Below are 57,671 nucleotides of genomic sequence, written 5' to 3'. Positions count from 1 at the left end.
GCTCGCAGCCGCACATGGTTAAAGTGGGGTAATCGGCCATGGGCCTGCATTTGAAAGAAGGCGCAGACGACGATCTGGCCGAGAACCACGAAATCAACGTCACGCCGTTCATCGACGTGATGCTGGTGCTGTTGATCATCTTCATGGTGGCCGCGCCGTTGGCCACTGTGGACATCAAAGTCGACCTGCCCGCCTCGACCGCCAAACCGGCGCCGCGGCCGGAGAAACCGGTGTTCCTCAGTGTCAAAGCTGACCAGCGCCTGTTCCTCGGTGACGACGAAGTGAAAGCCGAAACCCTCGGCGCCACCCTCGACGCCAAGACCCAGGGCAAGAAAGACACCACCATCTTCTTCCAGGCCGACAAAGGCGTGGATTACGGCGACCTGATGAGCGTGATGGACAGCCTGCGCGCCGCCGGTTACCTGAAGGTCGGTCTGGTAGGTCTTGAGACGGCAGCCAAGAAATGATCACGACGCGCCATAAGCTGACGCGTTACAGCGGTAGCCTGGCCGTGGTGCTGGGCGTGCATGCGCTGGCCATCGCGCTGGCGCTGAACTGGACTGCCCGCCCGCCCATCGAATTGCCGCCGCAGGCAATGATGGTCGAGCTGGCCCCGTTGCCTGCCCCGCCACCGCCGGCTCCGCCGAAAGTCGTCACACCGCCGCAGCCACCGGCTCCGGTGGAAGAATTGCCGATTCCGAAACTGGCTGAAGCACCGAAAGCGGAAATCGCGGTACCCAAACCCAAGCCGAAGCCCAAGCCAAAACCGCCGAAGCCGGTCGAGAAAAAGCTGCCCGAGCCGCCGAAGGAAAAACCTTCCGAGGAAAAACCGGCCGACACTCAGCCGACCCAGGCGCCGACGGAGAAATCCGCCCAGCCTGCACCAGGTCCGTCGCCGGCTCAGTTGGCGGCCAAGGCCAGTTGGCAAGGCACCCTGCTCGCGCATCTGCAGAAGTACAAGAAGTACCCGCAGAGTGCGCAATCGCGTGGCAAGGAAGGCTTGAATCGTCTGCGCTTCGTGGTTGATGGCGAAGGTAATGTGCTGTCGTTCGAACTGGTGGGCCGCTCTGGCAACGCTGATCTGGACCGGGCCACCCTGGACATGATCCGCCGCGCCCAACCGCTGCCAAAGCCGCCGGCCGACATGCTCAACAACGGCTCGATCGAAATTGTTGCGCCGTTTGTTTATTCGCTCGAACGCCGCCGCTAAGCAACACCGCAATCCCTGTGGGAGCTGGCTTGCTCGCGAAGGCGCCAGGTCAGTCAGAGCAGTTTCGTCTGACATACCGCATTCGCGAGCAAGCTCGCTCCCACAAAGTGATGCGCTAACCAGTAGATCCAGCCAAGAGGCACCGAAAGGTGCCTTTTGCGTATCTGCCAGCGGCAAACCGTCCTCGACCGGTGTCGCACTCAGCCCGCAGTCTGATAACGTGCGTCTATCGATTGCAGCCGGTATGCTTGGCGCGCATCTTCATGGACGCTTGCTATGACCCTCACAGAATTACGCTACATCGTTACCCTCGCCCAAGAGCAGCACTTCGGCCATGCCGCCGAGCGTTGCCACGTCAGTCAGCCGACGCTGTCGGTGGGCGTGAAGAAACTTGAAGACGAACTCGGTGTGCTGATTTTCGAGCGCAGCAAAAGCGCCGTGCGCCTGACCCCGGTCGGCGAAGGCATCGTCGCCCAGGCGCAGAAGGTCCTGGAACAGGCCCAAGGCATTCGCGAACTGGCCCAGGCCGGCAAGAATCAGCTGACCGCGCCGCTGAAAGTCGGCGCCATCTACACCGTCGGCCCGTACCTGTTCCCGCACCTGATTCCACAACTGCACCGGGTTGCCCCGCAGATGCCGTTGTACATCGAAGAAAACTTCACCCACGTGCTGCGCGACAAACTGCGCAACGGCGAGCTCGACGCGATCATCATCGCCCTGCCGTTCAATGAAGCCGACGTGCTGACCCTGCCGCTTTACGACGAGCCGTTCTACGTGCTCATGCCGGCGCAGCATCCGTGGACCAAGAAAGAGTCCATCGACGCCGGCCTGCTCAACGACAAGAGCCTGCTGCTGCTCGGTGAAGGCCACTGCTTCCGCGATCAGGTGCTCGAAGCCTGCCCGACCCTGACCAAGGGCAACGACGGCGCCAAGCACACCACGGTGGAATCCAGCTCGCTGGAAACCATTCGCCACATGGTCGCCTCCGGCTTGGGCATCTCGATCCTGCCGCTGTCGGCAGTGGACAGCCATCACTACGCCCCCGGCGTGATCGAAGTGCGCCCACTGACCGCGCCGGTGCCGTTCCGCACCGTGGCGATCGCCTGGCGCGCGAGCTTCCCACGGCCGAAAGCCATCGAGATCCTCGCCGACTCCATTCGCCTGTGTTCGGTGGCCAAGCCTGCCGCGCCGGTTACGGCCGGTTAAGCGAGCGTCATGACGGAGCTGTCGCAAGTGTCGGTGACGGCACTCAAGGGTGTCGGCGAAGCCATGGCCGAGAAACTGGCCAAGGTCGGCCTGGAGAATCTGCAGGACGTGCTGTTCCACCTGCCGCTGCGTTATCAGGATCGCACCCGCGTGGTGCCGATCGGTGCGTTGCGGCCGGGACAGGACGCCGTGGTCGAAGGCACCGTCAGCGGCGCCGACGTGGTCATGGGCCGCCGGCGCAGCCTGGTCGTGCGCTTGCAGGACGGCACCGGCGGGCTGAGCCTGCGCTTCTACCATTTCAGCAACGCGCAGAAAGAAGGGCTCAAGCGCGGCACGCGGGTGCGCTGTTACGGCGAAGCCCGGCCCGGCGCCTCAGGCCTGGAAATCTATCATCCGGAATACCGCGCGATCACCGGTGATGAACCACCGCCAGTGGACGAAACCCTGACCCCGGTCTATCCGCTCACCGAAGGCCTGACCCAACAGCGCCTGCGCCAGTTGTGCATGCAGACTCTGACGCTGCTCAAGCCAAGCACCCTGCCCGACTGGTTGCCGACTGAGCTGGCCCGCGACTATCAATTGGCACCGCTGGCCGATGCGATCCGCTACTTGCACAATCCGCCCGCCGACGCCGATGTCGATGAGCTCGCCCTCGGCCATCACTGGGCGCAGCATCGCCTGGCTTTCGAAGAACTGCTCACCCATCAACTGTCGCAGCAGCGTCTGCGCGAAAGCATGCGCTCGCTGCGCGCGCCAGCGATGCCGAAAGCCACCAGGCTGCCGCCGAAATACCTGAAGAACCTCGGCTTCAGCCCAACCGGTGCTCAGCAGCGCGTCGGCAATGAAATTGCCTACGACCTCAGCCAGCACGAACCGATGTTGCGCCTGATTCAGGGTGACGTCGGCGCGGGTAAAACCGTGGTTGCCGCCCTCGCCGCGTTGCAAGCGCTGGAGTCCGGTTACCAGGTTGCATTGATGGCGCCGACCGAGATCCTCGCCGAACAGCACTTCATCACCTTCAAGCGCTGGCTCGAACCGCTTGGCATTGAAGTCGCGTGGCTGGCCGGCAAGCTCAAAGGCAAAAACCGCGTCGCCGCTCTGGAACAGATCGCCAGCGGAACACCAATGGTGGTCGGCACCCACGCGCTGTTTCAGGACGAAGTGCAGTTCAAGAACCTTGCGCTGGTGATCATCGACGAACAGCACCGCTTCGGCGTGCAACAGCGTCTGGCATTGCGGCAGAAAGGCGTCGGCGGGCGCATGTGCCCACATCAACTGATCATGACCGCCACGCCGATTCCACGCACATTGGCGATGAGTGCCTACGCCGACCTCGACACCTCGATCCTCGATGAATTGCCGCCCGGGCGAACCCCGGTCAACACCGTGCTGGTCACCGACACCCGCCGCGTCGAAGTCATCGAGCGAGTACGCAGCGCCTGCGCCGAAGGGCGACAGGCCTATTGGGTGTGCACGCTGATTGAAGAATCCGAAGAGCTGACTTGCCAGGCCGCCGAAACCACGTTCGAGGACCTCACCGCCGCCCTCGGCGAATTGAAAGTCGGGCTGATTCACGGGCGCATGAAGCCGGTCGAGAAAGCCGCAGTGATGGCCGAGTTCAAGGCCGGTAACCTGCAACTGCTGGTCGCGACCACGGTGATCGAAGTCGGTGTCGACGTGCCCAACGCCAGCCTGATGATCATTGAAAACCCCGAGCGGCTCGGCCTCGCGCAACTGCACCAGTTGCGCGGTCGGGTTGGTCGGGGCAGCGCGGCCAGCCACTGCGTGCTGCTCTACCACCCGCCGCTGTCGCAGATCGGCCGTCAGCGTTTGGGCATCATGCGCGAGACCAACGACGGTTTCGTCATCGCCGAAAAAGACCTCGAACTGCGTGGCCCAGGGGAAATGCTCGGCACCCGTCAGACCGGCCTGCTGCAATTCAAGGTCGCCGACCTGATGCGCGACGCCGACCTGCTGCCCGCCGTGCGCGACGCCGCCCAGGCTTTGCTGGAGCGCTGGCCGACCCACGTCAGCCCATTGCTTGACCGTTGGCTGCGCCATGGGCAGCAATACGGCCAAGTGTGAGCACCGTCGCAGTTTGTGCAGGATCGTTCCTACAGAGCTGGTTATACTCCTGCCATTGTTTCAAAAACGGATACAGACCATGACCGAAGCTGCTCTCGTCCCCGAATCTCCGCAAGCTCCGTCTGTTATTCGGCTGCTGCTCAACAAGCTGGGCGTTGCCTACGAAGAAGTGCTCGACCACCACGGCCTCAATGCCTCGCGCAAGGTGCAGGCCGTGTTGCTGGATGACGCCGTGGGCGCGTTGATGGTGCTGTTTCCACAGAGCCAGTTGCTGGATCTCAATCGCCTCGCCGAACTCACTGGCCGTCGTCTGACCGCCGTCTCGACCGAGCGCCTGGAAAAGATGCTCGGCAAACATAATCTGAGCCTGCTGCCGGGCCTGCCGGCGCTGACCAGTTCGCCGTGCCTCTACGAAGAAAGCCTGCTGCGCGAGCCGAAGCTGCTGATCAACTCCGGCGAGCCGGGCCTGCTGCTGGAAATTAGCAGCGAAGACTTCAAATCGATGCTGACCAAGGCCAGCGCCGCTAACTTCGGCGAAGCCCTGAGCAGCATCCGCCCGAACCTCGACCGCCCGGACGATGACCGCGAGGAAATCACCCAGGCTGTGCAGGCGTTCACCGCGCGGCGCATTCAGCAACGTCTGGAAGCGACCATCGAGATTCCACCGCTGGCCGAAACCGCGCAAAAAATCATCAAGCTGCGCGTCGACCCCAACGCCACCATCGACGACATCACCGGCGTAGTCGAAACCGACCCGGCGCTGGCCGCGCAAGTGGTGAGCTGGGCGGCGTCGCCGTACTACGCCTCGCCGGGCAAGATTCGCTCGGTGGAAGACGCAATCGTTCGCGTGCTGGGTTTTGATCTGGTAATCAACCTCGCGCTGGGCCTGGCCCTCGGCAAGACCCTGAGCCTGCCGAAAGACCACCCGCAACACACCACGCCGTACTGGCAGCAGTCGATCTACACCGCCGCCGTCATCGAAGGCCTGACCCGCGCCATGCCCCGCGCCCAGCGCCCGGAAGCCGGCCTGACCTACCTCGCCGGTCTGCTGCACAACTTCGGTTACCTGTTGCTGGCCCACGTCTTTCCGCCGCACTTCTCACTGATCTGCCGCCACCTGGAGGTCAATCCGCATCTGTGCCACAGCTATATCGAGCAACACCTGCTGGGTATCAGCCGCGAACAGATCGGCTCGTGGCTGATGCGCTACTGGGACATGCCCGATGAACTGGCCACCGCCCTGCGCTTCCAGCACGACCCAAGCTACGACGGCGCCTACGCCGAATACCCGAACCTCGTCTGCCTGGCCGTACGCCTGCTGCGCAGCCGCGGGATTGGCTCCGGGCCGGATGAAGATATTCCGGATGCGTTGCTCGAACGCGTTGGTTTGAGCCGTGAAAAAGCTAACGATGTCGTCAGCAAGGTGCTTGAGGCTGAAGTGCTGTTGCGTGAACTGGCTTCGCAGTTCAGCCAGGCCTGAAAAGCTTCGCGGGCAAGCCCGCTCCCACAAGATCGATGCGATCTTCAGGAGCGGGTGCGTTGCGGCCAACTGTTGATTATTGGCGTAATCAACCGCGGTACCGAATCACCCAGCCCTGCGGGTTCGGGAAGCTTCCAATGAAATACCCTCCCACTACAATTCGGCCGTCCGCCAATACCGTCATGTCATGAAGAGCTTCCAGGACGCCGTCCTCGTCGAAAATACTGAACCCTGTGCCATTGAATGACAGGTCTGGTGTTCCGTCCGCCAAAAACTTCGCCGTGATCGCACTCGGATCATCGTCAGTGACTCCGATCCCGGTATCGCCGCTGACGACGATTGAACCGTCAAGTCGCGCCACACAGTGCAACCACCTCAAGCCTTGCGGGACGAAGGCGGAGAACAACGGTTTACCGTTATTGAATACGAGATTGTAGGAGCCTTTGGACGTGAGGACCGCAATCACTCCACGCATGCCACCGTCCCTTACGGCAGACCCTGCAAGAACAATTTTGCCATCCACAATTGAAATGGCGGACAGGTGGATATCATCCTCTCCAGAGATGATCACGACGCCGTTACCGCTCTCGCCGAATGACCTGTCGATCTGGCCGTTAGCGTCGAATCGAATGACGTAAGCGCCCGAAGATGGCCCGCTATATCTGCCGCCAACCACCACAGCGCCGTCAGGTTGATGCGCGACCACCTGCGCAGAACTGTGCTGGTGTGCAACGCCAGCGAGTTCGACAAACGCGAACCCCGCACCATTGAATGTGATGTCGTTGAAACCATCCGGATTGAGCCGCATGACGATGCCACTCAAACGGCCAGTGCCGTCTTCGACGGAGCTGACCAGCAGGATTTTCTTGCCCTGCTGCAAAACAGCGTCGCCGCCATGACCCGCGCTCCCCATCTGCGCATAAGGAAGGTAACGCACACCCTGGTCAGCAAAGTCCTGATCCAGCCGCCCGTCTTGGTCTTGTTTCACAACAACCAGCCCAGCAGAAACAACAGGCCCATTGCTCTGGTACTCGGCGCGAACGAGCCAACCACCATCCGGGAACGGCGTCAGCTCTAGCATCGAGTGCATATATAGACCGTCCTTGAGTGAGATTTCGACGAATCCGGTCCTTTCTTCACCAAACTCAAGGTCCAGTTGGCCGTTCTCCAGAAGCCGGGCGATCAGCGTTTCCAGGCCATCCTTGCGTCGACGGACAGCCACCAGCAACTTATTGTCGGGCAGCGCCAGCAGCGCTCTTACGTCAAACTCAGACAGTCCTCCGAGCGGGAATCTGACGATGCCGCTTTCACCAAAAGACGGGTCAAAATCAAGCGTGCCACCCGTCAGGTTTGCGCTGAGATAGCGAGTGATCCAGCCATCCACCCGTGAAGGATCAGACAGGCTGGTGTGGTTCATGGACACCACTATTCGGCCGTCCTCCATGATTGCCAGATCCCGAGGAAACACTGGCCCCGCGACGTCATCGAAGAGCGTATAGCCAATACCGTTGAAGGCCGTGTCCAGTTTGCCTTCAGCAAGAAAGCGCGCGGTCATTACCGCTGAATCCCCGGCACCAACGACAATGATCGAGCCGTCGAGCTGTGATGTATGCCACCACGTCAACCCGTCTGGCAGTAACGGGGAAAACAGAGGCTGGCCATTATTGAATACAAGATTGGCCGCTCCACTGGCGGTCAGCACAACCACTAACCCGCCGTGGACGTTTTCTTGCCAGGCATCACCGACCGCAACGATCCGGCCATCACTTCCGCGCACCGAAATGGCTTTCAGAGAGCGCTCGCCATCCTCGTTGAAAAGCAGCTTCGCTTGTCCGTTGTTGAATTCCTTATCCAACTTCCCCGCTGCGTCCAAACGTGCCAGAAAAACTCCGGAGCCTGTCTCACCATTCTGAAAGGATCCGCAAACCAGCACCTTGCCATCGGCTTGAACAGCGATAGCGCCGGCGGTGCTCGAGGTGGCACCGACATCCACCGAGACGTAGCCCGCGCCGTTAAATGATTGATCGAGCGAGCCGTTCGCCAAAAGACGCATCACGACGGGCGATGGCCATGGCTCATCGATCAGCAGGAAATGGAGCAGGACGATTTTGCCATCGGCCTGCTGAGCTACCGAGCCGGTAGAACCATTTGCAGAGGAGGACATTCGCTTCAACTTCGCCCCTGCCGACGACGCAAGCGGGGAGCCCGGAATCTCATAATAGGAAAGTAGACTGATGCCGTGATCGCCGAACGAATCGTCCAGCTCACCGCTGTCTTGCAGGCGAATCAGTGCCTGGCCAGCGTCGACGGCCTTCTGTGTGAAGTATTGAACGCGCACCAGCCAACCGCCGTCCTGCAACGCATCGAGCCCAAACACGGCGCTGATGCGAGCGTTGACTAAAGATATCTCGATGAAACCTGTCTCATGACTTCCGAAGGACTTGTCGAGCGTCCCGTCTTCGTTCAATCGTGCGATGGCAAGCGGCGCATCATTTCCTTCCTGAGGAAGGGCGACCAGCAACTTCCTGTCGGGGAGTGCCAAAACGGCCGCAGCCTCATGGCTCGCAATGCCCGGTATCGGCAACTTCAATAAACCATTCAGGGCAAAAGAGGGATCGGGGGTACCTGGGGTTATAAAGACCTGAGCGTGAGCCTGAGTCATGTTCTTGCTCCATCAAGTGCGTTGCGTCCTTTACGGGACCAGAGCTTGAGTAGAGCATCGCGAAGATGAGCAAAGCACCTGACAGAAATGACAGTTCGACTGTCTTTACAGGCCTAAACAGCAACCCTGCGAGCCAGCGAGCACACCATTCTTCGATGCGCTTCGCTTGGAGCCAACCAGGAGAATCTCAAGCTTTGGCCTTTGCCTTCCTCGGCACCAAATACTTCATCAACCCCTGAAACCACATCACCAGCGCCGGGTTGCCCTTGAGCTGGATCGACTTGTCCTGAATTCCCTGCATAAATGCCAACTGCTTGTTCTTTGCCTGCATCGTGGCAAAGCCATAACCGGCATCTTTAAACGCAATCGCAAACGCAGGCTCCGCCACTACCCCAGACTTGCTGGTGATGCGCTGATCCTTGACCACGAAATGCCGCGCCACTTTCCCATCCAGCGTCTGCAACTGAAACACCAGATCCTTGTCACCCAACTGCTGCTGGAACGCAGGATTTGTCCGGCTGGCCTTACCCATCAACAAACCCATCATCCACAGAAGAAAACGAAATTTCATGCGCACAGCCTCAAAAGGAAAATGAACGGCCGAGGCAGTGTAAGGGATTCGGAGGATAACGCCAGTATCTGACGCTGTTGGAAGAGGATGTAGACCAATTCCTGCACGATGACTGCCAAGTCACGATTCAACGTTTACCCCTGATCGTTCCCCCGCTGCGCGTGGAACGCATCCCGAGACGCTCCGCGTCTCACCGTTCACCTTTCCTACACCTGTTGAAACACATCCCTGTAGGAGCCGGCGAAGCCTGCGATCTTTTGATCTTCCGGCCTGCGAATCCATGGGAAATTTCCTGCGAAGTGCGGGGCTGTCCATGAACTAGGCGAGCTCGAAGATCACCGATAGGCTTTCTGCGTCATCGGGTATTCGATGACCGGATGTGCAAGTCCGAATTCGGGAGCAATTTCTTCTTACTCCAAGGGATTTACACCGATGACCAATTCAACGACCAACACCGAGGACACCTCCCCCTACGAATCCTTCGATTCAAGAAAACTACATGAAGCCGCCGAACGCGCCCTCGATCACCATTTGGGCAACCCCGGCCATCCACCGGCCCCACGCCGCGAAGGCTTGTTCAGCCTGAACCCGGACATCGACGCCGAAGCCCTGCTGGCCAACGCCTCGGAAGACCTGCTATCCATCAGCATCATCGCTGCGGACCTTGCGGACGACATAGATGGCTTACGCCGCTCGGTTGCACTGGCATTGAGTAGGATGGCGGACGGGGTGAGATTGATGGTGGAAGGGACGCTTGATCACATTGAAGTGCGGAACATGGCGGCCAAGTTTTAGCGAGATTCACGGATGAAAAAGAGGGGGCGTTGAGCCCCCTTTCTCGATGATCCCTGTCTTACCACCGACAGCCTGTCTCTGGAGATGCATCCATGGTGATGTCTTGTTCAAATGAATACTTATTTCCGGATTTGTAGTTCGTGTAAGTCATCCCGTAAATTCGAGCACCCTGGCTGACCATTTCATATTCGCCTGTCAGCGAGTCTTCGGACACTTCTACCCAAGTTGTCGTGAACTGAGAAGGCCGCCCCTCTGCCATGACTTCCTCTTCGACACTCCGATAGACAAGTGGAATGACCTTTCGGGACTTCGTGTACTTGACCCCTGCTCCGCTCCACCGTGAGACGGTGTCGTAATAGGATCGAAACTCGAAATTGATGTTCTTGCCTTCCAACGAACGGAAGCAGGAAACCTCGGTGGTAACCTCACCTAGGGCAGTCAGCGGTATTAGAAGAAGCGCAGAAATAAACGCAAACGACGATTTCAAACCGATCATTCCTTAGCGACTTATGGACAATTGAAAGTGCTTTTCTGCGAACTTTACGGGAATAGGGCCCGAATCATTTCTTGGAGAGTCCAGCACAGCGCTCACCCACCCTCGCCGGGATCTTCGAAACCTTCCCCGCTTCAGACATTCGCGATGCGTATTGCTTGTACGCCGCCACCGCCCGCTCTTTATCGTTCACGGCCCAATAACTGTCAGCGAGATTCAGGTAAGCAACCGTCCTGTTTGGGTGGTTGGCAATCACTGCATTGAGCAACTCAATCGACTCAGCGTAGTAACCCGCCTCGCCGAGCAGAAAACCGAGGTCGTTGGACCAGCCGGGACGCTGCGGGTAGTAGTACTTTGCGACGATATAGCTATCCGGGGGACAAGTGTCATGCGAGCCACCGCCCATCAACGCGTAGCTCATCGTATCCTTGAAGGAAGAGTCATCACCCTTTCGGTAGGCTGCCAGCGCCATATCCAGCAAATCAGCCGAATTGACGGTCATCAATTTCTTTCTAACGCCCTCAATACTGCCAGTACGAGCAACCTGCAGCTTCTGCAGCGCTTCACGCCCGTCGAAAGAAGCGAGAGTGATTGGGCCCAATGTCTGCACCGGCAACTCCACTACGCTGACAAGCGACCGATCACAGGAGTCGTTGTTCGCCACTTCCAGCAGAGCTTTCAGCTCAAACTGCTTTGAACCTCTGTTGAAGGCGAACAACAGGTTGAAGTTGTAAACCGCGTTATCTTCTTCACTGGTTACCAGCGCGATGTAATCCCCTTCCTCAACGAACGGCTGCTTGACGACAGCTTCCTCAGCCTGCGGATCAATGACAGTCATGACGCCGGGGCGACCTTTAAGTACATGGACGCTGAATACACCCTGAAGCGCAGACGAGTACTGACTCTTGATCAGAGGCAGCGCCTTCGACGTATCGAGCAAAATTTCCTCATTACGTGCCTGCACCGGCGCGATCAACAACCGGTTGGAGGCCTCGTCCGCATCCCCTGTCAGAACAAATACCTTTTGCCGTGATGCATCACCCAGCAAGCTAGCCGGAATTTCCTTCAGGACTTGGGGCGCAGCAAGCGCGGGAGAACCCGGTACAGCGAGACAACAAGTTAGAGCGCAGAGAACGCTCTGCAATACGCGTTTCACTTTCTTCAATCCTTGATTCAATCAAATGATGTCCAAATACGTCCCAATTGACCCCGATTAGGCACCGGGTTCAGGCGCGCCGCATTTCAGCTCTTTGATTTGCTCGTTCTTGATCGGAATCACACAAGCGAGGCGCTTCTCTCCGAGCCCACGAAGCTCCGTCAACCTGAGCGTCACGTGCAATCCATCATCGGCAAACGCATGATCCTCAAACCCGGCATCGGCATAGTCCGTCCAAAATGCCTTGCCCTCGAAACTGCAAAACCGCTTGGAGGACAGCACTCTCCAACCGCCGTTGGGCGCCAGTATCTGGACCGTCAGGCCTGGGCTGCCAAAGGTGCTGACATAACGTGCCACGACATCGCCGAAGCGCTGAGAGCCGGACAGGTACACCTTGTTGAGATCGACCACATTACCCGGCTCATCAGCGACGATTGTGTCCAGGTAGGCCGCACGCTCCAGACTTATTCTGGCCATGCAGTTGCTGATCGTCGTGACATGCGCTGCCACCCCAGGCTCGATTTCCGTGGCTTCAAGCGGGCACGTGGTGTCGCGTAGCTTGATCCAGGCGCGCTGGGATTCTCTGGCCATGGCGACCAGCGCCTTACCCTGCTCAGGGTCGCGCCGTTGTTGAGCCTCAAACCGTCCCAGCAGCTTCTTGTAGCTGGCATTGAGTTGTGTGTCGGCTTCTTTGCGAGCTGCCTCCACACACCGATCGACCTGGGCGCTAACGGTGATTTCTTTACAGTCGTCCTCGGCTATCGCGCAGGAGGCAAACAGGCATCCAAAGGACAACGCGATAAAACGCGCAAACATGTTCAATTTTCCATTCCCTGAATGACGGATCGCTCAACGACACGTTGAGGTATTTTCTGCGCCTTGCCGTCGGCTCTCATCGCGTCGCGGTACTGGCTGTAATAGCGCTGCGCTTCATCTTTGCGATCAAGGCGCCAGAGCGAGTCGGCAATGTTCAACATCAGTACCGTGCGCTTACCAACGGCCTCAACGCCGCGATAAAACTTCAGCGCCAACTCATCTCTACCGCCCTCGGCCAAATAGAAGGCCAAGTCGTTGAAAGCTTGAACATTGCGCGCCGGTGGGTGACAAGCCATATAGGACTCTGGACTTATAGTGCGAAGATTGAATTCGAGTTCTTCCACGCGAGATTGCGGCATCTCAATATTTGAGACCTTCTTCAATAAGTCCTTTGGAGACGGCGTGTGCATGACGAGGTCAGACGCATCCTCTTCTCCGGAAGTCCACCGATTGCCCTCCCACTTGCCGTAGCAAAACCTGGCTACGTGCTGACTGAGCACGCAACCGGTCTCCATCGAAATGACCCCGCAACCAGTTTCCTCTGTCGGGATTTCTTCACCCTCTTGGCCAATGACAACGCCATACAGAGTCTGAAGGAGGAGCAATGTTTTCTTGTCGGGACTTAACCAAGCCTCATGCGTTTCAGTACCCACCGCGGGTACATAGAGGGGAAACGTTTTTCCATTGGCGGTAATCGAGGCAACCGCCGACTCCGCAGCAGGCCCGCCCCATGTCTTGTCCTTCAGCGTCACTAAGTGCCCGCCAACCCCCACGATCTGAATATTTTCAGACAAGGCATTGGCTGAAGCTAACAGGCCCATGACAAACATCAACCGCTTAAGACTGCCCGCGAGAAGACGGTTCATCCACTCACTCCTCATCCATCGGCGACGATTCCACATCGGTCATGCTCAGCAGCCGAAACTCATTGTTCACGAACTCGTAGTAACGATCCCGATTACCACTTTCCAAAGCATTCCCCTGCGCATCTTCTTCGCCGTCGAGCGTGATGCCGGACACGATGACCATGCGACTATCGGGCTGGTAGACCATGCCGAAGGTGCTGCCGTCGTAAGCATTCGGCAGACCGCCAACCACTTCACCGGTCTGGGCGTCCAGCACTTCGCCACAAATGGCGCTGCCGCCACAGCCGAGCCTGTGAAGGATGTAATGACCGGCGAAGTTGACCTTGCCTTTCAGGGCTTGCACCCGTGCCTGATCCATCATTGGGCTGCTGTTTTCCTGCGGCACCAGTTTATGGTTGGGGCCGGTGAAAACTGGCGTGACGGTGTAATCCTTGAATGCTGGATCGGCAGCGAATGCCATGGACGCGGCAGCCAATATCAAGCTGCCGAGAAGAACTGAAAATCCTTTCACGTAATAACTCCGTAAATGCAGTGGGGACCGTCGACTTACTCAGCCTGCCCTTCGTAACGCTGTGTCTGCGGGTCGAATTGCCACAGATGTGGCCGGGTCATGGCCTTTTCACCCTTGTAGCGAATCCGCCCACGCTTGTCCCTGATGTAGGAGTAGATCTCGATGTCCTTGAACTCACCTCCCCCCTTGGCTGGGCCGTCCAGAACTTTGACCCCGGCGAAGTAACCGCCGCCCGAATACCTCAAATAACCACGGCACTGGATCAGGAAGGCGAATGTGCTATCCATTGATGAGCCAATGCCGACGCGGGAATTGAAGATGAAGTCTTCGATGCCATCGCCATTTAGATCGCCGCGAAAAACCACGTGGCCCGGATCGATAGAAAACTCTTTTCCATCGAGACTGGAAAGTATGTCTTCCGGATGTTCACTGCTCTGCGGCCATTGCGATAAGAAATATTTTGAGTCAGCTTCCTGATTGCAAACATCTGCTGCCATAACCGCTATCGGCAACCAACTCACACATAACACCAGCAATCGTTTCACTTCGCATCCTTCGAATTGATCAATTCCAACTCACCATCCCGATACAACACCTCACACCCCACCCACGCGGGATCCACCTGCGGTATCACTGCCGACGGCTTGCGCAACTCGCGCAACAACGTCGAGCCATGCGACAAGCGCCCGCCCATTCGCGCAATCACCGCCTGCGCCGCTTGATAGTGCGCATGCCGCCCCGGATCGAGGGTGTCTTCGAGCAGGATGTCGGCGCCGAGGATGCCTTGCACCTGCCCCGGATAAATCATGAACCCGGTGGCCAGCTCCGCACCTTCGCGACCGTCCTGCCAGAAGCTGCCGTCTCGGGTGCGAACGTCGGGATGCGGTGCGAACCAGTGCTCGCGATCCGCCAGCGGCATGGCGTGGTGCAGACGGAAGAAGATTCGCATGAGGTTGTCGCGATACCACTCGCGCACTTGCAGGTAGTAGCCACGCAGGCCCGGCAGGCCGCTCGAATGCGCGAAGCGGATCAGATTTGGCCATTGCGGGAATGGCTGTAGCGGCAGTTCGCTCGACGCAGGCCGAGGCGTGGCCGGATCGGTTTCCCACGGCAATCGATGCGGACTGTTTTCAAGGTTGTCGTAAGCGGTCGGCGGGCGGCCCAGCCAATCACCGCCACTGCTGGCCAGCGCTGTGGCAATGCACAGATTGCCTTGCACCACGAACACGTAAAACCGGGTGAACCAGTCCGCCAGTTGTTGGCCATCGGCGCCTTGGGCGACAAGTTCGGCCAGCTCCCGATCGAAGCGCTGCAAGCCATTTTCAAGGTTCAGCAAATGGCCGCGAGCCCTGCGTTGCATACGCAAAAACAGCGGCAACGAACGCAGCATTTTGAGCGGTTGCCACGGCAGATGCGGAGTCGCCCCGCCAACTTCACCAGCGTAGTTATCGGCGCTGATGCCCCAGTCGGCCAGCCGGGCGAGAAACAGATCATTGTTGATGTAGGACGCACCGCCGAACACTGCGGTAAACGGCTCGTTATCCTGCAACACCCGCGCATCCCAGCGCGCCATGATCGCCGGGATACTCGCTGCCGCGCGGCGCTGGGCGTACTCAACCAGCACGCTCGGTTGCGGCGGCAAGATCTCGGCGATGTTGGCGGCGGTCAGGTGGCGGCGCCAGCCGTAATCGCTGATCGGTCGGTATTGCAGCAGCCACAGTTGCGCGCCATCCCAGGCCCATTCGACGTCGCCAGGCACGTAGTGGAACACGCGCAACACGTCTTGCAGAAAGTGCCAGAGCAGGTCTTCGGTCAAGCCATGGGATGGCGTGAACGTGCCGCTGCGCCAGGCATCGCCGAGCCGCGAAAGCGTTGCCTGCGAGGGGCTGACGTGACCGTCGGCCAGCGATTCGAGATGGCCTTCCACCCACTCAAGTTCTACCGAGAGATGGCGCACGAAAGCGATGCCGGAAACGACCGGGGTGATGAAGCGCTGCACCACCACTTCCTCGACACCTTCGGCCGTCAGTTCGGCAATGCGTTTCGGCACATTGGCGGTCGGCTCGCGCAGATAGGTCATGCTCAAACCGGCATTCGCCGAATCGGCCTGATCCTCGCCATAACTGGAGGAGCGCACCGCCCAGGTCACATCAGGTTGAGCAGCGAGAAATGCCGGCAGGCGCGGATCGCTGCAATCGTTGAGGGTCAGCGCTGCCGGTACCGCTTGCCGCGCCAGTTCAGCCAGGCGCAAACGCCCGCCCTTGGTATGCGCGACAAACCCGCGCTCGCCCGACTCCAGCCACTGCGCGAACTGCGCGGGCGCGTCGATCCACGGGTAATGACCCCAACCAGATTTGAGGCTGATGGTCAGATCAGCGCGGGCGAGAATCGCCGACCACGCCGCCGCTTGCTCGATGCCGAGCACCGCGTCCTGATCGCCCCAGACCAGCTCGACCGGATCGGTGATCCACTCCAGCAGCGGCAGCGCAGTGTCGGCGCGAACCAGATCCCAGTGCGGTACGAACGCACGGCAGCGCGCATAACCGGCGCCCATGCGCTGGTACTGCGCGGGTGTCCAAGTCTGGTTGGAAAACTTGCGCGCGAACAGCGTGGGTTTGTTCGACAGCAGCCAGTGGATGGTCTTGCGGATCGGCAGCGGTGACATCAGCGCCGGTAACCGCCGCTGCCACAGAAACGCACCGACCGGCGCCAACAAAACGCTGCGGGAAAAGTGCCCGGACCGACGCTGCAACGCATGCAATACAAGCAAGGCATTGACCCCGACCGCCATGATCGCGCTGCCCTTCTGCGTCATCGCCAGCAAAGTCTGCGCGTAGTCCGCCAGATCCTCGCAAGGTGGCTGCGGGTTGGCGCCAAAGCCCGGCAACTCCAGCGGCACGACTTCGTAACGCTGGAAGTGCGGCAGCGCGTCGTCCCACCAATCGGCGGCGCTGCCGTTGCCGGCCAGCAGGTACATCAAGGGCTTGCTCATGAGCGGCACTCAGGTCAGATCGCGCAGAGCGGCGTCGAGGGTGGGGTAGCGGAACGTGTAACCGGCCTCGGTCAAACGCTGCGGCACCACGCGCTGACCGTCGAAGAACAACTGCGCCATCTCCCCTGCCAGCGCGCGCACTGGCGCGGCGGGAATGTGCAACCACACCGGACGCTTGAGGACCTTGCCGGCCTGCTCGGCGAACGCTGCCTGACTGACCGTTTCCGGCGCGACCATGTTGTAAGTGCCGCGCAAACTTTCGCCGTCGAAGGCCCGCGCGATCACCTGAAGCACATCGTCGCGATGCACCCAACTCATGATCTGCTGACCGTCACCCATGCGCCCGCCGAAACCCAGGCGTAACGGCATCAGCAGCGGCGTCAACGCACCGCCCGGGCCGAACACCACACCGAGACGCAGCACCACCTGACGCACGCCAAACTCGGTGGCCGGTTGCGCGGCGGCTTCCCAACGCGCGCAGAGTTCGGCCATGAAGCCATCGCCCTTGCTGGCGTGTTCGTCGAGGCTTTCGCTGGCATCGCGCACGCCGTAGAAACCGATGGCTGATGCTTGAATCCATAGCGTTGGTTTGTGCTTGGTGTGTTTCAGCCAGGTTATCAACGCTTCGGTGGTGCCGACTCGACTGGCGAGCAGTTGCGCCTGACGCTTGGGAGTCCAGCGTGGGCCGGCGACGGGGGCGCCGGCAAGATTGATCACCACGTCAAAGGCTTCGTCGTGGCTGAGTTCGCTGAGCGAATGCACGCAGCGGACGCGGCCGTTGAATAGATTGGCCGCGTTCAACGGATCGCGTGTCAGGACGCTGATCGAGTGGCCCGCGTCGAGTAATTGATTGACCAAGGCTTCGCCGATGAACCCGGTGCCGCCAGTGATCAGCACACGCTTGAAAGCGCCACCGGCAAACGGGTTGGATTGGCTCGGTGCCTTTACTGAAGGGGATTTTCGGCGGTCATACCGATACAGCCAGAACAATGGAGGCAACAGCACCAGCAGTGCAAAACCGTCGAGCCACAGGTGCGACCAGACCTGCTGTTGCGCTGAAAGCCACATGTCCTGCGGCGCCCATAACAGGATGCCGGCGATCAACCAGAGCCACACTGCCGGGGCTTTCAGGCGATTGCTCAGGTGCACCAACGCGAGCATGTACAGCGAATAACTTTGCAGCGTCGCGCCGAACAGCGCGAGCCACCAGACTTGTTGTTCGTGGCCGGCGGTGGGAACCGCATCGGCATCCCAGAACGACAGTTCGAGGACTTGCAGGTAGCCATCGAGCAAGCCGGAGTCACCGGCCCAGGTCAGGGTAAGACCGGCGAGGATGTGCGTGATCGCAGCGGCATATAGCCAAAGCACCAACGCTGGGCGAAGCGAGGAAGAAGAGGCTGGCATTCCGTGTCCTGAGCGCGTTCCTTGGGGGTGGGGAGTTTAAAGGAAAATCGCGGTCGTCAGATGCTCAAGCGTTAAACGTTTTAGCGTGAGGGATTCAGACAAAACTTTTGCAAAAACCGCCTCAAACAGCCCCTCGAAATTCAAATGCAGTGGCTGGCTTTGATCGGCGCCGTGGCTGACGATCCCAATCGCCCCACGTTGAAGACGCCCAACTGGTCACCTTTGTCAGCCGCCATTTGATAACAGGCTAAAAGAAAAAGAGGACAGACCATAAAAGAAAAAAGGGACAGACCGCGTTTTTCGGGTAATTGCTAAAATCGTGGTCTGCCCCCATTTCACTGTCCCCATTTCACCCATGTCTCCATTTCACCCAAACGGGGCAGATTTACTCATGCTCAACGATAAAATAGCCATCGCACGAAACTAACAAAGCCGAACCCCCATGCGACTTCGAAATTTCATTTATCCTGCGCGGTAAAATATTTTTTAATACTTGCAGCGTCTTTATAACTGCAAACCACCTTCGCTCCAGAAACTAAGTCCTTTCCATCCTTGCAGTTTTCCAAAGCTGGATCAGATGGGTCACCTGTGAAATAGAGCAATGAAGCGTTTTCACCATCGACCCTGAGCGGAAGCTCCATGACTGAATACGAAAAACCATCAAACGCGGAGTCAGACAGCTTGCTCTTCACCAAGACATACATTGATTTACCGCGTCGCTCCGGAGATTTCCAATCGTAGAAGAAGACGGAGGCAATTTGATCACCCTCAACTTTCCAAACATATTTGAAAAATGTTTTATCTGAACCAATCGGAGAATAATATATTTCGGCGTCAGCAACATACTCTCCGCTCACCAGTTTTTTCAGACTATTTTTTAAAAAGAACACTGCAATCTTTTTTTCTCCTACTGAAGCCACGACCGCTGGATGAAACTCACTCAATGTAGGTGCCGCATCTGCTAACACATTGGATACGACCAAGCTTATGACCATCGCAAAAATGCAACGAATTTTAGACAGTTTCAAATATTTTTTCATTTTTATATATCCTCTGGAAATGCTTCCGACGTTCATCATAACTATCAGTATCTCTGTTAATAATACGAGTAACAGCATCTACGTTTTCGTCCGCATCACCCTTATCCGCTTCTACAAAAATATTGTTTTTAAGCCAGAAATAAACACCCGAACGAACAGAGTATTTAAACTGTGTATGCAAGATATCCGGCTGACCAACAAAATCAACTTCTTCATCCCAGAACGTTTTATGATAATCCTTAAAGGCTTGATAGTTTGCTTTACCCGTTAAATGTTTAAGACCTCTACCACGATATTTCCACCCCTCACCAGACGATATATTGCCGTTACCTAATTTCCCGCCATATGCTCGATTCGCTATCGCGATCTGATTTTCGTGAGACACATATTTATTAGATCCTGGATATCCATAAAGTGTTGCTTCATCAGGGTGATCCCTAAAATACTTAAATGTACCCTTTAGGCCAGGCACTCCATAGGTAAAGTCCTCTACCACCGCGCACTTCGATCCAATTTCCTGCCTTACCTGAGCAAAAAAGTGACTCAACCTCAACGGAGTATCTAATTTATATCTTTCACAGTTTTCATTTAGCTGGATGGCAACTTCCGCCAATAAGACATCTTGTTCGGAGGTATTTTTTAGTCCTTCAAATACCCTTTTTAACATCTCGACGGTGATCTTTATTTTTCCGCGACTACCGATCTGATTACCAAGAAATGCAATTGGATGAAAATGCCATAAAACGCCATCACCTAAGCCTTTAGACTGTATAACTGAATCATCCCAAAATATTAAACTATCTATTCGTTCTTTTTCGTGATTTAGAACAGATGGGTAATTCTCCAGCAATGTATCCAGCCGCGCCCATTTGGAAGAGTCCGACTTAGATTTCCACTCCGTAGGGTGATATGCAATGAGCTTTGACCAATGATCCCTGAACTCAATATTCTTGAGTGCAATCGGGAAATCTTCGGGACTGACTTTTTGATCTCTGTTACCAAATCGATCCAAGTCGTTATATAAGGTCTGGAAGAATTCTGGCATATCATCAGGATCCAGAAAACCATCAGAATTTGAATTTGATTCCTTAACGACGCGAAAGCCTAGTTTTTCCCAGTCGTGCTGAGCAATAAGCTCCGCCCCTTCTTTTTTGAGCAAACCCGATTTGCTTTCTGATTCATCAACTACGGTTACTTCGTACCACTCTTCAGGGTCCTTATAGATAACAGTTTTCCCAAGCTCCACAAAGGTTTCATTCGAAATTGTCACAACCCCAGTTAGAGGGGGCTTACTTTTCAAAGTTGTATTCGCTGGCAAGTGCAAGTATTGCTTTCCTTGCTTCACTGCTGCCTTGTTTTTCAAGAAATCCTCAATTCTCGGATCTGCCGAAAAAATTTCCACATGGACTTGATAACTTCTCGAAACCCCTCCATCAGGACCTGCCAATGTTTCATTTAAACCAAGAAAGCCGATTACGTCACCTGCCTTAATTGCCGTATCCATAGCTACGACCTTGTCAAACTCCGTAGGAATCAATCCAAGCAGTTGAACATAAGGCTTTTCAACACAAGCCCAAAAAGTTGCTGGGACAGGAGTGGAATGGCTTTTCAAACCGGTTGCAGTGCCAGAAGTACTTGGCACGAAGCAACATTCCGCCATTTTGTATGACTTAGAGCCAATCTTCAGGCTAAAAACTTTCCCACTATCAAATTCTATTACGCTATTTGTACAAAGTACTAAATCTTCGTTTTGCCCCAGACTATTTACCTGTCTCATTGCAGCCCCAGCTAAAGCGCCGTTACTCTGCGGTGAGGGGGCTACCCTTAAGGTAAGCCCAGAGCCGGTAACTATAGCTCTGACCTTGCCCTTCCAATAATCTGGCTTCTTTCGCTCCGGTGCAGTTATTGCTTTCCAGCTCGCACTGCCATCACCTCTTGGGTATGCAACACCGTTTTGCTTGTAGGCGAACCAGAAATCCTGTCCTGGCGTGCGTCCACCTACTGTACCTTTAATTAGTTTGCCTTTCGCGTGGATGTGATCAGAGTGCTCTTCAAGTATTTCAATTTGAGTTCCAGCAGAAATCGAACCGTATTCGATGCAGCCAGTCGCACCAGCAACATCGCTTCGAGCTTTAAACCCACTTGCGATCATCTTTATTTTCTGATGGCCCGTCTGTTCTGGTTCATCCGCGTACCTCTGGTATGGTAGCAAATGCATATACAGGCTATAAAATACGAGTTCATTACTAGTATTGGGCACGACCTCTTTATTAGGTGGTGATTTATAGTCGTGCTTGACAAGGCAGAATGAATTTGAGTACTTCAATTCCTCTGTAGTACTCGAACCTTCAAACTCAGTCTTTAAATAATCCTCATTCAACCGATAGGCTACGACGACACCATCTCCAATACAACGAATAGGTTCATCTCTCACACACTGCGGAGCAGTCTTATGCGTGATATGAATACCGCCATGCCAAAATCCATGATTCCCAAGTAAAAAGTTACCTGAGCTTTCACTCTCAAGTGCTTTAAAGATTTCTTCAGCATCCTTAAATTGCGATCCGTCCGCTTTTCTAAACGGGTACTGAAAATTCATTAATGGTGTAGATTCTACCGGTGCAGGTGCAGGTGCAGGTGCGGGCGCAGGTGCGGATCCTTCCCCCGTCCGAGTCGATTCCTTAACCCTTAGAAATTTTGTAGGGACTGGCCAAAAATATGCTTTGCTATAGGCACCAAACTTTGCAGTAGCTGGACCAGAGCTTTGCGCCCCAAAAAACTCACCATATTGAGAGTCCAGCGTACTATCATAGTGCTCTACGATACCCGTATGATTTAGCGTTTTATTATCTCGATTAGAGATTACGTTAATCCAGAGTACGATATCTCCTCGCCTCACATTAGCAGGACTAATTACATCATAGTATTGAAGTGCGGCTGCACTATTTAGCCCCGCCGTATTCTGGTAAGGAACTTGATATCCAGCACCTGTGAGCAACAGGTTTACCATATGAGAGCAATCGACGATTTTTTTGCCATTTTCTACGACGAAACCATCTCCTCCTTCCTTATATCTATAGTTAGCACTCGTATAGTTACTTGATAAATCTAGTGGCTCTGTCATTTCTGCTTCCTGCAATAATCAGTAGCAATAGCTCGCTTTAGTAATTTCAGCGGTCTGTTTATTTAGACGTTCCAAATGTGCGATAGACCCTTTGCTGCCTTTTTTGGCAGCCACTTGGTAGCACGCAACCGCCCGGGACATGTCCTTCGTTACCAGCTCTCCAGTTTCAAAGGCACGCCCGAGTGCATTTATCGCAAAAGCACTTCCCATACGGGCCGCTTGCGTCAGCGCTTCCTCGGCCTGTGCTGGATGCTGGCAAGGGCCATTGGAGGAAATGTTGTTTCCATCGCAATAAAACAACGAGAGGCTCATCGCCCCCTCAGGCAGAGTGGTCGCTGCTGCCTTGAATAGCTGCTCAACCTTCTCCGTTTGCAACTGCGGAGCCATTCCGGAAAGACTCAAGCTTGCTGCATTCAAACTAGCCTGGGGATCACCGGAAGCGGCTGCGCATAGATAGTTTTCCAAGGAAGCTTCAAACAACTCACCTGTGAGTCGGTACTGCTCCAGCCCCCCTAGGCCTCTAAAGGCCTCTGCACGTTGAAAGCAAAAATTCTCTGCCTCGCTCATGCGGGGCTTGCTCGTCTCTACGAGATCTTTCTCACTGATCGACCAATCTTCAACCCCCTCAAGCACCCAACACGCTTGGCGAGAAAAATTAAAAATCTTGATGTTGCTATTACCTGCTCGCTTATCCACTACGTTGAAATGATTATCGTCAATCTCCTCAACCTCTACGCCTTCAGTCTTGTCCGCGCCTACAGGCGCCATCAACGGAAACGCTAAATTGGTGCTAGTAAGCCCCATCGTTTTAGGCTCAAAAACCCCATGATCTCCCACCGGTTTCAAAACCAGCGACTTCACCGTCATCGCAGTCCACCGCTGCTGAGTTTCGGCATTCGCAGAAAACGCCGGCAGAAACTGGGAAAAGTCCTCGGACGGACATTCATCCGCATAAGCGCTGCCATGAAACAGGCTCAACAGCGACGCGGTGAAAACCGCTATCGCGATGCCATTGCTCTTCTTCAAAACACCATTCATGTCGATCACTCGGAAAACACAAAAAAAGCCTTCGGCTTAACCTTCTCAGGCGGCGAATTCGCCAACGCCTGATCCATCAAACTCCCCGCCTTATCCTTATCCGCCGCCCCCGGCAGCACCGGCGGCTTAATCCCGATCCCTGTGCCCGACCCAGCCGAGCCACCCGCATTGATCTTGATCACCGGCCCAACCACCGTGACCCCACCGCCATCCAGCTTGATAAAGCTCCCACCCCCAAGAATGGTCAGCTCCGTCCCCGCCTCAATAACGATCTTGTCCCCAGCCTTGAGGTGTATCTCTTTCCCCACACTGGTCAGCTGCGCCGTGCCGAGTTTGACGTGTTGGTTCTGCCCAATTGTCAGGTGATCATCCAGCTTCGCTTCAACCTTGCGGTCGGAGATCGTGGTGCGGTGTTCTTCAGCCTTCAGCTCGGTGTAAGTGTTCTTCACCACCGTGTCATGACGTTCATTGCCGACCCGAATCTTCTGGTCGTGCTCAACGTTTTCATCCCAATCGCGCTGGGCGTGGATGTAAATCTGCTCGGCACCTTTCTTGTCTTCAATGCGCAGTTCGTTGTAGCCGCCGCCACCCGGGGAGCTGAGGGTTTTGAACACGCTGCGAGTCTTGTTCGCCGGCAGTGCGTACGGCACCGGGTTTTCCTTGTGGTACAGGCAGCCGGTCACCAGCGGTTGGTCGGGGTCGCCTTCGAGGAAGGTGACTAGGACTTCCATGCCGATGCGCGGGATGGAGATGGCGCCGTAGCGGTCGCCGGCCCAGGAGCTGGAGACGCGCAGCCAGCAGCTGGTTTTGTCGTCGGCCAAGCCTTCGCGATCCCAGTGGAATTGCACTTTGATGCGGCCGTATTGGTCGCAGTGGATTTCTTCGCCTTTGGGGCCGGTGACCATGGCGGTCTGGCTGCCGAGCACGCGTGGTTTGGGGTGTTCGAGGGCCGGGCGGTAGAACACGTCCCATGGGGTGGCGAGGAAGGTGTTGCGGTAGCCCTGGTGGAAGTCGTCCTTGTTGTCAGTGGTGTCGCTGGTCACGCCTTCTTCGAGGACTTGCGGTTGTTTGCCTTCGTGGAAGATTTCGGTGAGCAGCCAGAGGTCGTTCCACTCGCTGCGTGGGTGGTCGGACATTTCCATGAAGTGGCCGCTGACCAGTTTGGTCTGGTCGCCGCGACCTTCGGCCTGGCGGTAGTCGGCGCGGTGGCGTTCGAGGGCGCGCTGGCTGAGGAACTTGCCGCGTGCGCGGTCGATGAAGCGGCCGGGGTAGTCGTAATCTTCGAGATCCGGCTCGGTGCTGTCGCCGTCGGGTTTGTACGCGGCTTCCATTCGCAGGCGCGGTTTTTCGAAGTCGTAGTCGCGGCGCGTGGTGCGCGTGGTGCGGGTTTCCAGACGCAGTTTGAAGGCTTTGATCACCGGCTCGTCGGCGACCATGCCGCTACCCTGCACATAAGCGGTGGGCTGCCCAAGGTTCTGGAACACGGTCTGGTCGTCGCCGAACACCAGCAGGTGTGCTTTTTCGCTGTGCTGGAAGTGGTAGTGAATGCCCTCTTCTTCGCACAGACGCTGGACGAAATGCAGGTCGGTTTCGTCGTACTGCACGCAGTAGTCACGATCCGGGCACGGCTGGCTGAGCTGGAAGCTGTAGGCGTTGCTCTTGATGCCGTGTTCTTCGAGGATCAGCGCGATGATTTTCGGCGCCGACATCTGCTGGTAGATGCGCTGGTTGGTGCGGTGATGCAGGTATTGCAGTTGCGGCACGATCGAGACTTTGTAGCGGGTCAGGCGCTTGCCGGCATCGCCCTGGGCGACGCGGTAGATCTGCCCGTGAATGCCCGAGCCCTGTGGATCGAATGCCAGAAACGCCTGCTTGTGCAGCAGTTGTTCGAGGTCCAGATCGGGGTTTTCGCTGACCAGTTCGAGGTCGAAGCGATACGCCTGGCTGATGCCTTCGGTGCCGGTGAACGACAGCACTTGCAGGTCGCCGACGTAGTCTTCGACCTTGAGGCTGAAGTGGGTTTCGTTAGCTGAGTTGAACATCGTGTGCTCCCTGTTCGAATGTCATCCGTTACGCCCGAAGTCGCAGACGTTGCAGCCAGGACGAAGTGGCGCCCAAGGCGTCACGCAATTGTTGGGCAGTGATGGTGCGTTCTGCCGGGTTGAAGCTCAGCGCGGTTCGCAGCGCTTGCCAGCCGTGCTGGGGTAGATTCGCTGGGGCGCGCAGTTCGCGCTCCAGATGCTCGTCGCGGGCCTGGGCCGAGGGCAAGCGGCGGAACGGGTGTTTGCCGCCCGCCAGTTCATAGATCACGCAGGCCACGCCGTACACGTCCGCGCTGGCCGACAACGGTTGGCCCTCAAGCAGTTCGGGGGCGGCGTAGCCCGGGGTCCAGGCGTTGAAGCGCTCGCGGCTCAGGTGCGGCAGGCCGGGCAAGATGCCCTCCTCTGCCTGCCCCAGACCGAAGTCGAACAGGCGCAGGCCGTCTTCGCTGAGCATGACGTTGCTCGGTTTCAGATCACCGTGCAGCACGCCGCGACGGTGGGCGTAGGCCAACGTGTCGAGCAGCGGCAGGACGATGTCGCGCAATTCTTGCCACGGCAGGCCGAGGGGCCGCTCGCAGAGCAATTTGTCCAGGGTCAGGCCACGCATGTATTCCATGGTGATAAAGGCCCGCTGGCAGTCGGTGTCGACTTCAAAGGTGTGCGCACGCACGACGTTGTCGTGGCGCAGGCGTCGGGTCAGGGCGAACTCGCTGTAGAGCAAGGCACTGGCATCCGGCGATTCGGCAAATTCTTCGCTGAGGATTTTCAGCGCAATGTAAGGGTCGGGATCGCCGAACTGTTCGTGCAGCAGATCCCGCGCCCGGTAAACGGCGCCCATGCCACCGGCCCCGAGCAGACGCTCGAGGTGGTAGCGACCGGCGAGTACATCCGGCAGCGCAAGGATGCTGGCCTTGGTCGGCGCCAGCAGCGGTTCGGCCTTGTTGCCCTTGGCGAAGGCGAAGTAGGTCAGGTTGCTGGCCTGTTCTTCGCTGATCAGCAGGTCATCGATGGGCGATTCGAGTTCACTCATTGGCGGATCACCACGGCAGTCAGGTTGTCGCGCGCGGCGCCACGCAGAGCGCCGTCGAACAAACGTTCCAGCGCCACGTGCGGCGCGCTGAGGCTGAGGGCGTTGCCGAGGGCATCGCTGCTCAGGCCCTGATACAAACCATCGCTGCAGAGCAAAAACACATCGCCCGGATAGACCTCGAGTTCAAGCACATCCAGTGTCAGTGTGTCGGCGGCGCCGACGGCTCGGGTGAGTGCCTGAGCCGCCGGGTGCGCTGCCGCCTGTTCGACGCTCATTTGCTGCTCGTCGATCAGTTGCTGTTGCAGCGAATGGTCCTTGGACAGCTGATACAACCGCTGCCCGCGCCACATATAGCAACGGCTGTCACCGGCCCAGATGCAGGCCGCGCGATTGCCTTCCACCAGCAGCGCGACGACGGTGCTGCCCATGATGCTGTCGTGACGTCCGGCGGTGACCGTCAGCTCTTGCCCCAGTCGCCGGTTCAGCCAGTGCAGGCACTGGCGGATGGCTTTGAGACGTTCGTCGAAATCCTCGTGTTGCGGCAACTCAGCCAGGCTGGCGACGATCAACTGGCTGGCGATGTCGCCACCCTGATGACCGCCCATGCCGTCCGCGACCACCCACAGCCCGTGCTGCGGGGAGTCGAGGAAGGCATCTTCGTTGCGCGCCCGCACCTTGCCCGGGTCGGTACGCGCCGCGCTGCGCCAGGGACTGGCCACCAGCATCAGAGCTGCACCGGCATACGGAAGGTGCGCAGCACGCCCATGTCGAACGGGTTCGGCGTGCGCTGGCTGGTCAGCAGATAGTTGGCGCGCAGGCCGCCCACGTCCGCTTTCAGTACCAGCACGTCACGACCGTTCAGGTACTCGGTCTGCATCAGGTCGAACAGACGGAACAGCGACCATGGGCCGGAGTTTTTCTCGATACCGATCGGACGCCCGGCCATCTTGTCCATGACCAGACTGGTGCGACCGTCTTCAGCATCGGTCGGCCACTTGAAGGTCATTGGCAGGATCGGGCCGTGGCGGTATTCCATGGTCTTGTCGCCGAACTTGAATTCGGAACGGCTGACCGCCGGATCGAGGGTGTACGGCTCAAGCTTGAACTGCACGGTCGGCTCGGCCGGGTTGATCGAGAAGAAGCTCTGGCGAATGGTCTGCGCCGCCGCCATCTGATCAAGGTAGACCTTCGATACCGGCAGGCTGTGGCCGTCGACGCTGCGCATGCGGTAGTTGCCCGGATCGCCGCTGACGAACGGGCGCATGTAGCTGTCGAAGAAGCGGTCGACGGTACCTTGAGCACGGAAGAACTCGCGGAAGTCGCTGATCGCCACGTCGCTGGTGCTGCTGGCGCTGAACGGATAGCGCTTGCTGATGGTTTTGCCGTACACGCTGTACAGCTCGTTCTGATAACGGCCGTTCAGGTATTGATAGGCATCGTTGAGCACCAGGCGCCACGAGTCCTCGGCCAGCACGTTGAACCACACGCTCAGCGGACGCGGCAGACGACCGGAGGCATTGCGCAGGTTGGTTAGCGCATCACGCTGGCCGCTCATGCGCGTCTTGGCCATCTCGAACGCGGCTTGCTCCGGCGTGCTGGAACGGGCCAGGCCGGCCAGTTGCAGTTGCAGGTCGTTGAGCGCGCTGAACGCTGGCGTCAGGTCAGCGCCCGGGCCGTTGTTGTCATCGAGCAGACGATGCAGCGGTTCGAAGCGGCGTTGCAGGGATTTCTTCGCGGTGTCCGGCAGGTTCTTCGCCACGTTCAGCGCCGAAGCCTTGTCGGCGGCAGCGGCGGCGAGTTTGCCGACCTTGCCCAGTTTGCCTTTCTGCCCGGCCAGCGCATCGGCAGCTTCGCCGGCTTCATCGACCGGATCAGGCGCAGCTTCGAAGCGGGTGTTTTCACGCACTTCGGTGAGCAATGCGAGGACCGGCGAGTTAGCCGAAGTCAGGCCCGCCAGTTGCTCGGCGCCTTCGCCAGCGTCGCTGATCGGTGGCAATGCGACCTGGCCAACGGCTTCGCTCCAGTAGTTGGCGTAGTCGCGGAAGTACAGCTGCTCAAGCTCGACCATCAGGCGACGCAAGTCCATGTCGCTGATGCCCGCGCCTTCGCCCAGCACCCAGTTGTCGCGCAGGATATCGGTGACCAGCGCGGCGCCCTGCACCGAGAAATACTGCTGATAACCCTGCTGGGTGTAGAAACCCGGGATCACGTATTCAGTGCCGATGAACAACGAACCTTGCGGGCCGAGGTGCTGGCTGAAGCGGTAGTCCGGCAGGTTGCGCGCCTGCTCGCGGAGCATGCGGTAAACCACGTTGGCCAGCGATTCGCTGCGCAGGACCTGACGCGCCTGCGTCACCAGTTGATCGTTCAGCGGGTAGATGAACGGCTGCTTGAGCAAACGCTCGAGGTGCGTATTCAGACCGTTCTGCACCGCGGTGTTGCCGGTGTAGCGCTGCGACCAGTCAGTGGCGACCCAGTCCTTGAGCCACGCCGCGTCGCGACGATCCTTCATGTTCAGCATCAGGTACGCGCGCAGGCTGTTGAGCAGGCGATCGCGATCCTTCATGTTGGCGCGGATCTGCCCTTCGAGCATGGTCGCGACCCGTGGCAGCAACTGCGCTTCCAGCTCACGCTCGTAGGCGGTTTTCACCACCGGGTTGATCTCTTCGCCCTGATACAGGCCGCCACGCTCGTGGTACGACACGTCGCCCTTGCTCGGGAACACCTGAGTCGCTGCGTAGCTGGTGTCGAGCACTTTCAGCACGCCCATGGCGTCATCTCGCGGTGTTACGGCCGAGCGTTGCTGGGTCCAGTTCTGCGCCAGTGTGCGCAAGTTTTCCAGACGCTCGTAGTTGGCCGAGAAACCACCGGCCCAGAGCATGCCGAACAGTGCCAGTGCCGCCAGTGCGCCGACGTACAGCGCGCGCTGGCCCCAATGAATGCGGCTGCGCTCGCGCTTGTCCAGACCGGCCAGATCGGCCTCGGGGAAAATCACTTGGCTGAGCAAGTGGTGGATGAACCGCGAACGACCGCTGCGCAGGGTCGGCAGCACGCCGGCGTTCATGCCCAGGCTGGCGCCGATGCCGGCGGTGGTCGAATCCATTTCCTGGGTCAGGTGCGGTGCGCTGGTCAGGTAGAAGCCGCGCAGTTGCGTGGCGCGCTGATAACGGTTGCCGGTGAACGCCATGTCGACGAACAGGCACAGACGCTCGCCGATCTGCCCCAACTGATGCGGGAAGTCGAGGATGCGCCCACGGCGCTGAGTGTCGCGCTCGGAGTGCATGCGCATGATCACTTGGCTGTTCAGGCGGCGCAGCAGCTCTTCGAACTCGTTGCGCAGGACCGTGACGTCGGTGCCGACCTGATCCTTGCGGAAACTGGTGCCGAGCACCTGATCGCTTTCTTCGCGGGTCAGTTGATCGAAGAACTCGTCGAAGCCGAGCAGCTTGTCAGCCTTGCTCAGGACCAGATACACCGGCACATCGACGTGGAGTTTCTGATGCACGTCCTGCAGACGGCTGCGCACCTGGCGCGCGAGGGTCTCGATGTCCTGCTCGCTGCCGCCGGTGAGGGTTTCCACCGGAATGGTCACCAGCACGCCGTTCAACGGACGGCCGCGACGACGCTTGCGCAGCAGTTCCAGCAGGGTGGTCCAGGCGTTGCCGTCGACTTCCGCGTCCGGTTGAGTGGTGTAGCGCCCGGCGGTGTCGATCAGGACACCGTGATCGGCGAAATACCAGTCGCAATGACGGGTGCCGAGGGTGTCGCGGGTCAGCTTGCGGTCGATCTTGTTGATCGGAAATTCCAGACCGGAAAAGTCCAGCAGGCTGGTTTTGCCCGAGGCCTGCGGACCGATCAGCAGGTACCACGGCAAGTCACTGCGCCAGCGCTCGCTGCGACCGCGATACAGGCTCGACGTCTTCAGGGTTTTCAGCGCGTCCTTGAACCGCGCCTTCAACTCTTTCTGTTCTTCGTCGATCAGCTCTTCGCGGCGAATGCGGTCCTGACCGTCCTCGCTTTCCTCCTCGGCTTTCTTGCGGATACCCGCGCGCCAGCTGACGAAGACCATGGTCAGGCCCCAGATCAGGAACAGCACGCTGATGGTCAGCAGGCGCGAGGTCGCGCTTTCCCAGAACTTGTAATCATCGACCGCCAACAACGGGCCGACGAACCACACCAGCAGCGCCACGAACAGCACCAGCAGCAGAGTCCAGACCCAGGTCTGGCGCAGGAAGGCGCCGACTTTCTTGAAAAACTTTTTCATCACACGTCCCTGTTTTACGGCTGCGCCTGCGGTTGCACCGCGGCTGGATCAAGCGGCTGATAAGGATGCAGAACGGTGTCGCGTTGTTCGCTCAGGACCCAGGCGAAGCCCGAATACATCACCACCAGGCAGACCAGAGTAAAGAGCACCACCATCCACGCCGGCACGATACGCACCAGGTTGCGGCGCTGGTCGTTGAGGCCTTCCCAGTGCGGCGACAACTCGCGCGGCACGTCGCCACGCAACTGACGGATCTGCCGGTACAAGGCGTCGCGGATGCCTTCAAGCTCAAGCATGCCGCGCGCCTGCACGCGGTACTTGCCCTCGAAACCGAGGGACAGGCACAGGTACATCAGTTCGAGCATCGGCAGGTGCTTGACCGGGTTTTTCGACAGCCGATCAAGCAGCTGGAAAAACTTCTCGCCGCCGAAGGTTTCGTTGTGGAAGCTGCTCAGCAGGCTCATCTGCGACCATTCGCTTTCGTTGCCCCACGGCGTGGTCACGACGGCTTCGTCGACCACGGTGCAGAGCACGTAACGCGCGGCCATCACCTGGCTGCTTTCGGCGCCGTTGTGCAGGGCGCGTACTTCAAACAATTTCAGCCCGGCGGTCAGCCGCTCATTGAGTGCGTACAGGTCTTCGCGGGTTTCGCTGTGCTTGAGACGCACCACTTCCGAAAGCAGGTCGGACGAGGCCGCGACCAGCGAGTTGAGGCTGATGTTGAACGCCTCCGCCGGACGCAGGCGCGCGGCGTAGATCATGCGTTCTTCCAGTTGCTCGAAACGCGGCGGCGCGGCGAAGTCGGTCAGCGGACTCGATGCCGGTCCGTGGCCTTGACGATCGAGCAGGACGGTTTTGTCGTCCTGGTTGTAATCCGTTTCCTTGATCATGTCGGTCAGTTCCTGATGGCCCAGAATTTCAGTTCAAGCTCGGCGAATTCGCCGGACACGTGGAACGCGAAACCGCCGGAGCGTTCGAGTTGTGCCAGGTCTTCGGAACTGAGTTCGAGAATGAAATAGGTTTTGTTCGAGTGGAACGCGATCTGCCGTGGTGCCACCGGCAACGGTTTGACCTTGATCCCCGGCAAGTGCAGGTTGACCAGTTGGCGGATGCGCTCCACCGGGCCGACCTTGAGGTGCTGCGGCAAACGCTGACGCAGTTCTTCGGAGTCGCAGTTGGCACTGGCTGCCAGCACGAACGAGGCCGAGCCGAGCAGTTTGTGATCGTGCAACGGCGAGACGATGATGCCGTACTGACGCGCCTGCAGGATCAACTCGATGGCGTGCTGTTCGAGCACCATCGACAGCACCTGACGGATCGCTTCCATCAGTTTGCGGAAGCTTGCGCCCTGATCGGCGTGGGAATAGCGGCTGTCCAGACGCGGGCGTTTGCTCTCGCCGGAGAAGGTCGCCAGATCGCCGAGCATGGTCAGCAGCGTGCGGTACAACTCTTCCGGGTGCACTTGTTCCAGACCGAGGTAATGGCGCAGCAGCAGTTCGGTACGGTTGATCAGTTGCAGCATCATGAAGTCGCCGACTTCAGCGCCGCCGACCTTGCCGTTGGAGCGAATCCGCTCGGCGATGGTGTCGCCACGGTGGCTGAGCATGCTGATCACTTCTTTCAGGCACGACAGCAGGTAGCTGGAGGCGTGGGCCTGAATGTAGGTCGGGACGAAATCCGGGTCGAGGCTGATCACGCCGTCGGGCGTGGTGTCGAGCACGTCGCAGATTTTCAGCTTCACGTAGGCCTGATCGCTCTGCTGCTCGCCGAGCAACAGTTTGAAGTCCGGGCGACCGCAGCTGACCTGACTGGCGGAATCATCGCCGGCGTTGGAGTCGGCGACTTCGGCGTCATACGCGGTGTAGCGTGCGAGCACGTCGGATTGCTCCGGGCGCCGGGCCTCGATGTGGTTGCCGGTGACCAGCGGCAGCGCCAGATAGATCGGCGTGTTGCCGGTGTTCGGCGGCACGTCCAGCGCCAGCGGCTCGGTGTTGCCACCGAGCTCGAACAGGCTGCCGTCCGGCAGAATCCCCGAGGCTTCACTGATCACCAGTTTGCCCATGTTGAGGAACTGCAAGTCGATTTCCAGATTGAGAAAACCCCAGGTGTAGCCACCGAGCAATTGCGTGCGGGTTTTCATCTGGTGATCGTAGTAACGATCGTTGTGCTGGAAGTGCTGCGGCCGCAGCAACATGCCTTCCTGCCAAATGACTTTATGGGTGTTCATGATCAGTCATCCGCCTTGGCGAGCACTTGTTGGGTATTGCGGATACCGGCCTGATCGAGTGTCAGATCAGCCTCGGTGAGTTCCAGCGGAGTGATCTGCACGGTGTGGCGCCACTGGGTATCCGGCAGGTCGCGATAGGCAGCAAGGATGCCCACGTAACGGCTGCCCTCCTCCACGCTGAGTTTCAGTTCCACGGTTTCACCCGGGCGCAGTTCGAGTTCTTCGCTGGCCACCAGATCCGGGTTGAGGGATTCCTTGGCGCGTTCGTAGAGGCTGAAGAAATCAGCGTTCTCGAAGGTCACCGGGTGCTTGAGTTCGAACAGACGCACGACGATCGGCGACGGCCGCCCGTTGAGGTCCGGGTTGAGCTGATCGCTGCCGGTCAGTTTCAGATTGATCTTGGTCACTTTCGAGTACGGCGACAGCGACGAGCAACCGGCAAGCAGCACCAGCACGGTGAGCGCAGTCAGCGTCTTGAAAAAAGCGGTCGAGCGGCGAGACATGCGCATCATCCTTGGTGGTCGGTGTGGAGGGTGGAGATCAGGCGGATCTGTTCTTCGTAGGCCTGGGCAAAGTCGCGGGCCAGCAGACGCTCGCTCCAGTCATCGTCCTGACGCAGGGCCTGGTGATAGCGGCCGAACGCTCTCCAGCGCCCACCCGATGTTGCAATCAATGGCTTGCTGTCGCGCTCGAAACGCAGGGTCAGTTGCTCCGGCGAGAAGTGCTCCAGCGTGCCTCGCACGGCGGCGCGACTGGCGGTCAGCAAAGCCACTTGGTGCGCCTGCAAATCACGGAATGCACGGGAGATCGCCTGCTCGGCCGGCAGGTGTCCAGGCTTGCTTGGCTGCAACAGAATCTGCAGTGCTTCGCTCGGATCGACGGCGAATTTCAGCGGGTTCTTGTTGGTGCCCTGCACGGTGGTCTGCGCCAGACGCAGTTCGTTTTTCAGCTCGGAGCGGGTGCGCAGGCTCTGCTGCAAACCGCCGATGCTCTGGCGCAGCAGGCGCGCAGCGTTGAGCGCCAGCGCTTCGCGTTCGTCGTGGCTGAGGCCTTTGACGTCGACGCCCAGCGCCGCGCCGAAGTGTTCCCAGAAACCTTCGCTCTGACGCTCGACGGCTTTCGGTGCAGGCGCCGGCTCAGGCTCGACCGGGGCGGCGATCAGCTCCGGGACCATCAGGCTTTCCATGTCGATGCGCGCGTAGTCGGCACGTTGACGGGAGTCTTCCGGCTTGGCGGTGGGCGACAGCAGTTCGTCGATTTCCGAGTAGACGCGCTCTTGCTGTTCGAGGGCATTGAGCGGGTCGAGGTCGAGGAACGCGTCATCCGGAATGATGCTGCCAGCGGCACGCGGACGGCCGACTTCGCCGTCGAAGGTCGCCGGGTCACGGACCAGCCGCGCGCGGATCTCGAAGTCGCCGAGAATGTAGGTGCTGCCGTGCTCGATGCGCACCGGCTCGCCCTTGTGCAGGCGCGCGCCGCTGCTGCCGTCCTGGACACCGTTGCTGCTGGTGTCGGTAAGGAAGAACGAGCCCTCGCGGTAGCTGACAATCACGTGATGATTGGACAGGTGCCGCTTGCGGTCAGGGATGATCCAGTCGCAGTCCTCGCCGCGCCCGATCACGCCGCCGGCCTGCTTGAAGGTCCGCTGGCACAGCTCGGTGGGCACGAACTGCTTGGTGTTCAGCATTTCGAAAACCAATTCCATGTTTGATGCTCCTTGCGGTCACTTGCCGCGATTGACCGCTTGCGGATCACCCAACGGGCGATAGTCGTTGTCGTTGAATTTGTAATTGCCGCTACAGCCGCCAAGGCCGCATAGAACGACGAGGGTCAGCAGGACAGCGTGCCAGTGACGAACAGACATCAGAGGGTCTCCAGGTGTAGACAAAGCACAAAGCGCCGACCCTTGCGGGCGGCGCTGAAATAAGTTCTTGAGGTGGGCTCGAAGCCTCTAGATCGGGGCCTTGCGCCATAGCCTGGAGGTACGGCGACCTCCCGTGGCGAGGGGACTTGTCCCCGTTGGGGTGCGCAGCGCCCCCATAACCTGCCAGCGCGGTCTCTCAGTGAAACCGTATTTGCCGGACTGCGACTGCTGCGCAGCCGGACGGGGATAAATCCCCTCGCCACAGGGTATGTGTTGGGTTCGAAGAAGTGCTGTAGGTCAACCATCAAAGTCACCCAAATTGATATTCAGGCGCCCGAGGCGGTACAGCAGCGTGCGCCGAGGCAGGCCCAGTTCGCGGGCGGCGAGGGTCTGGTTGCCGTCGTTTTTGCGCAGGCAATCAAGCAGCAAAGTGCGCTCGACCTGCTCCAGCCGTTCGCGCAGATTCAGGCCGCTGTTGTCTTCCGGCATCGCTTCCAGGCGCAGGGAAAAATGCTCGGCGAGCAACTCGCCGCCCTCGCAGAGCAACACCGCGCGCTCGACCAGTGCCTTGAGTTCGCGAACGTTGCCGGGGAAGTTGTAGCCGCACAGATGCTCCAGCGCCGAATCCGACCAGCGCACCGGGTCACGCTGCAAAAACGTGCAGGTCTTCTCGGCGAAATGTCGAGCCAGATCGAGGATGTCGCCTTCGCGCTGACGCAGGGCCGGCAGCTCGATCGGGAACTGCGCGAGGCGGTAGTACAAGTCCTCGCGGAACTTGCCTTCGCTGACCAGCGCCGCCAGATCACGGTGCGTCGCGGCAATGATGCGCACGTCGATCTTGTGCGTGTCGTTGGAACCCAGCGGACGGATCTCGCCTTCCTGCAACACGCGCAGAATCTTCGCTTGCAGCGACAACGGCATGTCGCCGATTTCATCGAGCAGCAACGTGCCGCCATTGGCCGCGTCGAACAGCCCGGCGCGATCGCGATCGGCGCCGGTGAAGGCGCCTTTGCGGTAGCCGAACAGTTCGCTTTCCAGCAGGTTTTCCGGGAACGCCGCGCAGTTCTGCACGATGAACGCCTGGGAGCGACGCGGGCCGCAATCGTGGATCGCCCGCGCCACCACCTCCTTGCCGGTGCCGGTCTCGCCACGCAACAGCACGGTGTACGGGCTGTGGAGGATCTTGCTGATCAGCGAGTAGGTCTGGCGCATCGCCGCGCTTTTGCCGATCAGGCCGTAGCCGCTGATGCTCGGCACGCTGCGAGTGGCGGTGGCCGATTCGGCGGCTGGCTGACGCAGGCGTTGCAGCAGATGCAGTTGACCGAGCACGAACGAGCCGAGCTGGCCGAGGGAGTCGGCGAAACCCTGCAAGTCAGTGCGACGGCGACTGGCACACAGCAACAAGCCCTCAACCGACTTGTGCTGATTGACCAGCGGCACGCACAACAGCGACTGCCACGGCGTGCTCGTCGCCGGCAGAAAACTGGTTTCGTGCAGGCTGCCGGTCAGGTCGTCGAGGCACACCACGCGGTTCTGGCACAGGGCAAATTGCAGCAGTTGCTCGCCGTTGTAATCCGCCGGCAGGCTCGCCGCCTGACGCGGTTGCAGCGCGCCGTCGAGGCACTCGGCATTCATCCCCAGGCAGGTGTGGGTGGCGTCGAGCAAATACAGCTGCGTCAGTTCGCAGCCACTCAGTTCGGCCAGGCCACGGACGAATTCACTCAGCAGCGCAGCACTGTCCGCCGCGCGCGAAAGACTGGCGAACTGCGCCAGCAACGCTTCGGCATAGACCAGTGGCTGCGGCACTTGAGTGAACATCACGCCCACCTCAGACGAACTCGCAGGTCACGCTGGAGTTGCCGTCGAGCGTGGCATGCACACGCTTGAGGCTTTCGCCGGTCGCCATCGCATCGAGCAGACGGTCGGCCACCAGCGGCAGTACGTGTTGATCAAGCAGATGATCGATCAGGCGCGCGCCGCTTTCGCTTTGCGTGCAACGCTCGGACAGGTGATCGACGAGGTTCTGGCACCAGCTGAACTCCAGCTGACGACGGTTCAGGCGCTCGCCGAGACGGCCGAGTTTGATTTCGATCAGCTCGCGCAGCACCGGCCCGCCCACCGGGTAGTACGGCACCACTTTCATCCGCGCCAGCAGCGCCGGTTTGAAGTGTTTGCTGAGTACCGGGCGAATGGTTTCTTCGAGCACTTCGGCGGTCGGCCGCGCGCCGTCTTCGCAGAGTTCGCTGATCTTGTCGCTGCCAAGGTTGGAGGTCATGAGGATCAACGTGTTGCGGAAGTCGATCTCGCGACCTTCGCCATCGTTGGCCACGCCTTTGTCGAAGATTTGGTAGAACAGGTTGAGCACGTCCGGATCAGCCTTCTCGACTTCATCGAGCAACACCACCGAATACGGCTTCTGGCGCACGGCTTCGGTGAGCATGCCGCCCTCGCCGTAACCGACGTAGCCCGGTGGCGCACCGATCAGACGCGAGACGGTGTGCTTCTCCTGGAACTCGGACATGTTGATGGTGGTGATGAAGCGGTCGCCGCCGTACAGCAGGTCAGCCAGGGCCAGCGCGGTTTCGGTCTTGCCGACGCCGCTCGGGCCGACCAGCAGGAACACACCGACCGGTGCATCAGGCTTGTTCAGACCGGCAGCGGTCGCGCGCATCGAACGATCCAACGCGTGCACGGCTTGCTCCTGACCACGGATGCGCGTGCGCAGATCGGTGGCGAAACTGGCAACCTTGGCGTTGTGCTCGCGGGCCAGTTGCGCCAGCGGCACACCGGTCCAGGCGCTGATCACTTCGGCGACCAGACGCGGGCACACTTCGAAGCTGACCAGACGTTCTTTGACTTGCGCAGCGGTCAACGCGGCGTGGGTTTCATGCAGCTGAGCTTCCAGCGCTTCGACGCTCTGGCCTTCTTCGACTTCGGCGACCACAGTTTCAATCACGGTGCCTTCGGCGTCTTCTTCAACGCTGACGGTCGGCTCGACGGCTGCGGCTTCGCGGGCCTTGGCCAGTTGCTGACGCAGTTCCAGCAGGCGCTCGGCCAGTTCTTTTTGCTCAGTCCACAAGGTCTCGAGCGCAACCATCTCGCTTTCGGCTTCGTCCAGCCGCGCTTCCAGTGCCTCCAGCGCTTCGTGGTCGATCAGCAGACCGGCCTCGGCATCGCGACGCAGGGCCTGGCGCTGACGGCCGCCTTCAGCCAGTTCGCCACGCAGGCGCTCGAGACTTTCCGGGGCAGCAGCGAGGCTGATGCGCACGCGGGCGCACGCGGTGTCGAGGACGTCGACGGCCTTGTCCGGCAGTTGCCGACCGGCCAGGTAACGCGCGGACAATTCAGCAGCGGACACCACCGCGTCATCGCGCAGGTAGATGCCGTGGCTCTTCTCGTAGACCTGAGCCAGACCACGCAGAATGGTCACCGCTTCGCTGACAGTCGGTTCGTGCAGTTGCACGGGCTGGAAACGACGGGCCAGCGCCGGGTCTTTCTCGAAGTATTTCTTGTACTCGGCCCAGGTCGTCGCGGCGATGGTGCGCAGTTCGCCACGGGCCAGCGCCGGCTTCAGCAGGTTGGCCGCATCGGAACCGCCGGCATTGCCGCCCGCGCCGATCAGGGTGTGGGCTTCGTCGATGAACAGGATGATCGGTTTCGGCGAGGCTTTGACCTCGTCGATCACGCCTTTCAAACGACGCTCGAATTCACCTTTGACGCTGGCGCCGGCCTGCAACAGGCCCATGTCCAGCGAGAGTAATTCAACGCCTTTGAGCACCTGCGGCACTTCACCGGCAGCGATGCGCGAGGCGAGGCCTTCGACGATGGCGGTCTTACCGACACCGGCCTCACCGACGACGATCGGGTTGTTCTTGCGGCGACGGGCGAGGATGTCGACCATCTGCCGGATCGCGCCGTCACGGCACAGCACCGGGTCGAGTTTGCCGTCGCGAGCCTGCTGGGTCAGGTTGTGGGTGAAACGCTGCAACAGCGATTCGCCCTGCGCCGCCGGTTTGCCGTTAGCCGCCGGTTGCTCTTGTTGCGACAGGGCAAATTCTTTCAGGCGATCGATGTTCAGCTTGGCGAGCAGCGGCTGATAACGGCTGCCGGCATAACGCATCGGGTTGCGCAGCAACGCCAGGATCAGCGCGGCGTCTTCGACCTGGGTCTGGCCCAGCTCGAGGTTGGCCACCAGCAGCGCGTCTTGCAGCCATTGCACCAGTTCCGGGGCGAACACCGGGTTGCGCGAAGCGCTGTGCTCGACCCGCGACTGCAATGCAGCGGTCAGTTCACCGGCGTCGACGTCAGCATCTTGCAGCGCGCGCGACAGCAAGCCGTTCGGGCGCTCGAGCAAGCCCAGCAGCAAGTCTTCGACGAGGATCTTGCTGCCGCCACGGGCGACGCAACGCTCGGCCGAACGTTCCAGATCACGACGGGTTTCGGCGTCCAGCGCCTGGATGAGTTGTTGCAGGTCTACGTTGATCATGGCTCACGTCCTTAATGAATTTTGCTGCCCAGGGTCACCACGCCGTCCGCTTTTTCGCGGCCCAGCCAACTGGTCCAACCGAGGCGACAGGCGTTCTGCTCACCGATGCGCAGTTCGCGGATTTCTTCCTGGCGCAGGACCAGGCGAATGTCGTAATCGAGCGGGTCACGCAAGGTGAACCGCACCAGCGCGCAGAGCGGCTGGTAACCGAAACCGATCGGCAGGAATTCATGGAATCGCTGCCAGTCGAGTTCGGTGATGTGAATGCGGAATTTGCCGCTGCGATCGCGCACGTGTTCGCCCAGCACCAGGTCTTCGCCGAGTACGCTGTTGGCGCGGCCCAAACGATTGCGCTGCTCGTCGAGAATTTCCACGCGGCGCTCGATGCACTGCTCGATGACCAGGTCTTCGTGCTTGAAGTAGTAACGCAGCACGGCTTCGATCAGCGCCGCCGAGTGCGCGCGCAAACTGAGCAGACCGAGGTACGGCAGCAAGCGTTTCCAGTTGAGTTCCTTGGCCTTGCGGATCTCGTCGCCACCCAGGCCGATCAGCGCAAAAAGTTGCGCCGAGAACGGATCGATCGCGCCGCTCTGGAAGCTCGCGCGGTAGCGGTACTTGCGCCAGATCGGCAGCATCAGCCGTTGCAGGCGATGGTGGAACAGGTCGAGGAAATTGCGCGTCGGGTTGCCATCCTCGCTGTCGCCCAGGGCTTGTTCGCCATAGAACGCCGGCAGCGGCGAACCAGAGCCGACCAGGCCGATCAGGTTGAAGCGCATGCGCGCGCGCATCTTGCCGTGCTCTTCGAAAAACTCGACGCGATCGACGTCGCTGCGCGGAAAGCCCAGGCTCGGGTTGGCCTGGAACTCGACCTGGTCGTACAGATCGTCTTCGCTCAGATGCGGGTGTGCCTCGCGCAGCCGGTCGATCACCAGCAGCACGGCCTGAAACAGCGAGTACTCGCGTATTACCTTGGTCAGCCCGCTTAAAGCAGGGGCTGCAGGCCCATACGTGGTGTCCATTGGTACACCTCTCCCTGTGTGCTTTTTACCCGCAGCTCATGGAATGAATTGAGACTGGCGTAAAGCGCGAAAAACTCGTTGAGAACCGAAGCGAAGACGAACAGGTCGCCTTCGCCGATATAGCCTTCCGGGTCGATGGTCAGTTCGGTGCGTAAACCGCGCACCGGCAGACCGCGATGCAGGCGGTCGACGTGGTGATGTTTGATGTGCTTGAGGCCGCCGAGCAGGCGCTTGCTGACCTTCTCCGCGTGCTGGTCGTAGTAGCGCGGCAGGTCGTAGGTTTCCAGAATCACCTTCAACGCATTGACGTCCGCCAGTGACAGATAGTTAAGCGACATGTTGCTGATCAGCTTCCACAGGAAGTCACGGTTCAGCGGCGGCGCGAAGCTCGACGTGGCCGGGGTGATGTTGCGGAAACTGAGGAATTCCGGAGTCTGCTCGCTGGCCATGCAGATGTCGCCGAGCTTGAGCTTTTTCGGCAGGTTCTGGTTGGTGCACATCAGCTCGATCGACAGGGTTTCGTGGGCTTCGGTGTGGCGGATGCCGAAGCTCAGGTAAGTGTCGAGGCCGTCATGCAGCAAGGACGAACGCTGGCGGATGCTGTAATGCGGACGGCTGTTGGGCACATCGAAACTCGGGTCGTGCTCGAAGGACTCGAACGGCACGTACTCCTGATAACCGAGGCCGCCGGGTTTCCAGCCGGTCACGGTTTCCACCGAGAACACACCGCAGTTTTCCAGGTCGTATTCCGCCGGCAGCAGGAGGTACTCGTCCTGCTTGCCATCGAGACGAATCGGCAGCGCGTCGTGCTCGAACAGATTGACGATCGGCGTGCAGAACAGCTTCACGTTATCGAGCGTCGGGCGCATGCGCATGATGCCGCTCTTGCGGATGTCGAAACGCAATTCGAGGCCGCGCATCTGCTTGAGGGTGTCTTCCGGCAGCGCCTTGAGAATGTCCAGACCGTTGACGTCGACGAACAGGAACTTGTCCTGGAAGGCGAAATATTCCTGCAAGTAGCGATAGCCACGGAAGGTGTTCAGCGGATACGGGATCAACGCTTCTTCTTCGGCAAAACCCACCGGTTTCACCCGGTCGCCGGGAATCTTGAACGCCATCGGCTTGCCGCTGACGCCATCAATCGGCTTGCCGGCGCCGTCGAGCGGGATCAGTTCGATGCCGTCGAGGTTGCGCAGCAGGCTCAGGTAGAGCATCTGGCTGATGTAGCGCTCACCGGCAAAGTGCAGGCGCAACTTGCTCAGCTCCAGTTCGCCGAGGTGGCCGTCAGCGCTCATTTCCAGGCGCAGGCTGAGCAGCGAGCCATCGCCCTTCACCGAGTAGTTCAGCGCGGCCAGATCCAGCGGCAGCACTTCGGTCGGGTAACAGGTGCGGAAACGGCAGCGCACGTCTTCTATCGGCTTGCTCTCGATCGGCGTATCGCGCTCGACCAGCAGCGCCGGCCCGGAACGCTTGAGCGGATCAAACTGCAAAATGCTGAACGCCGGCAGCGGGCGCATGTAGTTCGGCCACAGCAACTGCATCAGCGAATGGCTGAGCTCCGGCAGTTCGTCATCGAGCTTCTGCCGCAGGCGCCCGGTGAGGAATGCAAAGCCTTCGAGCAACCGCTCTACATCCGGATCCCGCCCGGCCTGCCCCAGATACGGCGCCAGCGCCGGACTACGCTCGGCGAAACGGCGACCGAGCTGGCGCAGTGCGGTGAGTTCGCTTTGGTAGTAGTGGTTAAAGGACACGGGGTACCTGCCTGGTAGTGGAACTCATTTAAAAAAACAGCAGAACAGTTCATGCGGGTAAGAAACTCCCCGCGGGCAATGTCGGCCATAACGCCCAACAGTCATGCTTTAACTTCTCGATTTGAAAAAAAAACGCGATCAATCAATTGGCCAGCAAATATCGCCGCAAAAGTCAGGACACCACCCATCGAGGTGTAAGCCATCGCACGGACGGGGTAGTGAGGCAAAAAATAGTACAAAATAAGTCCCAGCATTAATGAGACAGACAGGAGCTTTAATTTCAGCTTGGGGACAAAAAACGCTATAGCGTTCATCACCACAAAATACTGAACCATTAGATCCGGCGTCATACCGATGCCGATACCTCTCGATGTCAACCCGCCATACATATCGATATATACGTCGACACCGTAGTTATGCAAAGGAATATACAGGGCACATACTATCAGGTGTGGAATACAGGCAACTAAGCGACGAGCTTTCATTTATTCCATGCCCCGTACTGATCCATATCGCCTTGCGAAATTGGATTTATTAACTTCGCATTCGATACAGGCACATAAGGCGCGTCAGTAAGTTCAATTGTGTGCGGGATACCTTTATCGTATACCGTGTCTTTTTTCACAACCAACTTGCAGTTTTCTTTTGCCCACAATATCCCTCGCAATATGATGAAGTTATCGTAAACGTCTTTCGGTCCTCGCTCTGCTCCGGTATAGGCTTTGCCGTCGCCCCAGGTCATACCCGTTTCACCAGCCAGCTTTATTGCGAGTTCTACCTGCTTTGTTTCTCGCAGATATTTTCTATAGGTGTTAACCGCAAACGGCACCTGGCCAATGCCATCAGTCCAATACGGTTTATCCTCCATGAACACCATCAAGAACTCAGCACCGCCCACGGCACGGAATTTCCAGTCACCCGGCATTCCAGAGTGAAAAGTGAATGAAAACCGGTCGACGATTGCGAAGTCGATCAGCTCCTGCCAAGTAACATGTTTATAAGCCGCATGCGATTCTGATCCGGCCTGCGTTGTTTCCGGGTTGATCCAGACAAGCTCTCTATAATATCTGGCCAACGGTTCGAACCACTGACCCTTTTCTGCGTATAGTTTCTCCGCAGTGATAATTCTGAATGGAGAGTCATCCTTACCCGGTTTCAAGGCGAAGAGCGGCACACCACTTTTTCGCGTAATAATCCAGGCCAACGGAAGGTCAACTTTCTTCGGCTTTGTATCCTTGCTCTCAGTTGTTTCGGTAAGAACTTTAAGTGTAGTCACCTCGTCCTGAGTCACAAACGTGTAAGCGACACCATCGATGTTGATTACGGTCTCCATACCTACTAGTCCGCCGAAATATATATAGTTACAGGCTCTGCCGTCTTTCCAGTTGAAAAACCACCTGACATGCCTGTTGACGTTGAGCCTGTTTTCTCAATCCCGCTATCAGAGCGCATGATGTAGTTTAAATTTTCAACCGTTCTTCCATCTGCGGTTTTGAATTCAAAGACACGATTGAATATTCCAAGAATGATGACCGGCTCCGGCGGCACAAACGGCGCCGGCGTATGCGAATTGCCAATAATCACCGTCCCGGATCCGGCCGTGACCTTATTGCCGTGAGATCCAACCGAACCTACGGTCGCAGCCGGTTTGCCGTTGATCAACACGGTTGTCGCAAGATCGCCGACCATCGCACCACCACACGCCGAGACATCGCCTTGGCGGGCGGCCGCGAGGCCGTCGAAGAACACGTCGCCGGAACCGGCGGCGATCGGGTTGGTGCCGTGGCCGGGGAGCGGGCAAGCGGTGGGGTCGGATACGCGTGCTGCGGGTTTGCCAGACATCGGGGATCTCCTTAGGTGACCTTGACTTGACCGCTGCCATCCAGGCGCGCGGAGAAACTGACCTGACGCTTGAAACCCTCGACTTCCAGCAGGCCTTCGATACTGAAGGCCAGGCGAAGTTGATCGTGGTCACGCGGCAGGGAAATGACACGCACGTTGCTCAGGCGTGGCTCGTAGGCTTCGATGAAGTTTTCGATGGCCAGGCGGGCCTGACTCAGCGAGTCGTGCAGGCTCAGGCGCATGTCATTGAGATCGGGCAACCCGTAGTCGGCCAGCGTTTGCACGCTGCCGGCCCGGGTGCTGAGCATTTTGGCCAGATGGGCAGCCACTGACGCCATGGCACAAGCCTCAAGGCTGTTGCCCTTGCGTAGTTGTGCGTCGCCGTTGAGGCGTTCGAACAGGCTGCCGTATCCGTCCATGAGTCGCTCTTACTCTTTGTCCAGCTTGCCAACCAGCGACAGGGTGAAATCGGCACCCATGTACTTGAAGTGCGGACGCACATTCAAGCTCACGCGGTACCAGCCCGGCTCGCCTTCAACGTCGCTGACGATCACTTGCGCAGCGCGCAGCGGACGACGGCCACGCACTTCGGCGCTCGGGTTTTCCTGGTCGGCAACGTACTGACGGATCCACTTGTTCAGTTCCAGCTCGAGGTCGGTACGCTCTTTCCACGAACCGAGTTGCTCGCGCTGCAGCACTTTCAAGTAGTGAGCCAGGCGGTTGACGATCATCATGTACGGCAGTTGGGTGCCGAGCTTGTAGTTCAGCTCTGCCGCCTTGCCTTCTGCGCTGATGCCGAAGAACTTCGGCTTCTGCACCGAGCTTGCGGAGAAGAACGCCGCGTTGTCGGAGCCTTTGCGCATGGTCAGGGAGATGAAGCCTTCCTCGGCCAGTTCGTATTCACGACGGTCGGAAACCAGAACTTCAGTAGGGATCTTGGTTTCGATTTCGCCCATGCTTTCGAAGTGGTGCAACGGCAGGTCTTCAACCGCGCCACCGCTCTGCGGGCCGATGATGTTCGGGCACCAGCGGAATTTGGCGAAGCTGTCGGTCAGCTTGGTGCCGAACGCGTAGGCCGTGTTGCCCCACAGGTAGTGCTCGTGGCTGTTGGCAACGGTTTCCTTGTACACGAACGATTTGACCGGGTTCTCTTCCGGGTCGTACGGGTTACGCAACAGGAAACGCGGCACGGTCAGGCCAACGTAGCGGGAGTCTTCCGAAGTCCGGAAGCTCTGCCATTTGGCGAATTGCGGGCCTTCGAAGTGGTCTTTCAGATCTTTCAGATCCGGCAGGCCGGTGAAGCTTTCCAGGCCGAAGAATTTCGGGCCGGCAGCAGCGATGAACGGCGCGTGGGACATGCACGAAACGCTGGCCACGTACTGCATCAGCTTGACGTCTGGCGAGCTTGGCGACATGTAGTAGTTGGCGATGATCGCGCCCACAGGCTGACCACCGAACTGGCCGTATTCAGCGGTGTAGATGTGCTTGTACAGGCCCGACTGCATGACTTCCGGCGAATCTTCGAAATCGTCCAGCAGGTCTTCTTTGGAGACGTTGAGGATTTCGATCTTGATGTTTTCGCGGAAGTTGGTGCGGTCGACCAGCAACTGCAGACCACGCCACGACGATTCCAGCGCCTGGAAATCCGGGTGGTGCAGGATCTCGTCCATCTGACGGCTGAGCTTGGCATCGATCTCGGCGATCATGCGGTCAACCATGGCTTTCTTGACCGGCTCACCGTTGTTCTGCGGCTTGAGCAGCTCTTCGATGAACGCCGACACGCCACGCTTGGCGATGTCGTAGGCTTCGTCGTCCGGGGTCAGACGGGTTTCGGCGATGATGCTGTCGAGAATGCTGTATTCGCCGCTGGCGGCGCTCTTCTCTTGTGCTGCGCTAGTGCTCATTGTGTTGGCTTCCTTGGCTACTGGAGTCTCAGGCGTCCGGGGCTGCGGCGTTCAGGCCCAGCTCACCGAGTACGCGACCGCGGGATTCGTCGTCGGCGAGCACGCCTTCGATCGCTTTACGGAACGCAGGTGCGTTACCCAGCGGGCCTTTGAGGGCCACCAGCGCATCGCGCAGTTCCATCAGTTTTTTCAGCTCAGGCACTTGCTCGACCAGGCTGGCCGGGTTGAAGTCCTTCATCGAATTGACGCGCAATTGCACGGCCAGCTCTTCAGCCTCGCCATCTTCCTGCAGACGGTTCGGCACGCTCAGCGTCAGACCCAGCTCTTGCTTGGCCAACACTTCGTCGAAGGTCATCTTGTCGATGCTGATCGGCTTGCGATCTTCGATTTTGCGATCGTCCTTGCGGTGGGTGTAGTCACCGATTGCCAGCAGCTTCAGCGGCAGTTCAATCTCTTCCTGAGCTCCGCCGGTGGCGGGTTTGAAGGTGACGTTGATGCGTTCCTTGGGGGCTACCGAGCCTTCTTTGGCCATGGCTTTTCTCCTTGCGGTTGTGGCCCTGGGGCCTATTCGAGTACCACTTCGAGGTCGAGGTGGCACAGCCTGCGATAAATCTCTTCCTTGCTTTCACGTACGGCGTGGTTCTGCGGCAACAACTCGCAGCAACTGTGCAGCAGGTGCAGCACTTGCAATGCAAGATCGGGCTCCCAGGCGTGCAGGCCTGAGTCCTGTAATGTCTGATCGAGGGTTTCGAGCTGGTTCTTGGCCAGTTCGTATTTCTTGGCCAGGAAACACAGCCGCGCGAGGGTGAACTGCCAGAAGAAGCGTTCGCGGCCACCGTGGGCCGATTGCAGACCCTGCTTGAGAATCTGCACGGCCGGCTTCAAGCCTTCCTTGCGCAGGATCGGCTGAACTTCCTCGAGGGCTTTTTCCCAGGCCGGCTGGGTTTCGACGTTCTCGCTTTCGACCTTGCGCGGCGCGCTGGCGCTTTGCAGGTGCGGCATGACATTGGCGGCGATCCACGCCCGGGTGGACGGATCGGCAAACGGCGCGCCGTCATGGAAGCGCAACTCGATGATGCCCGGCAGGCGCTGAATCAAAAGCGCGAAGTGGATTTCCACTTCGCGCATGGCCAGCTCGGCGTTGAGGTTCTGGAGACATTCCCAGACCATCCTCTGGCCATCGAACCAGAACGGCGCCTTCGCCAGGCTCGCCTCCAGTTCCACCAGCAGGTCGGCGTATTTGCCCTGATCGAAACGGTCCTGATAGAGCTTGAGCTTTTCCAGCGGCAGACCGCGCAGCACGGTGATCTGCTCGGCGTTGCGCTCGGGCACCGCGTCGATGGTCATCCACAGCAGCGTGCGATTGAGGCGCAGGGCACGCAGGTCGGTGGCTTTCTGTTTCAGCCACCAGGCACACAACGGGCGCGCGCTTTCCTGCAGGGCGCGCAGGGCTTTGTGCGCATCACGTTCGTTGTCGATCGGCGCGCCGGGGGTGAGCAGCTGGGTCGCGGCCTGCTTGACCTGCGCCACCGCCGCGCCCACCACGCCGGGCGCCGGCTGGTTGTCGGCGGCGCGCTGAATCATGGTTTTCAGGCGGCGGGAGATCGGCAGCAGCAGCGGCGCGTCATCGCCCAGATGCTCAGTGCACGCGGCCTCAAGGCCGGCCAGGTGCTCGGAGAGCTGCCGGAACATCGGCAACTGCTCTTTGATCGCAATGTTTTCGGTGATGACCTGCTCGAGACGCGGCACCAGCCAGCCGATCGCGGCGGCACGGGTGCGGGGTTTGAGCGGGTGAACGTCGGCCCAGTTGTTTTCCGACAGATGGTGCAGCAGACCGAGGCCGGCGAGCAGCCCGGGGAAGGATTCGCGCTGGTACAGCGACCAGGTCAGCCAGGCGCCGACACGCAGATCCTTGGATTGGGTACGCAGCAGATTTTCGCTGTTTTCGCGGATTTTCAGCCAGTCGATCTGCCCGCTTTCGTGCATCGACGAAGCCTTGGCCAGCTCACTTTCCAGCGCCTCGAATTCGCTCGAAAAACGAACGTCTTCGCCCGCGAAATTCTCTTTGGAAACAGAGACTTTTGCGAGTTCGAGGTAATGGGCGGAAAGTTTGCTTGAGTAGGACATCCATGGCCTTTATTAAGGATTACAGTCATGCGCGCGAATGGAGTTTCAGCAACGCGGGACAGTATCGAAGAGCAGTTCAGCGACTCATCCAATTGAGATGTGCTCTTTCAAGTGGGCGCATCGTAATCACTATGATGGCCACTAGCAAGCATCTGATTAAACAACAAGACGAACTGTTCATTGCGGTCTGTAGGAGATCGCCCTATATGTCGCAGGGGTTTCCCTGAGGCCGTTTATTAACTGGCGGATTTTACCAGCCCCCGGCAAACCCTTGACCCAGAGCCCTGCGCCGCAGCCGGGCGAGTTTACCTGACGCTCGTATCCTCGAGCGGCGTGCAGCATGCCAAATTCAAAAAAAAATAGAAGTAGGACACTTCCGAAAATAGCTGGTTTGCCTCAACAAGTTTTCCGCGACAACGATCAACGCAAAAAGTGCCACTATAATGATGGCATTTCATTATTCTGAAACTTTCCCGCGCCAACAAACACTGCCAACTCGATAGTTATCGAAGCCGCGTCCTTCAGATAGTTCTCGCATCACGAACAAGACTTCCACACCGGAATACTCTGACAAATTTCAGGGATACTTCTTACATCAATTAGTTTGCCGCGCCGCTAGCTTGCCCTGGCCACTTTTCATGCGCGGCGATCAGGGAGGACAGCATCGCGCTTTGACTCACTTTGCTTAAGGACAAGCCCATGTTCGGCAAAGGCCACTGCGCGCCATTCTCTCTGCATATCCCCGCCATTCGTCACGACTTCAAGGTGCTCGCGTTCACGGGCACCGAAGCCATCAGTCAGCTGTACGCATTTCGCCTTGAGCTGGTGAGCGAGCACGCGGATTTAGATCTGGAAAGCTTGCTCAGCCAACCTGCGTTTCTGCAGTTCGGATCAGCGGGCGAAGGCATTCACGGGCGGATCGAAAACGTCATGCTCGGCGAATCAGGCCAGCGCCTGACCCGTTATGAACTGACACTGGTACCGGCGCTGCATTATCTGCAACTGAGCCACGACCAGCGGATTTTCCAGCAACTGACCGTGCCGCAGATCATCGCGCAAGTGCTCAAAGGGCATGGCATCCAGGCCGATGACTTCACGTTCAATGTCGCCGCCGGTGAGCCTCGTGAGTACTGCACGCAGTACGGCGAAAGCGACTTTTTGTTCATTCAGCGTCTGTGCGCCGAAGAGGGTATCGCCTGGCACCATCAACATTCGCTCGACGGGCACTTACTGGTATTCAGCGACAGCCCGGTGTTCGCACCCAAATTGGGTACGACAGCCTTTCGGGTTGATAGCGGCATGGTTGCCGAACACCCGGTGGTCAACCACCTGACCATGGGCTTCAACACCCGTACCAGCACCGTCACCCGCCGTGACTATGACCTCAAGCGGCCAAGCCTGCTGCTGGAAAGCCGCTTCACCGCAGAGTTCACGCCGGCTCTGGAGGAGTATCGCTATCCACTGTTGATGAAGTCCGAGAAGCACGGCAAACAGCTGGCGCGTCAGGCCTTGGAGCGCCATCGCAGCGACTATCAATGGATTGAAGGCAAAAGCGATCAGGCGATTTTGCGCAGCGGTCACTTGTTCGAGCTGAGCGAACATCCCAGGGCCGAGTGCAACGAGTTGTGGCTGTTGGTCAGTCTCAGTCACGAAGGCAAGCAACCGGCAGTGCTCGAAGAGGCTTTCAGCAGCGAGGCGAAACCTGCCGATGGTTTTTCCCAGGGCTACCGCAATACCTTCAGGGCCATTCCCGCAGAAGTGGTTTTCCGCCCGCCTTTGCCCGCGCCAAGACCCTTGCTGGTCTGCCAGACCGCGCGCGTTACCGGGCCTCCCGGAGAGGAGATCTTCTGCGATGAGTACGGCAGGGTTCGTGTCGAGTTTCCCTGGGATCGCGCTGAACGCAACAGCGAAAAAAGCAGCTGCTGGTTACGCGTAGCTTCCAGTTGGGCAGGTGACGGATTTGGTGCGGTGACCATTCCCCGGGTCGACATGGAAGTGGTCGTGACCTTCCAGGAAGGCGACCCGGACCAACCGCTGATTACCGGCTGCATCGCCAACAAGGTCAATGCCGTCGCCCATCCCTTGCCGGCGAGTAAAACCCGCACGGTATTACGCAGCCAGAGCTCACCGCGCAATGGCGGCTACAACGAACTGTCGATCGAGGATCGCGCCGGGCAGGAGAAGATCTACCTGCGCGCGCAGCGCGACCTTGAGCAACTGATCCTCAACGACAGCCGCAGCCTGATCACTCGAGACCGCCATGAGCATGTCGGCAATGACAGCACCAGTCTCATCGAGGGCAAGGATTCGCGCACTCATCAAGGACTGCGAAGCACAGTAATCAACGCCGACGACTTGTTGCAGGTCAGCGGCACCAGCAGCCAGACCTTGGGCGCTCTGGTGATCCAGGCCGGCCAGCAGGCGCATGTCACGGCAAGCAACGTGGTGATCGATGCCGGCATGAGCCTGACGCTGTCAGCGGGCGGTCATCACATCGTGATCAATGCCGGCGGGATTTTCAGCAGCGTGCCCATCGTTCAGGGCGGCGCGCCACTGCCGGGTCTCGCACCGCTACAACCGCTGCAAGTTGAGGCCGGCCTGCCAGCTGCGATCAACGCCACGCCGCTGTCGATCGTCAACAGTGCCCGCCAGCAGGCAGCGGATTTTTGCCCGCTGTGCGAAGCCTGCGCAGCGGGTCAGTGTGAGCTGGGAGAAGTCGCATGAGCCCGGTCGAACAATGGTTGCACGCTCAGTCCCGCGCCGGCTGTGAACTGTATCTGATGCTCGACACCGAGGGCCAAAGCGCAGAGCACGCTGCGTTGACCCGCGACCTCGGCACCGAGCGGTTTCGTCCGCTCTACAGCGGCACGCCGGCCGAGTCGCTGGTGCCGACCGGCCCGCTGCTGTTGCAAATCGATACGGCGCAGCATCCCGCCATCCAAACCTTGCTCGCCACGCCCGAGCGCAATTGGGGCTGGCTGGCCAGTGCCCGTCACGTCGAACTTGACGCGCTGGCGGCGCATTGGCGCGAGCGCCTGATAACCGGCGAACGCCCGAATCAGGCGGTGTACCGCGTGCATGACAACCGGGTTCTGGGCCGTGCGCTGGCGCACCTGCAACCCGAGCACCGCGCGGCGTTTCTCGGGCCATTCAACAGCGTCTGCTATTGGCACGCAGAGCGATGGAACGCGATCGACAACCCGGACCCCGGCCACCACCCGCTGCCGATGGATCCGCCTTGGCTGCACACGCCGACCCCGGAGCTGATCTACGCCAACGTGCTGTTCGACAACACCCGCCGTTACCTGGTCGGCGAACACACCGAAGCAATGGCCACGCTGGCCGAACAGCTCGACGTCGATGAGTGGCTGTGGGGCCTGATTCAACTGACGCAATTGTGGGGCTGGCAACAACCGGAGCAAGTGCATTTCTTGCTGACCCGCAGTTTGCAGTTACCGGGATATCGGCCAGGCAAATCATGGCTGCCCAAACCCGGTGAAGATCCGGCGATGCATTTTGAGCGGGTATATCAGGAAGCGTTGTATTGGCAGGGAGAGGTAGGTCGATGAGGAACTTGAAACGAGGGTTGCTGCTGAGTGGTTGCCTGGGATTGCTGGTGGGTTGTACGACGGTGAAGACCCCGAACACGTTTACGTTTGTTCCGGATTTTCCACCTGGATTCAAATATGAGCTGAAGGCTATCTACCTGCCCGCAGCGGGTGAAACCTGCCGCGTGCCAGGAAAGCCGGATTTCTGGGTGAGCTTCAATAAACCCACCATGGAATATGTAAGCACTGCGGAAATCGAGTTGTACAAAACCGTCAGCGATTGTCCGTTGGCGCTCAACAAAGTGGAAATCAAGCTCATCGGTTTTTATGGAAAAGGCCGAAGCAACTTCAGCATGGACTACGCCTCGATTTTCGTGCGTCCAGAGTTGCTGGAACGACTAAAGGGCACTTTCAACGAGGACGGTGCAGGGGAGTTTTATGGTGAATGCAGGTGGTCATTCCGCACCGTCGGTCCACATCGTTTCCTGATCAAACTGCTGACCTGCAAAAACATGGATGCTCAGGGCAACGTGCTGCGAACGAGACCTTCCACGGCGTACACATTGACTCAACTTGAGGGCAAAACGGTGACGCTGAAGGTCAGGCTGGCAAGTGAAGAACTTCCAGCCATCGGCGATACCTGGATCAAAGTAACCCGCGGCTGGAAGCGCTGTATGGGTGAGAACTTCGAGGATCAATACGCCTTTTGCTACGGCAACGACACAAATTTCAGCACTTTTAAAATGGTCGATGGGCGGGTTTGCACCATCTATCCGGGATGCACGGAGCAAGGGGCACCATGAACATTGAGACTCCCTCGGCGACCGATTTGCGCTTCATGCAGGGCGACATACATGCCTGCCCTAAACGCGGCCATCGTACCAGCTTCCAGCTAGTGGACGAATTCGGCGACGGTAAGCCATACGCTGGTCTGTCTTACGAAGTGATTGATTACGAAGACACGGTCCATAGCGGAAAACTTGATGCGACTGGATCTGCAAAGATCGACGATCATTATTGCGGTCCGCTAGTACTCAAATTGAAGAGCCGCTATCAAGGCAGCGAAAAATCTTACACATTTTTGCAAAAGCGCCCCCACTATCCCCTTCCCATCACCGAACTCCAAGTCCGCGCCGAAAAAACCCGCTTCTTCCACAAAACAGGCACTCGCACCCAGGCAAACCCCGCCAAGGACCTGCCCGAAACCGACGCGTACTGTCAGGTCGAAGTCAGTGAACTGGTAAAGCACATCGCCCACCTGCCACCACTGGTTGCTCGTCGCGACCCTCCGAAGAGGGCGGCGCACAAGCTCATGCGATCGGCGGCGAAGTCCAGAGACTTCACGCTCGTCGATAAAACTTCTGCGGATGGCGGACTGCACACAATCTTGAGTGCGGCGGAGATGGCCACCGTCGAACTGGGGTTTTCCCCGCCGCCGCCCAAGGGCGTCGCACTGCTGCCGAACAAACACCATGTGCTGGAAGTACGGCCGATGAGAGCGCTACGGCCAATGCTGTCGACAGGCGACGCGTTCTGCGCGCTCAACCTTTATCAGCTGTCGGTGATGGCGACGCTGAGCTACACCGATTTCGGACAGGAACCCAACACTCAACCGGTGCAGACCGACACGGTAAGCTTTCCGGTACAGCCCAGCAGCGGCAACTGGTTCGGCCACGCGCTACCGCAGTTCGACGAGTTGTGGAAGGTCGATGACTCGCAAACGCAGAAATACTACCCACTGTACGAAGACGTGCCGTATTCGAAACGCTTGGAAGTGGTGCCGTTCGACCCGAACCTTTACCCCGAAGTGAATGACCCCGCGTTGGGCGACGAACAAGAACACCCGGCCAAGTTGCACTGTCTCGATGACCGTAACAAAGACAACAGTACTGATACCCAAGCTTTCATCTGCCACCATGACGAGTTGATCCTGATCAGCGTGCGAGGTACCAGTGAGATCTGGCCCGACGGCCGGCGTGACGGCGATGCCTATCAGGTTCCCTTTGCCGAAGGCGAAGGCAAAGTGCACCGCGGTTTCTACGGTGGCGCTTTGGCGGCTTATCCATTCATCGTGACTTATCTGGAAAAATTCTACAGCGGGCAAAAGCTGCTGATCACGGGTCACAGTCTGGGCGGTGCAGTTGCACTGATCCTGTCCGAGATGCTGAGACGCAACCTGGAGTTCTCCCCGCAAATCGTGCTCTACACCTACGGCGCCCCCCGCGCTGGTGACACCACGTTCATCGAAAGCGCCAAAGCATTGGCCCACCACCGCATCGTCAATCAGAACGACCCGGTTCCGAGCGTTCCCGCCACATGGATGAATACTTTCGCCAAGCCTGGGCCGATGTACGCAACCAACGCCGTGGTGCTGGGCTTCAACCCGGTCGCCGGCCTCGGCCTGCTGATCTGGGGAATCATCAATTTCTTTGGCGACGACTATGGGCATCACGGTGCTTTGCGCCATTTCATGCCCGTTGAGTTCGACAAGGACCACCGATCCTCCCTTCTCTGGGAGCCGGGTTGCAGCACGATCGTCGATCACGGCTGCGCCAAGGCCCTGCGCGCTACGAACGGCTTGCCCGAACGCGGATCGTTTCTGCGGCAGTTGTTCGACCGGGGTCACCACTCAATGGTCGGCAGCTACATCCCCGGCTGCTGGGCCAGCTTGCGCCGTTGGCAGGAAGCACTGCAGCGCAAGCGTTCGCTGGTGACCAATCGCGAATACGAGTGGATCAGCAGCGCCCTGGAGAATATTCAGCAACAGCTGCGGGCCGTTAAGCGCGATCTGCAAAACAACCACCGTTCTTACGTGCGAGAGCAGGAGCGCGCGCACAAGACGCTGATGCTCAATCAGGAAATAGACAAGATCAGCATGACCAAGGCCCGCCTGACAGCGCTGCGCAGTCAACGGGTCACCGAGGTCGACGTTTACGGCAGCTATGCCGACCAGCCCGAATGGGTCGAGGAAAGTCTGCTGCGCTGGAACGCCCACCCTGAAAACCTGGTTCAGGAGCAACTGGCGATGATTCCGCCAGCCGCTGAAGACCACGACGCCGCTATCGCCGCGATGACCGGTGGGCATGCGGTTGGCGCGCCGTTTCAGCCGGATATTGATTCGTTCATTTAACTTAATCAGTCAACAAGGAAGTACCGATGCTCTCGTTATCCCCCAAGTTAAACTTCGCCACTGCAACGCACTCGATCCGCGCTTTGTTATTGGCCAGCTTCATAATATTTGGAACTGGATGCAACTCGTTCTCCAGTTCGGCAACACTGAACATGGACATCCCTGCGAATTTTAGCGTCACCGCCGAAGCGCACTATCAGCCGTTTTCCCCATATTACTGTTACGCGCCAGAAAACTACGCAAGAGACCCCAACCTTGGAGTCAAAAAATTTAAACAACCTTGGCAACCCACTGCGCAGACCGCCAAGTTCAACATCAAATTACTTCCCAGCATTGGGGGCTGTCTCACGCTCCTCAGCGAAATCAAGATCTGGATCATGGACATGACTGAGGATCCAGAGAAACTTGGCTTAAGCGCCGTCTGGATACATATTAATGACCTGGCAGATGAACCACTGGACGAGCATGGGTCGAACGAGAACATGCTTTCAGTCGAGTGTAAATATGCGGACTCCCGGTTAAGTAAAGTCTTCAAATATGAATTGGTATGCAAAGGGCGGAGTACGAACGATGAAATTCTGGGCAGGCTACGAATTGAGCAATTCCAGGATAAGCCATTGCGATTAACAGTTCGGATGACCGAGTAGTCGGCGTGCTGCCCGACGCTTAAGTCCCAATGACTGCCGCAAGCTGGCTAGGCAGCTTGGTCATGTCCGCTATCAAACGCAGTCTGAGCGCGAAGGACTGGGGCACAATGATCAAAGGTCACGGCGAAATCCTCGATTGGATGGACTCGATATGCTTCGCGGCACCGCTCTTCTTTCACCTGACGCGTTACTTCTTCTCCGTCTGATCTAGACGAATGCTCCAACCACAAAAAATGGGCACCCGACCGCAATCGGTGTGCCCATTTCTCATTTGCGGTTCTCCCCGTCATTCAGGGGAGCACGCCGCCATCAAGGATTGACGCTGTCTTTCAACGACTTGCCTGGCTTGAACGCCACGGTGTTGCTGGCCTTGATCTTGACCGGTTCGCCGGTCTGCGGGTTTTTGCCGGTGCGGGCGCCGCGGTGGCGTTGCAGGAAGGTGCCGAAGCCGACCAGCGTCACGCTGTCCTTGCGGTGCAGGGCGCCGGTGATTTCTTCGAGGACGGCATTGAGGACGCGGTTGGCCTGTTCTTTGGTCAGGTCGGCCTTTTCGGCGATTGCAGCGGCGAGTTCTGGTTTACGCATTAGTGAAGCCCCTTTGACGGTTTTTTGTTGTTATGTCCGTGCTGTTCTCGTTGGAACAGCGCCCAAGGCGCCGCAGGCTCTACTCTGCGGCAGACGGGAGTGAGAATGGCACGCCGCCAACGGCGGCGCCAGTCTCCCCAAGACCTTTGTCGGGGCAAAAGAGCGGTGTTTGCGACAGAACGACCGGCATTTACGCCAGCAGCGGCGGCAGCTGTTTGTTCAGGGCCAGTTTTTCCATGACCGCCCCGCCGGTCAGGGCGTAACCGAGCAACTGACCGTCGGCACTGTGGCACAGCGCTTTGATGTCGGCGCCCTGCCCTTCGACGCTCCAAATGCCTTCGCTGCCCCGTGGCGGCGGCGAAACCACCAGCGGGCACACCGGGGTTTTCACGGTGATCGGCATCGGCCCGTAGCTGACCGGGGTCGGGTTTCCTGCGAGGGTTTGCGCCAACGCGCGCGCGCAACTCATCAGCGGCATCACGTAGAGCAGATTGAGCCCGTCGACTTCGGCGCAGTCGCCCAATGCGTAAATATTGGCGTGGGACGTCTTCAGGTAACGATCGACCATCACGCCGCGATTGATCTGCACGCCGGCAGCCGCTGCCAGATCGATGCGCGGGCGCAGGCCGATCGCCGAGACCACTACATCGCACGGGATGATCTGACCATCGGACAGGTGCGCTTCGAGGCCATCGGCGACTTTCTGCAGCCGGGTCAACACCGGGCCGAGGTGAAACTTCGCCCCGATACTTTCCAGCCCGGCCTGCACGGCCGCCGCAGCGGCGGGATGCAAGAGCATCGGCATGACCTGTTCGCACGGCGCGACCAGTTGCACTTCGTAGCCGCCGAGGATCAGGTCATTGGCGAATTCACAGCCGATCAGCCCCGCGCCGAGTACCAAGACCCGACGCTTGCCCGCCGCTGCGGCACGGAAGCGCGCGTAGTCTTCCAGATCGTTGATCGGGAACACCAGTTCCCCGCCGTCGCCTTCGATCGGCACGCGCACAGTCTCCGCGCCCCAGGCCAGAATCAGGTCGCGATAGGGCACGGCTTCTTCACCGATCCACAAACGTTTGTGGCCGGCGTCGATACCGCTGATGCGCGTATGGGTGCGCACTTCGGCGTTCAACTGCTCGGCCATGGCGCCAGGCTCGGCCATGCTCAAGCCATCGGCGTCCTTGTTCTTGCCGAAGCCGGTGGAGAGCATCGGCTTGGAGTAAGAGCGGCCGTCATCGGCGGTAATCAACAGCAGCGGAGTTTCGCTGTCGAGCTTGCGAAACTCGCGGGCCAGGTTGTAGCCCGCAAGCCCGGTGCCGATGATGACGACTGGTGCGCTCATGCCTTACTCCTCTGATTTGCTTAGTTGATTTCGATCATTTCGAAGTCCATCTTGCCGACGCCGCAGTCGGGGCACAGCCAGTCTGCCGGTACGTCTTCCCAGCGGGTGCCCGCCGCGATGCCGTCATCCGGCCAACCATCGGCTTCGTTATAGATCAGGCCACAGACGATACATTGCCACTTCTTCATTCAGGTACTTCCTCAGGGTTCAGGCCTAGTGCCGGCGCGGACGGTCGATGGGTGCTGCGTTGCCATCCGGCTCAGGGCGTTTTGTACTGAGGGTGCCGCGCAGATGCAAGCCTGTTCGGCGCAACGGCGGCCGGCGCCGCTCAATCCTGTCGCCCGCCATGGTAAGCTCGCCGCCTCATTTGCGGCCAATAATGACTCATTGTGCAACATTCAAATGCCTGCCCCGCCC

48 protein-coding genes and 1 pseudogene (1 of these 49 running past the window's edge) are annotated in these 57,671 nt (G+C 58.7%); 13 read left to right on the top strand and 36 right to left on the bottom strand.

Going from position 1 to position 57,671, the window contains the following annotated elements:
- The 6 genes from exbB to D8U71_RS26065 all read left to right on the top strand — a co-directional run.
- Positions 1–32, top strand: the 3' end of a protein-coding gene (exbB, locus tag D8U71_RS26090; protein ID WP_041476629.1) for a tonB-system energizer ExbB. The gene continues 922 nt to the left of window position 1, outside the view; only the last 32 of its 954 coding nucleotides appear in the window; its start codon lies beyond the left edge, outside the window; the stop codon is at positions 30–32.
- Positions 33–38: 6 nt separating this feature from the next.
- Positions 39–467, top strand: coding sequence for a TonB system transport protein ExbD (gene exbD, locus D8U71_RS26085; RefSeq protein WP_016772535.1), 429 nt, complete (start codon positions 39–41; stop codon positions 465–467).
- Complete coding sequence (locus D8U71_RS26080) at positions 464–1,210, top strand: energy transducer TonB (protein WP_042608108.1); 747 nt, start codon at positions 464–466, stop codon at positions 1,208–1,210. The genes exbD and D8U71_RS26080 overlap by 4 nt, the downstream gene beginning before the upstream one ends.
- A 276-nt stretch (positions 1,211–1,486) precedes the next feature.
- A complete protein-coding gene (locus tag D8U71_RS26075) occupies positions 1,487–2,416 on the top strand; it encodes a hydrogen peroxide-inducible genes activator (RefSeq protein ID WP_024014805.1) in 930 nt (309 codons plus the stop codon).
- A 9-nt stretch (positions 2,417–2,425) separates the two neighbouring features.
- Positions 2,426–4,501: an ATP-dependent DNA helicase RecG gene (gene recG / locus D8U71_RS26070; RefSeq protein WP_130889057.1), complete on the top strand. Its 2,076-nt coding sequence runs from the start codon at positions 2,426–2,428 to the stop codon at positions 4,499–4,501.
- A 79-nt stretch (positions 4,502–4,580) separates the two neighbouring features.
- Entirely contained in the window at positions 4,581–5,981 is a 1,401-nt protein-coding gene (locus tag D8U71_RS26065; protein ID WP_071172104.1) for an aminoacyl-tRNA deacylase and HDOD domain-containing protein, read from the top strand.
- Between the two features lie 88 nt (positions 5,982–6,069).
- Here D8U71_RS26065 and D8U71_RS26060 read toward each other — a convergent pair whose 3' ends face one another.
- Positions 6,070–8,643 (bottom strand): hypothetical protein, encoded by a 2,574-nt coding sequence (locus D8U71_RS26060; protein ID WP_130889056.1) that lies wholly within the window; start codon positions 8,641–8,643, stop codon positions 6,070–6,072.
- 187 nt (positions 8,644–8,830) lie between these two features.
- The gene (locus D8U71_RS26055; RefSeq protein ID WP_130889055.1) at positions 8,831–9,214 is read right to left on the bottom strand and encodes a helicase; all 384 of its coding nucleotides are present in this window, start codon (positions 9,212–9,214) and stop codon (positions 8,831–8,833) included.
- Between the two features lie 432 nt (positions 9,215–9,646).
- On the opposite strand from D8U71_RS26055, the gene D8U71_RS26050 reads away from it, so the two are divergent.
- On the top strand, positions 9,647–10,009 hold the full coding sequence (locus tag D8U71_RS26050; RefSeq protein WP_130889054.1) for a DUF6124 family protein: 363 nt from the start codon (positions 9,647–9,649) through the stop codon (positions 10,007–10,009).
- 58 nt (positions 10,010–10,067) lie between these two features.
- Here the strand turns inward: D8U71_RS26050 and D8U71_RS26045 are convergent, their stop codons facing one another.
- From D8U71_RS26045 to tssA, 31 genes are all read right to left on the bottom strand, one after another.
- Positions 10,068–10,505, bottom strand: a complete 438-nt coding sequence (locus D8U71_RS26045; RefSeq protein WP_130889053.1) for a hypothetical protein — start codon at positions 10,503–10,505, stop codon at positions 10,068–10,070.
- 64 nt (positions 10,506–10,569) lie between these two features.
- Positions 10,570–11,658, bottom strand: coding sequence for a tetratricopeptide repeat protein (locus tag D8U71_RS26040; RefSeq protein ID WP_130889052.1), 1,089 nt, complete (start codon positions 11,656–11,658; stop codon positions 10,570–10,572).
- Between the two features lie 57 nt (positions 11,659–11,715).
- On the bottom strand, positions 11,716–12,474 hold the full coding sequence (locus tag D8U71_RS26035; protein ID WP_130889051.1) for a lysozyme inhibitor LprI family protein: 759 nt from the start codon (positions 12,472–12,474) through the stop codon (positions 11,716–11,718).
- A gap of 2 nt (positions 12,475–12,476) precedes the next feature.
- Positions 12,477–13,340, bottom strand: coding sequence for a tetratricopeptide repeat protein (locus D8U71_RS26030; protein ID WP_130889050.1), 864 nt, complete (start codon positions 13,338–13,340; stop codon positions 12,477–12,479).
- Between the two features lie 4 nt (positions 13,341–13,344).
- Positions 13,345–13,800 (bottom strand): hypothetical protein, encoded by a 456-nt coding sequence (locus tag D8U71_RS26025; protein ID WP_130889120.1) that lies wholly within the window; start codon positions 13,798–13,800, stop codon positions 13,345–13,347.
- A gap of 86 nt (positions 13,801–13,886) precedes the next feature.
- Positions 13,887–14,396 carry a hypothetical protein gene (locus tag D8U71_RS26020; protein ID WP_130889049.1) on the bottom strand — a complete coding sequence of 170 codons (510 nt, stop codon included), beginning with the start codon at positions 14,394–14,396 and terminating at the stop codon, positions 13,887–13,889.
- On the bottom strand, positions 14,393–16,843 hold the full coding sequence (locus D8U71_RS26015) for an alpha/beta hydrolase (protein ID WP_130889048.1): 2,451 nt from the start codon (positions 16,841–16,843) through the stop codon (positions 14,393–14,395). Before D8U71_RS26015 ends, D8U71_RS26020 begins: the two co-directional genes overlap by 4 nt.
- A 9-nt stretch (positions 16,844–16,852) precedes the next feature.
- Positions 16,853–18,247, bottom strand: coding sequence for a TIGR01777 family oxidoreductase (locus D8U71_RS26010; RefSeq protein ID WP_130889047.1), 1,395 nt, complete (start codon positions 18,245–18,247; stop codon positions 16,853–16,855).
- Between the two features lie 458 nt (positions 18,248–18,705).
- Positions 18,706–19,287 (bottom strand): hypothetical protein, encoded by a 582-nt coding sequence (locus tag D8U71_RS26005; protein WP_130889046.1) that lies wholly within the window; start codon positions 19,285–19,287, stop codon positions 18,706–18,708.
- Positions 19,262–22,411 (bottom strand): hypothetical protein, encoded by a 3,150-nt coding sequence (locus D8U71_RS26000; RefSeq protein WP_241664262.1) that lies wholly within the window; start codon positions 22,409–22,411, stop codon positions 19,262–19,264. Before D8U71_RS26000 ends, D8U71_RS26005 begins: the two co-directional genes overlap by 26 nt.
- 18 nt (positions 22,412–22,429) lie before the next feature.
- The gene (locus tag D8U71_RS25995) at positions 22,430–23,449 is read right to left on the bottom strand and encodes a sel1 repeat family protein (protein ID WP_039757346.1); all 1,020 of its coding nucleotides are present in this window, start codon (positions 23,447–23,449) and stop codon (positions 22,430–22,432) included.
- A gap of 5 nt (positions 23,450–23,454) precedes the next feature.
- Positions 23,455–25,491 carry a type VI secretion system tip protein VgrG gene (locus tag D8U71_RS25990; protein WP_130889045.1) on the bottom strand — a complete coding sequence of 679 codons (2,037 nt, stop codon included), beginning with the start codon at positions 25,489–25,491 and terminating at the stop codon, positions 23,455–23,457.
- 28 nt (positions 25,492–25,519) lie between these two features.
- A complete protein-coding gene (locus tag D8U71_RS25985; protein WP_130889044.1) occupies positions 25,520–26,521 on the bottom strand; it encodes a serine/threonine-protein kinase in 1,002 nt (333 codons plus the stop codon).
- Entirely contained in the window at positions 26,518–27,246 is a 729-nt protein-coding gene (locus D8U71_RS25980; RefSeq protein ID WP_041476618.1) for a PP2C family serine/threonine-protein phosphatase, read from the bottom strand. The genes D8U71_RS25985 and D8U71_RS25980 overlap by 4 nt, the downstream gene beginning before the upstream one ends.
- Entirely contained in the window at positions 27,246–30,785 is a 3,540-nt protein-coding gene (gene tssM / locus D8U71_RS25975) for a type VI secretion system membrane subunit TssM (RefSeq protein WP_130889043.1), read from the bottom strand. The genes D8U71_RS25980 and tssM overlap by 1 nt, the downstream gene beginning before the upstream one ends.
- 14 nt (positions 30,786–30,799) lie before the next feature.
- Positions 30,800–31,675, bottom strand: a complete 876-nt coding sequence (gene icmH / locus D8U71_RS25970) for a type IVB secretion system protein IcmH/DotU (protein ID WP_016772511.1) — start codon at positions 31,673–31,675, stop codon at positions 30,800–30,802.
- 5 nt (positions 31,676–31,680) lie between these two features.
- Entirely contained in the window at positions 31,681–33,012 is a 1,332-nt protein-coding gene (gene tssK / locus D8U71_RS25965; RefSeq protein ID WP_016772510.1) for a type VI secretion system baseplate subunit TssK, read from the bottom strand.
- A gap of 2 nt (positions 33,013–33,014) precedes the next feature.
- On the bottom strand, positions 33,015–33,515 hold the full coding sequence (tssJ, locus tag D8U71_RS25960; RefSeq protein ID WP_016772509.1) for a type VI secretion system lipoprotein TssJ: 501 nt from the start codon (positions 33,513–33,515) through the stop codon (positions 33,015–33,017).
- Positions 33,516–33,520: 5 nt separating this feature from the next.
- Complete coding sequence (tagH, locus tag D8U71_RS25955) at positions 33,521–34,717, bottom strand: type VI secretion system-associated FHA domain protein TagH (protein WP_130889042.1); 1,197 nt, start codon at positions 34,715–34,717, stop codon at positions 33,521–33,523.
- Between the two features lie 18 nt (positions 34,718–34,735).
- Positions 34,736–34,876, bottom strand: a complete 141-nt coding sequence (locus D8U71_RS25950) for a hypothetical protein (protein WP_003229566.1) — start codon at positions 34,874–34,876, stop codon at positions 34,736–34,738.
- Between the two features lie 297 nt (positions 34,877–35,173).
- Complete coding sequence (locus D8U71_RS25940; protein WP_122698727.1) at positions 35,174–36,694, bottom strand: sigma 54-interacting transcriptional regulator; 1,521 nt, start codon at positions 36,692–36,694, stop codon at positions 35,174–35,176.
- Positions 36,695–36,704: 10 nt separating this feature from the next.
- Positions 36,705–39,362 carry a type VI secretion system ATPase TssH gene (tssH, locus tag D8U71_RS25935; RefSeq protein ID WP_024014823.1) on the bottom strand — a complete coding sequence of 886 codons (2,658 nt, stop codon included), beginning with the start codon at positions 39,360–39,362 and terminating at the stop codon, positions 36,705–36,707.
- Positions 39,363–39,373: 11 nt separating this feature from the next.
- Complete coding sequence (gene tssG / locus D8U71_RS25930) at positions 39,374–40,381, bottom strand: type VI secretion system baseplate subunit TssG (protein ID WP_056790879.1); 1,008 nt, start codon at positions 40,379–40,381, stop codon at positions 39,374–39,376.
- On the bottom strand, positions 40,345–42,132 hold the full coding sequence (gene tssF / locus D8U71_RS25925) for a type VI secretion system baseplate subunit TssF (protein ID WP_039757337.1): 1,788 nt from the start codon (positions 42,130–42,132) through the stop codon (positions 40,345–40,347). Before tssF ends, tssG begins: the two co-directional genes overlap by 37 nt.
- Positions 42,133–42,233: 101 nt before the next feature.
- Complete coding sequence (locus tag D8U71_RS25920) at positions 42,234–42,617, bottom strand: hypothetical protein (protein ID WP_130889040.1); 384 nt, start codon at positions 42,615–42,617, stop codon at positions 42,234–42,236.
- Positions 42,614–43,465 carry a hypothetical protein gene (locus D8U71_RS25915; RefSeq protein ID WP_130889039.1) on the bottom strand — a complete coding sequence of 284 codons (852 nt, stop codon included), beginning with the start codon at positions 43,463–43,465 and terminating at the stop codon, positions 42,614–42,616. Before D8U71_RS25915 ends, D8U71_RS25920 begins: the two co-directional genes overlap by 4 nt.
- 5 nt (positions 43,466–43,470) lie before the next feature.
- A complete protein-coding gene (locus D8U71_RS25910; RefSeq protein ID WP_125927433.1) occupies positions 43,471–43,974 on the bottom strand; it encodes a PAAR domain-containing protein in 504 nt (167 codons plus the stop codon).
- Positions 43,975–43,985: 11 nt separating this feature from the next.
- The gene (tssE, locus tag D8U71_RS25905) at positions 43,986–44,393 is read right to left on the bottom strand and encodes a type VI secretion system baseplate subunit TssE (protein ID WP_007920274.1); all 408 of its coding nucleotides are present in this window, start codon (positions 44,391–44,393) and stop codon (positions 43,986–43,988) included.
- A gap of 9 nt (positions 44,394–44,402) precedes the next feature.
- Complete coding sequence (gene tssC, locus D8U71_RS25900) at positions 44,403–45,878, bottom strand: type VI secretion system contractile sheath large subunit (protein WP_016772499.1); 1,476 nt, start codon at positions 45,876–45,878, stop codon at positions 44,403–44,405.
- A 28-nt stretch (positions 45,879–45,906) separates the two neighbouring features.
- The gene (gene tssB, locus D8U71_RS25895; RefSeq protein WP_016772498.1) at positions 45,907–46,410 is read right to left on the bottom strand and encodes a type VI secretion system contractile sheath small subunit; all 504 of its coding nucleotides are present in this window, start codon (positions 46,408–46,410) and stop codon (positions 45,907–45,909) included.
- Between the two features lie 32 nt (positions 46,411–46,442).
- On the bottom strand, positions 46,443–48,005 hold the full coding sequence (tssA, locus tag D8U71_RS25890) for a type VI secretion system protein TssA (protein WP_130889038.1): 1,563 nt from the start codon (positions 48,003–48,005) through the stop codon (positions 46,443–46,445).
- 699 nt (positions 48,006–48,704) lie between these two features.
- Here tssA and tssI point away from each other — a divergent pair.
- The 6 genes and pseudogenes from tssI to D8U71_RS25860 all read left to right on the top strand — a co-directional run.
- Positions 48,705–50,729 (top strand): type VI secretion system tip protein TssI/VgrG, encoded by a 2,025-nt coding sequence (gene tssI / locus D8U71_RS25885; RefSeq protein WP_130889037.1) that lies wholly within the window; start codon positions 48,705–48,707, stop codon positions 50,727–50,729.
- Positions 50,726–51,574 carry a DUF4123 domain-containing protein gene (locus D8U71_RS25880; protein WP_122692313.1) on the top strand — a complete coding sequence of 283 codons (849 nt, stop codon included), beginning with the start codon at positions 50,726–50,728 and terminating at the stop codon, positions 51,572–51,574. Before tssI ends, D8U71_RS25880 begins: the two co-directional genes overlap by 4 nt.
- Positions 51,571–52,356: a hypothetical protein gene (locus tag D8U71_RS25875; RefSeq protein ID WP_016772495.1), complete on the top strand. Its 786-nt coding sequence runs from the start codon at positions 51,571–51,573 to the stop codon at positions 52,354–52,356. Before D8U71_RS25880 ends, D8U71_RS25875 begins: the two co-directional genes overlap by 4 nt.
- Positions 52,353–54,683: a lipase family protein gene (locus D8U71_RS25870; RefSeq protein ID WP_125927436.1), complete on the top strand. Its 2,331-nt coding sequence runs from the start codon at positions 52,353–52,355 to the stop codon at positions 54,681–54,683. Before D8U71_RS25875 ends, D8U71_RS25870 begins: the two co-directional genes overlap by 4 nt.
- 26 nt (positions 54,684–54,709) lie before the next feature.
- Entirely contained in the window at positions 54,710–55,330 is a 621-nt protein-coding gene (locus D8U71_RS25865) for a hypothetical protein (RefSeq protein ID WP_125927437.1), read from the top strand.
- Positions 55,331–55,374: 44 nt separating this feature from the next.
- A pseudogene (locus tag D8U71_RS25860) lies at positions 55,375–55,536 on the top strand (phosphatidate cytidylyltransferase); the annotation flags it as partial.
- A gap of 103 nt (positions 55,537–55,639) precedes the next feature.
- Here D8U71_RS25860 and D8U71_RS25855 read toward each other — a convergent pair.
- The 3 genes from D8U71_RS25855 to D8U71_RS25845 all read right to left on the bottom strand — a co-directional run bounded on the left by D8U71_RS25855 (position 55,640) and on the right by D8U71_RS25845 (position 57,442).
- Positions 55,640–55,915, bottom strand: a complete 276-nt coding sequence (locus tag D8U71_RS25855; protein ID WP_003213368.1) for an HU family DNA-binding protein — start codon at positions 55,913–55,915, stop codon at positions 55,640–55,642.
- Positions 55,916–56,105: 190 nt separating this feature from the next.
- Positions 56,106–57,254, bottom strand: coding sequence for an FAD-dependent oxidoreductase (locus D8U71_RS25850; RefSeq protein ID WP_130889036.1), 1,149 nt, complete (start codon positions 57,252–57,254; stop codon positions 56,106–56,108).
- A 20-nt stretch (positions 57,255–57,274) separates the two neighbouring features.
- Positions 57,275–57,442 (bottom strand): rubredoxin, encoded by a 168-nt coding sequence (locus D8U71_RS25845; RefSeq protein WP_016772491.1) that lies wholly within the window; start codon positions 57,440–57,442, stop codon positions 57,275–57,277.
- Positions 57,443–57,671: the final 229 nt, after the last annotated feature.

It is taken from the genome of Pseudomonas sp. Sample_21, assembly GCF_004307525.1.
GTDB lineage: Bacteria > Pseudomonadota > Gammaproteobacteria > Pseudomonadales > Pseudomonadaceae > Aquipseudomonas > Aquipseudomonas atacamensis.
Note: the sequence above shows the minus strand (reverse complement) of the source record. Positions and strands in the feature narration are given on the sequence as shown.

Bases quoted from the DNA above. Each gene is read 5' to 3' on its own strand.
- tssA (WP_130889038.1), bottom strand. From the start codon at position 48,005: ATGTCCTACTCAAGCAAACTTTCCGCCCATTACCTCGAACTCGCAAAA.
- icmH (WP_016772511.1), bottom strand. From the start codon at position 31,675: ATGATCAAGGAAACGGATTACAACCAGGACGACAAAACCGTCCTGCTC.
- D8U71_RS25855 (WP_003213368.1), bottom strand. From the start codon at position 55,915: ATGCGTAAACCAGAACTCGCCGCTGCAATCGCCGAAAAGGCCGACCTG.
- D8U71_RS26015 (WP_130889048.1), bottom strand. From the start codon at position 16,843: ATGAGCAAGCCCTTGATGTACCTGCTGGCCGGCAACGGCAGCGCCGCC.
- D8U71_RS25845 (WP_016772491.1), bottom strand. From the start codon at position 57,442: ATGAAGAAGTGGCAATGTATCGTCTGTGGCCTGATCTATAACGAAGCC.
- D8U71_RS26005 (WP_130889046.1), bottom strand. From the start codon at position 19,287: ATGAAAAAATATTTGAAACTGTCTAAAATTCGTTGCATTTTTGCGATG.
- D8U71_RS25875 (WP_016772495.1), top strand. From the start codon at position 51,571: ATGAGGAACTTGAAACGAGGGTTGCTGCTGAGTGGTTGCCTGGGATTG.
- tssJ (WP_016772509.1), bottom strand. From the start codon at position 33,515: ATGTCTCGCCGCTCGACCGCTTTTTTCAAGACGCTGACTGCGCTCACC.
- D8U71_RS26000 (WP_241664262.1), bottom strand. From the start codon at position 22,411: ATGACAGAGCCACTAGATTTATCAAGTAACTATACGAGTGCTAACTAT.
- D8U71_RS26075 (WP_024014805.1), top strand. From the start codon at position 1,487: ATGACCCTCACAGAATTACGCTACATCGTTACCCTCGCCCAAGAGCAG.
- D8U71_RS25990 (WP_130889045.1), bottom strand. From the start codon at position 25,491: ATGTTCAACTCAGCTAACGAAACCCACTTCAGCCTCAAGGTCGAAGAC.
- tssK (WP_016772510.1), bottom strand. From the start codon at position 33,012: ATGAACACCCATAAAGTCATTTGGCAGGAAGGCATGTTGCTGCGGCCG.
- D8U71_RS26050 (WP_130889054.1), top strand. From the start codon at position 9,647: ATGACCAATTCAACGACCAACACCGAGGACACCTCCCCCTACGAATCC.
- D8U71_RS26065 (WP_071172104.1), top strand. From the start codon at position 4,581: ATGACCGAAGCTGCTCTCGTCCCCGAATCTCCGCAAGCTCCGTCTGTT.
- tssG (WP_056790879.1), bottom strand. From the start codon at position 40,381: ATGGACACCACGTATGGGCCTGCAGCCCCTGCTTTAAGCGGGCTGACC.
- D8U71_RS25915 (WP_130889039.1), bottom strand. From the start codon at position 43,465: ATGGAGACCGTAATCAACATCGATGGTGTCGCTTACACGTTTGTGACT.
- D8U71_RS25910 (WP_125927433.1), bottom strand. From the start codon at position 43,974: ATGTCTGGCAAACCCGCAGCACGCGTATCCGACCCCACCGCTTGCCCG.
- D8U71_RS25870 (WP_125927436.1), top strand. From the start codon at position 52,353: ATGAACATTGAGACTCCCTCGGCGACCGATTTGCGCTTCATGCAGGGC.
- D8U71_RS25920 (WP_130889040.1), bottom strand. From the start codon at position 42,617: ATGAAAGCTCGTCGCTTAGTTGCCTGTATTCCACACCTGATAGTATGT.
- tssH (WP_024014823.1), bottom strand. From the start codon at position 39,362: ATGATCAACGTAGACCTGCAACAACTCATCCAGGCGCTGGACGCCGAA.
- tssB (WP_016772498.1), bottom strand. From the start codon at position 46,410: ATGGCCAAAGAAGGCTCGGTAGCCCCCAAGGAACGCATCAACGTCACC.
- recG (WP_130889057.1), top strand. From the start codon at position 2,426: ATGACGGAGCTGTCGCAAGTGTCGGTGACGGCACTCAAGGGTGTCGGC.
- D8U71_RS25850 (WP_130889036.1), bottom strand. From the start codon at position 57,254: ATGAGCGCACCAGTCGTCATCATCGGCACCGGGCTTGCGGGCTACAAC.
- D8U71_RS26045 (WP_130889053.1), bottom strand. From the start codon at position 10,505: ATGATCGGTTTGAAATCGTCGTTTGCGTTTATTTCTGCGCTTCTTCTA.
- D8U71_RS25940 (WP_122698727.1), bottom strand. From the start codon at position 36,694: ATGTTCACTCAAGTGCCGCAGCCACTGGTCTATGCCGAAGCGTTGCTG.
- D8U71_RS26025 (WP_130889120.1), bottom strand. From the start codon at position 13,800: ATGGCATTCGCTGCCGATCCAGCATTCAAGGATTACACCGTCACGCCA.
- D8U71_RS26035 (WP_130889051.1), bottom strand. From the start codon at position 12,474: ATGTTTGCGCGTTTTATCGCGTTGTCCTTTGGATGCCTGTTTGCCTCC.
- D8U71_RS26080 (WP_042608108.1), top strand. From the start codon at position 464: ATGATCACGACGCGCCATAAGCTGACGCGTTACAGCGGTAGCCTGGCC.
- D8U71_RS25995 (WP_039757346.1), bottom strand. From the start codon at position 23,449: ATGAATGGTGTTTTGAAGAAGAGCAATGGCATCGCGATAGCGGTTTTC.
- D8U71_RS25950 (WP_003229566.1), bottom strand. From the start codon at position 34,876: ATGTCTGTTCGTCACTGGCACGCTGTCCTGCTGACCCTCGTCGTTCTA.
- tssC (WP_016772499.1), bottom strand. From the start codon at position 45,878: ATGAGCACTAGCGCAGCACAAGAGAAGAGCGCCGCCAGCGGCGAATAC.
- tssI (WP_130889037.1), top strand. From the start codon at position 48,705: ATGTTCGGCAAAGGCCACTGCGCGCCATTCTCTCTGCATATCCCCGCC.
- D8U71_RS25985 (WP_130889044.1), bottom strand. From the start codon at position 26,521: ATGAGTGAACTCGAATCGCCCATCGATGACCTGCTGATCAGCGAAGAA.
- D8U71_RS26010 (WP_130889047.1), bottom strand. From the start codon at position 18,247: ATGCCAGCCTCTTCTTCCTCGCTTCGCCCAGCGTTGGTGCTTTGGCTA.
- tssE (WP_007920274.1), bottom strand. From the start codon at position 44,393: ATGGACGGATACGGCAGCCTGTTCGAACGCCTCAACGGCGACGCACAA.
- D8U71_RS26055 (WP_130889055.1), bottom strand. From the start codon at position 9,214: ATGAAATTTCGTTTTCTTCTGTGGATGATGGGTTTGTTGATGGGTAAG.
- D8U71_RS25865 (WP_125927437.1), top strand. From the start codon at position 54,710: ATGCTCTCGTTATCCCCCAAGTTAAACTTCGCCACTGCAACGCACTCG.
- D8U71_RS25880 (WP_122692313.1), top strand. From the start codon at position 50,726: ATGAGCCCGGTCGAACAATGGTTGCACGCTCAGTCCCGCGCCGGCTGT.
- tagH (WP_130889042.1), bottom strand. From the start codon at position 34,717: ATGGAATTGGTTTTCGAAATGCTGAACACCAAGCAGTTCGTGCCCACC.
- exbD (WP_016772535.1), top strand. From the start codon at position 39: ATGGGCCTGCATTTGAAAGAAGGCGCAGACGACGATCTGGCCGAGAAC.
- D8U71_RS26030 (WP_130889050.1), bottom strand. From the start codon at position 13,340: ATGAACCGTCTTCTCGCGGGCAGTCTTAAGCGGTTGATGTTTGTCATG.
- D8U71_RS26060 (WP_130889056.1), bottom strand. From the start codon at position 8,643: ATGACTCAGGCTCACGCTCAGGTCTTTATAACCCCAGGTACCCCCGAT.
- tssM (WP_130889043.1), bottom strand. From the start codon at position 30,785: ATGAAAAAGTTTTTCAAGAAAGTCGGCGCCTTCCTGCGCCAGACCTGG.
- D8U71_RS25980 (WP_041476618.1), bottom strand. From the start codon at position 27,246: ATGCTGGTGGCCAGTCCCTGGCGCAGCGCGGCGCGTACCGACCCGGGC.